General features: G+C 72.3%; 57 protein-coding genes (1 of these 57 only partly in view). 26 read left to right on the forward strand and 31 right to left on the reverse strand.

All coding sequences use genetic code 11. The features are described 5' to 3' along the window. From EV190_RS02070 to EV190_RS02080, 3 genes are all read left to right on the forward strand, one after another. Positions 1-2: a 2-nt sliver of a hypothetical protein gene (locus EV190_RS02070; RefSeq protein WP_243742276.1), read on the forward strand. Its footprint begins 1294 nt before the window's first position; just 2 of its 1296 coding nucleotides fall inside the window; its start codon lies beyond the left edge, outside the window; the stop codon is cut by the window's left edge — 2 of its three bases fall inside, at positions 1-2. A gap of 63 nt (positions 3-65) precedes the next feature. After that, positions 66-1796: an arginine--tRNA ligase gene (gene argS / locus EV190_RS02075; protein ID WP_133739672.1), complete on the forward strand. Its 1731-nt coding sequence runs from the start codon at positions 66-68 to the stop codon at positions 1794-1796. A 172-nt stretch (positions 1797-1968) separates the two neighbouring features. After that, positions 1969-2583, forward strand: coding sequence for a YceI family protein (locus tag EV190_RS02080; RefSeq protein WP_133739673.1), 615 nt, complete (start codon positions 1969-1971; stop codon positions 2581-2583). Positions 2584-2698: 115 nt separating this feature from the next. On the opposite strand, the gene EV190_RS02085 is transcribed toward EV190_RS02080, so the two are convergent. Genes EV190_RS02085 through EV190_RS02140 form a run of 12 tightly spaced genes read right to left on the reverse strand, consistent with a single transcriptional unit; the run spans position 2699 to position 13040 of the window. Beyond that, positions 2699-5632, reverse strand: a complete 2934-nt coding sequence (locus EV190_RS02085) for an OmpA family protein (RefSeq protein WP_133739674.1) — start codon at positions 5630-5632, stop codon at positions 2699-2701. A gap of 24 nt (positions 5633-5656) precedes the next feature. Continuing rightward, complete coding sequence (locus EV190_RS02090; RefSeq protein WP_243742277.1) at positions 5657-6079, reverse strand: pilus assembly protein TadG-related protein; 423 nt, start codon at positions 6077-6079, stop codon at positions 5657-5659. Then, positions 6076-6492, reverse strand: a complete 417-nt coding sequence (locus EV190_RS02095; protein ID WP_243742278.1) for a TadE family protein — start codon at positions 6490-6492, stop codon at positions 6076-6078. The genes EV190_RS02090 and EV190_RS02095 overlap by 4 nt, the downstream gene beginning before the upstream one ends. Then, complete coding sequence (locus EV190_RS02100; RefSeq protein WP_208112989.1) at positions 6489-6875, reverse strand: TadE/TadG family type IV pilus assembly protein; 387 nt, start codon at positions 6873-6875, stop codon at positions 6489-6491. The genes EV190_RS02095 and EV190_RS02100 overlap by 4 nt, the downstream gene beginning before the upstream one ends. A gap of 4 nt (positions 6876-6879) precedes the next feature. Then, on the reverse strand, positions 6880-7062 hold the full coding sequence (locus EV190_RS02105) for a hypothetical protein (RefSeq protein WP_133739675.1): 183 nt from the start codon (positions 7060-7062) through the stop codon (positions 6880-6882). A 24-nt stretch (positions 7063-7086) separates the two neighbouring features. After that, a complete protein-coding gene (locus tag EV190_RS02110; protein ID WP_243742279.1) occupies positions 7087-7986 on the reverse strand; it encodes a type II secretion system F family protein in 900 nt (299 codons plus the stop codon). After that, positions 7983-8846 carry a type II secretion system F family protein gene (locus EV190_RS02115; RefSeq protein ID WP_133740124.1) on the reverse strand — a complete coding sequence of 288 codons (864 nt, stop codon included), beginning with the start codon at positions 8844-8846 and terminating at the stop codon, positions 7983-7985. The genes EV190_RS02110 and EV190_RS02115 overlap by 4 nt, the downstream gene beginning before the upstream one ends. Beyond that, positions 8843-10207, reverse strand: a complete 1365-nt coding sequence (locus tag EV190_RS02120) for a CpaF family protein (RefSeq protein WP_133739676.1) — start codon at positions 10205-10207, stop codon at positions 8843-8845. Before EV190_RS02120 ends, EV190_RS02115 begins: the two co-directional genes overlap by 4 nt. Beyond that, positions 10204-10968 (reverse strand): hypothetical protein, encoded by a 765-nt coding sequence (locus EV190_RS02125; RefSeq protein WP_133739677.1) that lies wholly within the window; start codon positions 10966-10968, stop codon positions 10204-10206. Before EV190_RS02125 ends, EV190_RS02120 begins: the two co-directional genes overlap by 4 nt. Next, positions 10965-11678: an SAF domain-containing protein gene (locus tag EV190_RS02130; protein ID WP_243742280.1), complete on the reverse strand. Its 714-nt coding sequence runs from the start codon at positions 11676-11678 to the stop codon at positions 10965-10967. The genes EV190_RS02125 and EV190_RS02130 overlap by 4 nt, the downstream gene beginning before the upstream one ends. 13 nt (positions 11679-11691) lie before the next feature. Further along, positions 11692-12537, reverse strand: coding sequence for a hypothetical protein (locus EV190_RS02135; protein WP_133739678.1), 846 nt, complete (start codon positions 12535-12537; stop codon positions 11692-11694). Continuing rightward, the gene (locus EV190_RS02140) at positions 12531-13040 is read right to left on the reverse strand and encodes a hypothetical protein (RefSeq protein ID WP_133739679.1); all 510 of its coding nucleotides are present in this window, start codon (positions 13038-13040) and stop codon (positions 12531-12533) included. The genes EV190_RS02135 and EV190_RS02140 overlap by 7 nt, the downstream gene beginning before the upstream one ends. Positions 13041-14003: 963 nt before the next feature. Here EV190_RS02140 and EV190_RS02145 point away from each other — a divergent pair. Beyond that, on the forward strand, positions 14004-14621 hold the full coding sequence (locus EV190_RS02145; protein WP_243742281.1) for an AAA family ATPase: 618 nt from the start codon (positions 14004-14006) through the stop codon (positions 14619-14621). Positions 14622-14909: 288 nt separating this feature from the next. Beyond that, on the forward strand, positions 14910-16079 hold the full coding sequence (locus EV190_RS02150; protein WP_243742282.1) for a methyltransferase domain-containing protein: 1170 nt from the start codon (positions 14910-14912) through the stop codon (positions 16077-16079). Positions 16080-16398: 319 nt separating this feature from the next. On the opposite strand, the gene EV190_RS02155 is transcribed toward EV190_RS02150, so the two are convergent. Both EV190_RS02155 and EV190_RS02160 read right to left on the reverse strand, forming a co-directional pair. Beyond that, positions 16399-16596, reverse strand: coding sequence for a DUF397 domain-containing protein (locus tag EV190_RS02155; protein ID WP_133739680.1), 198 nt, complete (start codon positions 16594-16596; stop codon positions 16399-16401). Between the two features lie 10 nt (positions 16597-16606). Then, positions 16607-17437, reverse strand: coding sequence for a helix-turn-helix domain-containing protein (locus tag EV190_RS02160; RefSeq protein ID WP_133739681.1), 831 nt, complete (start codon positions 17435-17437; stop codon positions 16607-16609). Positions 17438-17634: 197 nt separating this feature from the next. Between EV190_RS02160 and EV190_RS02165 the strand changes: the two genes are divergently transcribed. Both EV190_RS02165 and EV190_RS02170 read left to right on the forward strand, forming a co-directional pair. Further along, positions 17635-17982: a hypothetical protein gene (locus tag EV190_RS02165; protein WP_133739682.1), complete on the forward strand. Its 348-nt coding sequence runs from the start codon at positions 17635-17637 to the stop codon at positions 17980-17982. Beyond that, positions 17979-18467, forward strand: coding sequence for an ATP-binding protein (locus EV190_RS02170; RefSeq protein WP_133739683.1), 489 nt, complete (start codon positions 17979-17981; stop codon positions 18465-18467). Before EV190_RS02165 ends, EV190_RS02170 begins: the two co-directional genes overlap by 4 nt. A gap of 75 nt (positions 18468-18542) precedes the next feature. Here the strand turns inward: EV190_RS02170 and rbsK are convergent, their stop codons facing one another. Together rbsK and EV190_RS02180 are read right to left on the reverse strand one after the other, a co-directional pair. Further along, the gene (rbsK, locus tag EV190_RS02175) at positions 18543-19442 is read right to left on the reverse strand and encodes a ribokinase (protein ID WP_133739684.1); all 900 of its coding nucleotides are present in this window, start codon (positions 19440-19442) and stop codon (positions 18543-18545) included. Positions 19443-19487: 45 nt separating this feature from the next. Next, positions 19488-20276: an exodeoxyribonuclease III gene (locus EV190_RS02180; RefSeq protein WP_133739685.1), complete on the reverse strand. Its 789-nt coding sequence runs from the start codon at positions 20274-20276 to the stop codon at positions 19488-19490. Positions 20277-20766: 490 nt separating this feature from the next. Here EV190_RS02180 and EV190_RS02185 point away from each other — a divergent pair, with 490 nt between their 5' ends. The 6 genes from EV190_RS02185 (at position 20767) to EV190_RS02205 (ending at position 25960) form a co-directional block, all read left to right on the forward strand. Then, positions 20767-21492, forward strand: coding sequence for a response regulator transcription factor (locus tag EV190_RS02185; protein ID WP_133739686.1), 726 nt, complete (start codon positions 20767-20769; stop codon positions 21490-21492). An 8-nt stretch (positions 21493-21500) separates the two neighbouring features. After that, positions 21501-22895, forward strand: coding sequence for a sensor histidine kinase (locus EV190_RS02190; RefSeq protein WP_133739687.1), 1395 nt, complete (start codon positions 21501-21503; stop codon positions 22893-22895). 56 nt (positions 22896-22951) lie between these two features. Beyond that, positions 22952-23119: a hypothetical protein gene (locus EV190_RS23225; RefSeq protein ID WP_166655352.1), complete on the forward strand. Its 168-nt coding sequence runs from the start codon at positions 22952-22954 to the stop codon at positions 23117-23119. 122 nt (positions 23120-23241) lie between these two features. Next, the gene (locus EV190_RS02195; RefSeq protein ID WP_133739688.1) at positions 23242-23784 is read left to right on the forward strand and encodes a hypothetical protein; all 543 of its coding nucleotides are present in this window, start codon (positions 23242-23244) and stop codon (positions 23782-23784) included. Between the two features lie 41 nt (positions 23785-23825). Continuing rightward, positions 23826-25037: a winged helix-turn-helix domain-containing protein gene (locus tag EV190_RS02200; protein WP_133739689.1), complete on the forward strand. Its 1212-nt coding sequence runs from the start codon at positions 23826-23828 to the stop codon at positions 25035-25037. A 443-nt stretch (positions 25038-25480) separates the two neighbouring features. After that, a complete protein-coding gene (locus EV190_RS02205) occupies positions 25481-25960 on the forward strand; it encodes a lamin tail domain-containing protein (RefSeq protein ID WP_133739690.1) in 480 nt (159 codons plus the stop codon). Between the two features lie 463 nt (positions 25961-26423). On the opposite strand, the gene EV190_RS02210 is transcribed toward EV190_RS02205, so the two are convergent. Then, complete coding sequence (locus EV190_RS02210; protein ID WP_133739691.1) at positions 26424-27566, reverse strand: acetyl-CoA C-acetyltransferase; 1143 nt, start codon at positions 27564-27566, stop codon at positions 26424-26426. Positions 27567-27711: 145 nt separating this feature from the next. Between EV190_RS02210 and EV190_RS02215 the strand changes: the two genes are divergently transcribed. From EV190_RS02215 to EV190_RS02230, 5 genes are all read left to right on the forward strand, one after another. After that, entirely contained in the window at positions 27712-28557 is an 846-nt protein-coding gene (locus EV190_RS02215) for an ATP-binding cassette domain-containing protein (protein WP_133739692.1), read from the forward strand. Beyond that, the gene (locus EV190_RS02220) at positions 28554-29216 is read left to right on the forward strand and encodes an ABC transporter (protein ID WP_133739693.1); all 663 of its coding nucleotides are present in this window, start codon (positions 28554-28556) and stop codon (positions 29214-29216) included. Before EV190_RS02215 ends, EV190_RS02220 begins: the two co-directional genes overlap by 4 nt. Before the next feature lie 105 nt (positions 29217-29321). Beyond that, a complete protein-coding gene (locus tag EV190_RS02225) occupies positions 29322-30464 on the forward strand; it encodes an acyl-CoA dehydrogenase family protein (RefSeq protein WP_133739694.1) in 1143 nt (380 codons plus the stop codon). Between the two features lie 42 nt (positions 30465-30506). Next, positions 30507-30677 carry a hypothetical protein gene (locus tag EV190_RS23230; RefSeq protein WP_166655353.1) on the forward strand — a complete coding sequence of 57 codons (171 nt, stop codon included), beginning with the start codon at positions 30507-30509 and terminating at the stop codon, positions 30675-30677. Positions 30678-30956: 279 nt separating this feature from the next. Next, positions 30957-31883, forward strand: coding sequence for a YihY/virulence factor BrkB family protein (locus EV190_RS02230; protein ID WP_243742331.1), 927 nt, complete (start codon positions 30957-30959; stop codon positions 31881-31883). 26 nt (positions 31884-31909) lie between these two features. Here EV190_RS02230 and EV190_RS02235 read toward each other — a convergent pair whose 3' ends face one another. The 4 genes from EV190_RS02235 to EV190_RS23845 form a co-directional block, all read right to left on the reverse strand. Next, complete coding sequence (locus EV190_RS02235; RefSeq protein WP_133739695.1) at positions 31910-34156, reverse strand: SpoIIE family protein phosphatase; 2247 nt, start codon at positions 34154-34156, stop codon at positions 31910-31912. Positions 34157-34348: 192 nt separating this feature from the next. Continuing rightward, a complete protein-coding gene (locus EV190_RS02240; protein WP_133739696.1) occupies positions 34349-35059 on the reverse strand; it encodes a metal-dependent transcriptional regulator in 711 nt (236 codons plus the stop codon). Between the two features lie 284 nt (positions 35060-35343). Further along, positions 35344-36009 carry a pyridoxamine 5'-phosphate oxidase gene (gene pdxH, locus EV190_RS02245; RefSeq protein WP_133739697.1) on the reverse strand — a complete coding sequence of 222 codons (666 nt, stop codon included), beginning with the start codon at positions 36007-36009 and terminating at the stop codon, positions 35344-35346. Between the two features lie 95 nt (positions 36010-36104). After that, positions 36105-36275 (reverse strand): hypothetical protein, encoded by a 171-nt coding sequence (locus EV190_RS23845; protein WP_243742349.1) that lies wholly within the window; start codon positions 36273-36275, stop codon positions 36105-36107. Here EV190_RS23845 and EV190_RS02250 point away from each other — a divergent pair. Then, the gene (locus EV190_RS02250) at positions 36204-37259 is read left to right on the forward strand and encodes a citrate synthase 2 (protein WP_243742333.1); all 1056 of its coding nucleotides are present in this window, start codon (positions 36204-36206) and stop codon (positions 37257-37259) included. The two genes, EV190_RS23845 and EV190_RS02250, sit on opposite strands and share 72 nt — an antisense overlap. Positions 37260-37350: 91 nt before the next feature. On the opposite strand, the gene EV190_RS02255 is transcribed toward EV190_RS02250, so the two are convergent. Continuing rightward, a complete protein-coding gene (locus tag EV190_RS02255) occupies positions 37351-40632 on the reverse strand; it encodes a hypothetical protein (protein ID WP_133739699.1) in 3282 nt (1093 codons plus the stop codon). Positions 40633-40820: 188 nt separating this feature from the next. Here EV190_RS02255 and serC point away from each other — a divergent pair, with 188 nt between their 5' ends. The 3 genes from serC to EV190_RS02270 all read left to right on the forward strand — a co-directional run bounded on the left by serC (position 40821) and on the right by EV190_RS02270 (position 43800). Next, the gene (gene serC / locus EV190_RS02260) at positions 40821-41942 is read left to right on the forward strand and encodes a phosphoserine transaminase (protein ID WP_133739700.1); all 1122 of its coding nucleotides are present in this window, start codon (positions 40821-40823) and stop codon (positions 41940-41942) included. Between the two features lie 87 nt (positions 41943-42029). Next, positions 42030-43025: a glycerophosphodiester phosphodiesterase family protein gene (locus EV190_RS02265; protein WP_133739701.1), complete on the forward strand. Its 996-nt coding sequence runs from the start codon at positions 42030-42032 to the stop codon at positions 43023-43025. Positions 43026-43203: 178 nt separating this feature from the next. Then, positions 43204-43800 (forward strand): Uma2 family endonuclease, encoded by a 597-nt coding sequence (locus tag EV190_RS02270; protein ID WP_243742284.1) that lies wholly within the window; start codon positions 43204-43206, stop codon positions 43798-43800. A gap of 3 nt (positions 43801-43803) precedes the next feature. Here EV190_RS02270 and EV190_RS23235 read toward each other — a convergent pair whose 3' ends face one another. After that, positions 43804-43977 carry a hypothetical protein gene (locus EV190_RS23235; RefSeq protein ID WP_166655340.1) on the reverse strand — a complete coding sequence of 58 codons (174 nt, stop codon included), beginning with the start codon at positions 43975-43977 and terminating at the stop codon, positions 43804-43806. Positions 43978-44210: 233 nt separating this feature from the next. Between EV190_RS23235 and EV190_RS02280 the strand changes: the two genes are divergently transcribed. After that, positions 44211-44804, forward strand: coding sequence for a Uma2 family endonuclease (locus EV190_RS02280; RefSeq protein ID WP_133740129.1), 594 nt, complete (start codon positions 44211-44213; stop codon positions 44802-44804). 3 nt (positions 44805-44807) lie between these two features. Here the strand turns inward: EV190_RS02280 and EV190_RS02285 are convergent, their stop codons facing one another. From EV190_RS02285 to EV190_RS02305, 5 genes are all read right to left on the reverse strand, one after another. Continuing rightward, positions 44808-45884, reverse strand: a complete 1077-nt coding sequence (locus EV190_RS02285) for a hypothetical protein (protein ID WP_394345480.1) — start codon at positions 45882-45884, stop codon at positions 44808-44810. A 213-nt stretch (positions 45885-46097) separates the two neighbouring features. Next, complete coding sequence (gene thpR, locus EV190_RS02290; RefSeq protein WP_133739704.1) at positions 46098-46646, reverse strand: RNA 2',3'-cyclic phosphodiesterase; 549 nt, start codon at positions 46644-46646, stop codon at positions 46098-46100. Between the two features lie 13 nt (positions 46647-46659). Then, positions 46660-47922, reverse strand: a complete 1263-nt coding sequence (locus EV190_RS02295) for an MFS transporter (protein ID WP_133739705.1) — start codon at positions 47920-47922, stop codon at positions 46660-46662. 119 nt (positions 47923-48041) lie between these two features. Next, positions 48042-48491 carry a MarR family transcriptional regulator gene (locus EV190_RS02300; RefSeq protein ID WP_166655355.1) on the reverse strand — a complete coding sequence of 150 codons (450 nt, stop codon included), beginning with the start codon at positions 48489-48491 and terminating at the stop codon, positions 48042-48044. A 147-nt stretch (positions 48492-48638) separates the two neighbouring features. Next, positions 48639-50150 (reverse strand): NCS2 family permease, encoded by a 1512-nt coding sequence (locus EV190_RS02305; RefSeq protein WP_133739706.1) that lies wholly within the window; start codon positions 50148-50150, stop codon positions 48639-48641. Between the two features lie 155 nt (positions 50151-50305). Here EV190_RS02305 and EV190_RS02310 point away from each other — a divergent pair, with 155 nt between their 5' ends. From EV190_RS02310 to EV190_RS02320, 3 genes are all read left to right on the forward strand, one after another. Further along, complete coding sequence (locus tag EV190_RS02310; RefSeq protein ID WP_133739707.1) at positions 50306-50557, forward strand: DUF2530 domain-containing protein; 252 nt, start codon at positions 50306-50308, stop codon at positions 50555-50557. Positions 50558-50633: 76 nt separating this feature from the next. Further along, positions 50634-52121: a DUF7059 domain-containing protein gene (locus EV190_RS02315; RefSeq protein ID WP_133739708.1), complete on the forward strand. Its 1488-nt coding sequence runs from the start codon at positions 50634-50636 to the stop codon at positions 52119-52121. A 191-nt stretch (positions 52122-52312) separates the two neighbouring features. Beyond that, positions 52313-55378 carry a sacsin N-terminal ATP-binding-like domain-containing protein gene (locus EV190_RS02320; RefSeq protein ID WP_133739709.1) on the forward strand — a complete coding sequence of 1022 codons (3066 nt, stop codon included), beginning with the start codon at positions 52313-52315 and terminating at the stop codon, positions 55376-55378. Positions 55379-55419: 41 nt separating this feature from the next. On the opposite strand, the gene EV190_RS02325 is transcribed toward EV190_RS02320, so the two are convergent. The 3 genes from EV190_RS02325 to EV190_RS02335 form a co-directional block, all read right to left on the reverse strand. Beyond that, on the reverse strand, positions 55420-56082 hold the full coding sequence (locus EV190_RS02325) for an AIM24 family protein (protein ID WP_133739710.1): 663 nt from the start codon (positions 56080-56082) through the stop codon (positions 55420-55422). A gap of 196 nt (positions 56083-56278) precedes the next feature. Then, entirely contained in the window at positions 56279-57106 is an 828-nt protein-coding gene (locus EV190_RS02330) for a DUF3027 domain-containing protein (protein WP_243742285.1), read from the reverse strand. A gap of 125 nt (positions 57107-57231) precedes the next feature. Then, entirely contained in the window at positions 57232-57615 is a 384-nt protein-coding gene (locus EV190_RS02335; RefSeq protein ID WP_133739712.1) for a cold-shock protein, read from the reverse strand. Positions 57616-57671 lie beyond the last annotated feature (56 nt).

The following is a 57671-nucleotide window of genomic DNA, read 5'->3' on the forward strand; positions in this document are numbered from 1 at the left end:
GAGCGTCCCCGGACGCCCCGCCCGACCAGCGATCCCGATCGGGCGGACTCACTAAGCTGGAGGGCATGGCCGACCCGCAAGAAGTTCTCACGCAACGGGTCCAGTCCGCGCTCGGCGCCGCCTTCGGCGCCGATTACGCCGAGACCGACCCTGTCATCCGCCCTTCACAGTTCGCCGACTACCAGGCCAACGCCGCGCTGGCGCTGGCCAAGAGGGTCGGGCGAAAGCCGCGCGACGTCGCCGCGGAGATCGTCGCGCACCTGGACGTCGCGGACGTCTGCCGAGAGGTGGAGATCAGCGGCCCCGGCTTCGTCAACCTGACGCTGCGCGAGGACTGGATCGCGGGCAGGGCGCAGGAGCTGCGCGCCGACGACCGGCTGGGCACGCCCCGGCAGGAGCCCCGGAACATCCCGATCGACTACTCCGCGCCGAACGTGGCCAAGGAGATGCACGTCGGGCACCTGCGCACCACCGTCGTGGGCGACGCGCTGGCCCGCACGCTGGAGTTCCTGGGCCACAACGTCATCCGGCAGAACCACATCGGCGACTGGGGCACCCCCTTCGGCATGCTCATCGAGCACCTGCTGGAGGTCGGCGAGGACTCCGCCGACGCCGCGCTGCTGAAGACCGACCCGAACGCCTTCTACCAGGCGGCCCGCGTCAAGTTCGACGGCGACGAGGAGTTCGCCGCGCGCTCGCGCGGGCGCGTCGTGGCGCTCCAGGGCGGCGACGCCGAGACGCTGCGGCTGTGGCGGGACCTGATCGAGCTGTCCAAGGCCTACTTCAACAGGATCTACGCCACACTCGACGTCACCCTCACCGACGCCGACCTCGCGGGCGAGAGCACGTACAACGACATGCTCGGCCCGATCTGCGACGAGCTCCAGGCCAAGGGCATCGCGGAGGTCAGCGAGGGCGCGCTCTGCGTCTTCCTCGACGGGTTCACCGGCCGCGAGGGCAAGCCGGTCCCGCTGATCGTCCGCAAGAGCGACGGCGGCTACGGCTACGGCAGCACCGACCTGGCCACCATCAAGTACCGGACGGAGGAGCTCAAGGCCGACCGGATCGTCTACGTCATCGGCGCCCCGCAGTCCCTGCACCTGCAGATGGTGTACGAGACCGCGCGCAAGGCCGACTGGCTCGGCGACACCGAACCGGTCCACGTGCAGATCGGCAACGTGCTCGGCACCGACGGCAAGATCCTGCGCACCCGCAGCGGCGCGCCCATCCGGCTGATGGCGCTGCTGGACGAGGCCGTCGAGCGCGCGGCCAAGGTGGTCGCCGAGACCCGCCCCGACCTGGACGACGCGGCCCGCGCCGCGATCGCCCGCGAGGTCGGGATCGGCGCGGTGAAGTACGCGGACCTGTCGATCTCGCACGACACCGAGTACATCTTCGACTTCGACCGCATGCTGGCCCTCAACGGCAACACCGGCCCGTACCTCCAGTACGCCACCGCGCGCATCCGCTCCATCTTCCGCAAGGGCGGACTGGACCCGGCCGAGGCCACCGGCCCGGTCGTGGTCACCGAGGCCGCCGAGCGCGCCCTCGCCCTGAGGCTGCTGGGCTTCGGCGCCGCCGTGGCCCAGGTCGGCGACACCCTGGAACCGCACCGGCTGTGCGCGTACCTGTTCGACCTGGCCCAGTCGTTCACCTCGTTCTACGAGTCCTGCCCGGTGCTCAAGGCCGAGGACCCGTCGGTGCGGGCCTCCCGCCTGGCGCTGACCGCCGTGACACTGGACACGCTGGTCAAGGGCCTCGGCCTGTTGGGCGTGACCGCGCCCGAGCGGATGTAGCGGCCCCGATCCCCGTGAGGGCCGCTCCCACGACCGTGGGAGCGGCCCTCAGGCGTTCCCCGGTGCGCCCTCTCGGCCTCCGCCCTCGGATTTGCGCTCGGCAGGCATACTCACAACGGGGCATTTGAAGTACTTATCATTACGAAAACGGTGAAAACCGGGGGAAACCACCATGAACCAACAGTCGGAGGGCCATAATCCCGTGGGACCGCGGCCCGGGACGTGGCACCTGGACCCGCTGCACTCCAGCCTGATCTTCGTCGCGCGCTACCTGCGCTTCGGCCGGGTCCAGGGCACCATCAACAAGGCCCGGGGATCGGTGCTGGTCGCCGAGGACCCGCGCGACTCCACGGTGGACGTCGCCATCGACGCCGCCAGCGTCAACACCGGCGTCCGGGCCCGCGACGACCACCTGCGCTCACCCGACTTCCTGGACGTCGAGCGGTACCCGGAACTGCGGTTCACCAGCACCGGGCTCCGGGAGCGCGGCCGGTCCCGCAACGCCTTCACCATGTCCGGCGACCTCGCCCTGCACGACACCACGCTGCCGATCACCCTGGACTGCCAGTGGGTCGGCGAGGCCCCGCACTACGGGGACCACGAGAACGGCTACGGCCACTTCTTCACCGGCGGCACCCGGATCCGGCTGTCCGACTTCGGCATCGGCGACGGCGGCGAGCTCCCGTGGGGCGGACGCCTCGTCGGCGACGAGGTGGACATCGTGCTGGAGGTCCGGGTCCAGAACCACGACCCGGAGCCCTTCCTCCACCAGATCGGGCACGTGTAAGAGGGCGGGAACACGGGTTCTCCCGGCGATCTTGACCTTTTCGGGGCCTCAACCGTGGTTGAGGCCCCGAAAAGGTCAAGATCGCCGAGGAAACCGGAGGCCCGGTCCCGGCGGATCAGCCGTTGGACGGGCGGGCGGCGGCCTCCGAGTGCTGGTCGCCGTCGCCCGGCCTGGGGCGACGCATCCGGGGCTTGCCCGCCTTGCGGGGGCGGTAGGTGAGCGGCTGCTGCGCCGGGGCCTGCCCGGCCTCGTCGGCGGCCCGCTCCGATGCCGCGTTCTGCGTCCGGGGCGCCTTCGCGACCGGCTTCCGCTCCCGCCTCGGGGCCGGGGCCGCAGGCCTGGCCGGGGCCGGAGCCGCGTCCTGCGCCGGGGCAGGAGCCGGGGCCGCCTCCTCGACGGAGTGCGGGGTCGGCGCCCGGAACCGCTTGGGGGTCGGCTTCCGCCGGACCGGGGGCGGCGCGCTCGGCTGGTTGAGGCTGGAGAAGGCCGAGGCCAGGCCATCGGACGGCTCTTCGGCCGGGGGTTCGGCCTTCGCGACCGGGGAGGGCTCCCGCTCCTCGGCCTCGCCCACGGGCTCCTCCGCGACCGGCTCGAAGACCCGCTCGACGGCTACCGGCTCCTCGACGACGGGCTCGGCCACCGCCTCCTCCGCGACCTGCTCGACGGCCACCGGTTCCGCGACGGCCACGGGCTCCGGCTCGAAGACCTCCGCCTCCCAGACCTGCTCGACAGGCGCGGCGGGCTCGGGCTCCTCGACCACGGGCTCGGCCACCGCCTCCTCCGCGACCGGCTCCGGCGCGGCGCGGCGCCGCTTCCACGGCGAGGGCCCGCGCGGCGCGGCGATGGCCCGGAGCGCGCGCTCCCGGTCCGCCTCGCGGGCTTCCTCCTCCTCGAACGCGCTGGTGAACGCGTCCCACGCCGCCGACGCCCCGATCGTCCCGGTCGTGCGCTCCGCCCTGCGGCGCGCCGCACCCGTCTCCGGGGACTCCTCCTCGGCCGCTTCCCAGACCTCCTCGCGGGCCGCTTCCCGGACCGGCTCCTCGTCCCGGCCCCAGAAGCCCGCGTCCTCCAAGCCCGAGGAACCGAAGGCCGAGGAGTCGAAGGCCGAGGAATCGAAGGCCGCGGAGTCGAAGGCCGCGTCCTCGACGCCCGCCTCCCGGACGGAGGCGTCCGCGCGCGGCGACTCGTCGACGACCGGCAGGATGATGGCGGTCGGGTCGTCGTCCCCCATCTCCTCGGCCTCCTCCGCCGCGCTGTAGCCGCGGATCAGCTCGTTGACCCGGGTGGCGTCGCACCCCGGCCACCAGGCGTGGAAGATCCCGGTCAGAGGCGGACTGGTCTCGGTGATGAGGCCGTCCGCCTCGATCACGCAGCTGCCGCCGAGCGGCCAGCGGCCCAGCAGGACCGCGCTGATACCGCGCTCCTGGCCGTGCAGCAGCAGGCCGGAGAGCGCGACCTCGTGCTCGGGGGTCGGCGTGGCGATCAGCACCAGCGGCGCGCGGTCGTCCACGGCGATGGGCTGGTCCGCGTTGTCGTGCAGTTCCCGCTGAAGGATCGTCAGCGCGTCGTGCATCGTCTCCACGACCCGCACCCCGGCGAACCGGTCGGAGGCCAGCAGGGCCTGCCCTTCGGATCCGAGCAGGATCAGCACGTCGGGCTTGGTGATGAGGACGCGCGCGGACCGCTCGTCCTCGGTGGACAGCGCGTTGGCGATGAGCCGCCGGGCCGCGGCGCGCGCGCCCGGTCCGGTGATCCCGATCCCCGGGATGTGGCTGATCTCGATGATGACGCGCCCGTCGACGTCGTCGCCGGGCAGCGGGCGCGGCGACGCGTCGATGGACCGGCGCTCCGGCTTCTTCGGCGTGCCCGCCGTCAGGGCCCGGGTGCCGCGCGGCAGGGCCAGCGCGACCTTGCGGACGCCGCCGCGCCGGCCCGCGACGAACCCGCCGACGACCCCCGCGAACGCCGCTCCCATGAGCGCGCCCGCGGCCGGGACCTCCAGGACCACGACCTTGCTCGTCGCGCCGGAGACGGCGGCCTGCTGGGGCTCGTCGCCGATGTCGCTGGTGTTCGCGACCGGCACGATCGGCACCACCGGAGCCGTCTCCTGCTCCCGGTCCGGCTCCGCCGCGCCCTTCGCGACGACGGCCGTCCCGGCGGCCTGCTCCGTTCCGGCCTCGGAGGCGGTCTCGGAGGCGGGCTCGGAGGCGGGCTCGGGCTGCGGGGCCGGAGGCGCGGGCCTGACCGCGTAGGTCACCTCGACCCTGCGCTGCGCCTCCACGTCGGCGTCGTCCAGCAGCTGCTCCGAACCCACGCCCTCGACCTCGATCTCGGGGGCCTCCTCGCCGAGTTCGGCGGCGAGGTGGTCGGCGACGCTCTGGGCGCGCCGCTCGGAGAGCTCCAGGTTGACCGCGTCGCTCCCCGACCGGTCGGTGTGCCCGGTCACCAGGACCGGGACCTCCGGGTCGCCGTGCTCGCGGATCAGGTCGACGACCGGTTCCAGGTCCTCGCGCATCCCGTCGGTGAGCGAGGCCGAGTTGATGGTGAACCCCGAGAGGGTCCGGACGCGCTCGGTGCTCGCCGTCCCGCCGTCAGCCTCCCCGGTGGACGGCGGGGCCGTCCGGTCCTGCTCCTGCGCCTCGTCGCCGCCGGTGTCCGGCGTCTCCACGCCCTGCACCCCGACCACGTCCTCGACGACGACGGTGTCGGCGAACGCCTGGGTCGGCGCGGCCAGGGAGCCGCCGATGGCGGTGGCCGCGATGATCTGGAGCGGCCCCAGGGGGCGGAACCGCCGCGCCCGGCCGCGCCCGCGCGCGGCGAACTCGACGGCCAGGCTGACCGCGTAGAGCCCCCACAGCGCCCACAGCGTGACGACCAGGAACGCGGTCGCCAGGCCGGGCGGCAGGCTGAGGCTGCTCAGGTGGACGACCAGGCTGTTCCAGGTCAGGTCCGAATCGGGCCACGGCAGGTGCCACAGCAGCACGTAGGGAAGTCCGAGCAGCAGGACCAGGGTGAAGAGCAGTGCGCCCAGTCTCCGGATCACTCGCATCGCCGCCTCCACAGGACGCTAGGGCTAGGTGGTCGGTTCAGTGTAGGGACGGGCACTGGCGGTGCCGTCGACCGTGTTGCCCATCGGCAGCATGGCGGAGTCGTAGGAGAGCGACGCGGTGACCGTGACCGTGTCGCCGTTCACGGTGACCGTTCCGGTGGCCCCGGAGGTCGAGAGGAAGCCCTGCGCCGCCTGGCTGGCGGCTGCGGCGTCGATCTGAACGGTACCGGACCGGTAGGCGGCCCAGTCGAGCTGCTGGGCCCCGACCCGCGCGGCCTCCTGCGCGATGGTCATGGCGTTGTTCTTGGCCCGCAGCGCGCCGCCGCCTTCGATGACCAGGGCCAGGCACAGGATGAACGCCGACGCCATGACGACGACGAAGGCGGTGACCTGGCCGCTGTCCTCCCCGCGCCTGCGGTTCCGCGCGCGGATGCGGTCGCGTCTCACGGCGTCCCCCGGTAGGTGTCGACGACGACGGTGGACTCGCCCTGCACCGTGCGGGTGCCGGGCACGTTCAGCCCCGACAGGTCGCCGAGGTCGATGTGGCAGCTGAGCACGGCGGTGACCGCGCCGCCGGGCTGCAGCCCGCCGTGGTTCAGGGCCAGGGTGTAGTCCGCGCAGACCAGCCCGTGGCTGCTCAGCGCCTCGCCCGCGACCTGGTCGGCGGCGGCCTGGGCCTGCGGCGCGGTCCGCTCCATGGAGGCCGCGCGCGCGGCGGCGTGCGCGATCTCGTCGGCGGTGCTCTGCGCGCCGACGACCCGCCCGGCCAGCACCATCAGCAGCGCGAACGCGATGAGCAGCGGCGCGACCAGGGTCAGCTCCACGGAGGCGGACCCGCGCTCGGTCCGGCCCCGGGTCACGGCTGGGCTCCGACCGGGGTCGGCGGGACGAAGCGCTCCACCGGGGCGGACAGCTCGTGCCGGACCGGCCAGGTGAAGCCGGGGAGGATGCTGGGCACCTCTGCCTCCACGACGACGTTGACGGTGGTCGCGCCGGTGCTCACCGTGACGCTGCGGTTGGCGAGGATGGAACCGCCGAGCTCGTCGGCGATTCCCCCCTCACCGGTGGCCTCCACCGTCCGCGCCGCGTCGATCGTCTGCTGCGCGATGGCGGAGGCCACGTTGTTGCCGTGCATCCACATCGCGACCTGCACCACGAGCAGCACCAGGAACATCATCAGCGGGGTCGCGATGACCAGCTCGGTGGTGCTGCCTCGGTCGTCGCGCGGGATGTCGGGTCGCATCGGGCTATTCGCCGCCGACACTGAAGGAGATGGCGCTGGCCGCCGCCTCCACGTTGCCGGCAATGATCCCCACCACGCCAATGGCCATACCGACCAGCGCCGCGATGACGACGACCGTCTCGGTGGAGTAGCCGCCGTCGTGCCCGTTGGGGCGGCGGGAGCGGAGGAAGGCGCGGATTCTGTTCACTGGTTTTCTCCTTAGGTTGGGGGTCTAGAGACCGGTCATGACGAGGGAGAGGGCCGGGTAGCCCAGCATGACGAGGAAGCCCGCGAAGAGCAGCACCACGGGCAGGCTCATCTTCTCGGTGGCGGACTGGGCCTCGGCGTCCATCTCGGCCAGGTGCTGCGTGCGCAGCGTCCTGGCCTTGGCCGCGAGGGAGCCGCGCACCCGCGCGCCGTCGGACCCGGCCAGCTGCAGGCTGGCCGAGAGCTCGGCGAACTCGGGCACGTCGTAGCGGTCGCCGAGCTCGCGCAGCGCCGCCCACGGCGGCCTACGGTCCAGCGCGGCGCCGCGCAGGGCGGTCCTGATGCGAGTCATCGCCCAGCTGGTGCTGGTGGCGGTGGCGTCGGTGAGCGCGCCGTTCACGCCCGCGCCGCCCGCCAGGGCGACCACCACCAGGTCCGAGAACCCGGCGAGGGCGTGCCGCATCAACTTGCGGCGCTTGTTCGCCTCGTCCCGCAGCGACGAGTCGGGCGCGAACCACAGGACCAGCGCGAACAGGACCCACCCGCCCAGCGCCACCAGGGGGGGCAGATTGACCCCGGCGAGCGCCATCAGCGTGCCGATGAACGGAGGCGCCACAATGCCCAGCAGCAGGACGGTGAACTTCTCCGCCAGGTAGCGCTCGGCGTCGCGCTCGCACACCGCCAGGTCGCGCAGGACCTTGGGGCCGGGCAGCCCCAGCGTGGACAGCACCGGGACGCCGAGGGTGCCCAGGCGCGCCGTGAACCCCTCGTCCGGGGTCGCGACGCGCGCCGCGCGCGGCGGGGGCGGGTCGGACAGCCGCTCGGCGAGGCTCGGGCGGGCGAACCGCACCGCCAGGACCAGCCAGGCCCCGATGCCGACGGCGACGCCACCGAGGGCCACGAACAGCAGGTCGCTCTGGGTCACGCGGCCCCGCCTTCCGGTACGGGCCCGGGCGCGAGCACGCGCGGGCCGAGCTTGGGACGCGACATCCGGGTCAGCCAGACCAGGGCCAGCGCCCACAGGCCGCCGATCACGGCCAGCACCAGCTGGCCGACGAAGCCGTCGAAGGGCGCCATGTAGTCGGGGCTGAACATCAGCAGGAACACCGCCATCCCGAGGGTGACCGCGATGATGATGCGGGTGGAGGTGCGCATGCGCGCCCGGCTGGCCGCCAGCCGGACCAGCATGCTCGCCTGGTCGCGCGCGGCCTCGGCCAGGGTGCCGAGCAGGGTGCCGAGGTCGGCCGCGTGCCGGTTGGCCGCGCTGCTCAGCGCGGCGGCGACCAGGTCGGCGGTGGGGTTGTCGACGTCGTCGGCGAACGCCTCCAGCGCCGCGTGGGGGGAGCCGCCCGAGCGCATCCGCTCGGCGAGCCGGGCCACGTCGGCGCTGATCGGCTCGGGCGCGATGGGCAGCGTCGCGGTGATGGCCTGGTGCAGGCCCGAGGAGCCCGCCATCAGGTCGCGCAGCATCTCCGTCCACGCCGCGACGGCCTCGATCTTGTCGACCTGCTTCTGGTGGTGGCGATCGGGCCCGAGCAGGACGGGCAGCCACCAGCCGCCCACCCCGGCGAGGATCCCCGCGACCGGCCACCCGGTGACCAGCCAGACCAGGATCCCGCCCGCGACCGCGAGCACGAGCCGGAGGGGGCGCCCCCGCTCGAACGGGGCGGAGCGCAGCCTGCGCACCCTCTTCCCCGCCTGGGGGTCGGCGAGGACGGCCAGCACGAGCCAGATCCCCGCCCCGACGGCGACCCCGCCCGCGGCGGTGACGATCAGCGGAATCACGCCGACCACCCGCCCACGCCGGCGCCGCCGCGCAGCAGCGCGATGTCGAAGCCCGCCTCGGCGAGCGCGTCGATGGTGTCGGGGCTGGGCGGCGCCGACGGCAGCACCTCGCCGTTGGGGCGGCGCCGGTAGACCTCGTTGGAGACCACGCGCTGGTCCTCCGCTCCGACGACCTCGCGCACGCTCGTCACCATGCGGTTGCCGTTGGGGGTGGCCGAGACGTGCACCACGAGGTGCACCGCCGAGGCCACCAGCGCGGCGGTGGCCTCCAGCGGCAGCCGCTCGGCGGACTGCGCGGCGTAGGCGCCGAACTTGGTGAAGGCGCCGGACGAGTCGCTGGCGTGCAGGGTGGTGAGGCTGCCGTCGTTGCCCTGGCTCATCGCGTTGAGCAGCGGGACCGTCTCGTGGCCGCGCGTCTCGCCGACGATGACGCGGTCGGGCGACATGCGCAGCGCGGTGCGGACGAGGTCGGCGATGGTGATCTGGCCGGTCCCCTCGATGTTGGCGGGGCGCGCCTGGAGCGCGACGCAGTCGGGGTGCGCGTCGCCCTTGTCCAGGCCGAGCTCGAAGACGTCCTCGATGGTGACCAGGCGCTCGTGCGGGGGGATCTCCGACGCGATCGCGCGCAGCAGAGTCGTCTTGCCCGCGCCGGTGCCGCCGGTGATGACCATGTTGCGCCGCGAGCGCACCGCCGCGCGCAGCAGCGCGACCAGGACGGTGTCGAGCGTGCCCAGGTCCTGGAGCTGCTCCAGGCTGGTGGTGCTGTAGCGGTGGCGGCGGATGGAGACGGACGGCTCGCGCGCGACCTCCATGACGGCGTTCAGCCGCTCCCCGCCGGGCAGCTGCATGTCCAGGATGGGCGCGCCGGGGTCGAAGCGCCGCTCGCCCGTCGTGGACTCGGCGGCGACCCGTCGGACCAGGGCGATCAGCTCGGCCGGGTCGTTGAACACGTCGGTGCGCTGCTCGCGCCTGCCGTCGGCGTAGCGGACCCAGACGCGGGTCCCGTTGCAGTTGATGTTCTCGATGTCGGGGTCGTCCAGCAGGGGTTGCAGCGGGCCGAGCCCGCTCACCTGGGCCAGAACGCGCCGGGAGATGGCGGCCTCGGTGGCCGAGTCCAGCACCGGGCGCCCCGAGGCCAGGGCGTCGCTGGCCGCCTCGTCCAGGATCCGGGCGATGGTCCGCTCGGCGCGCCTGCGGTACTCCTGGCTGGAGTCGTCGGTCCCGTCGCGCATCGCCTCGCTCAGGCGGCGGGTGGTCTCGGCGGCCACCCACTCGGTCCACTCGCCGACCACCCTCAGGTGGCCGGGGTCGACGACGCGGCCCGGGTCCTCGTAGAAGGAGGAGGGGTCGGACTCGGTCATGACTGGACCCCCACCGGTCGGGTGTCCGGTGCCGGGATCGGTGCGGTCTCCTCGGCGAGCCGCCGCGCCAGCACGGCCGCGGTCTTGAACAGCGGGCGCTTGTGCGGGCGCCGGTCGTTGCGCTCACCCCGGAGGAAGGCCGCGGCCTTGTCGTCGCGGCCGATCCGCTCCGCGACGGGCAGGCCGGTGGCCTCGGCGATCTCCGACGTGGAGTCCGCGCCGGTCCTGACGACGACCCGGAGGTCCCGGAACGCCTCGCGGAACGCGGCGGCCGAGTCCTTGACCCTGCGCAGCTGCGCGAGGTCGTCCTGGACCACGAGGACCACGACGTCGGCGGCCATGGCCAGGCGGGCCGCCGGGGAGCGGGGCGCGAGCCGGCCCAGGTCGACGACGACCGCCGGGGCCTGGTCGGCCCCGAGGATCCCGGGGTTCTGGGCGAGCAGCTCCACCGCCCCGTTGGCCCGGTCGGCCGTGGTGGGCGCGGCGCAGACCGGGAGCCCGCCGGGCAGCGCCTGGGAGTGCGCGAGCGGTCCGCCGGTGGCGCCGCCGTTCTCGGCCGGGCCGCGGCGCGCGGCCGCGGCGAGGTCGATGAGCGCCGGTGACGCGTGCAGACGGTACCTGGTGGCGATGTCGCCACCGGAGGCGTCGGCCTCGACCAGCACGGCGCCCGCCTCGCCGGGCCACACCGACGCCAGGGCCATGGACAGCGTCGTCACACCGGGGGCGCCGCCCAGGGAGAAGAGCGCTACCGTCCGCGTCACTGGCCACCGTCCTGCGGGGAGACCTGGACCACGGTGATGTTCTCGGAGGCCGCCGCGGAGGCGACCTGGGCCGCGTCCGCGGCGCTGACCACGAGCTCCACGACCGCGGGGCCGTCGGCGGTCCCGGGCTCGAAGGACTGGAGGTGGGCCGCGTACGCCTGGACGCCCGGGGTCGTGGCCCCTCCTCCGGCCCCGCCCGCGTTGCCGCCGGCGTTGCCGCCCGCGTTCTGCGATCCGAGGACCACGACCGAGACCCTCGCCCCCGGCTCCAGGGAGGTCGGGAAGCGGCCCGGCGCCAGCGAGGCGCCCACGACCGCCTGCCCGGTCACCGGGTACGCCGAGTCCGTGCCCAGCGCGGTCTCGGGCAGCACGCTGCCTTCTGCCACCGGGAGGGTGAGCGTCTGGCCGATGACCTCCTCCAGCCGGTCGTCGAAGACGACCGACAGGCCCTGCGTCCCGGCGAGTTCGGTGACCTGGAGGTCGCCCGCCGTCACCACGTGCCCGGCGGGCAGGTCGCCACCGGCGACCAGCACCCCCTGGCGGTCGTCGAGCTGGTCGGCGGCGGTGGCCGCGATGAGCCCGCCCGCCGCCATCAGTGCCACGCCGAATCCGAGCCAGCGCCATCGCCGCGGGCCGTTCCCCAGCAGCCGGACCGGTGGCGTGCCGCCCTTGGCGGTCCGGTTCGCTCCGGTCGTCGCTGTCTCAACCACGGTCTCTTCCGTCCTATCCCTGACCCACGCCGGTCACCAGGCTCTGGGCCTCCTTGACCGTAAGTTCGACCTCCGACGCCACGACGACGGGACCCAGCGTCCCGTTCTGGCCGTCGGAGAAGTTCCAGCCGATGTCCCAGGTGACCTCGGCCTTGACCGGGAAAGCGCCGCCGGGCTCGGCGTCCGAGGAGCGGGTGTAGACGTGCCCGCAGTCGGGGGACTCCGAGGCCGGGTCGTGCGCCGCCGGGTCGTAGGGGGTGCCCGGACCCTCGCAGACGATCTCGGTGCCGTCGCCCAGCGTCCACTTCGTCCGCACGGGGGCCGCGGTGACCTCGGCGGAGAAGCCCTCGTCCGCCGCGACCGCGCTCTCGGCCTCCCAGCCGTCCGGTTCGAGCCACAGCCACACGGGCGTGTGCACGAGGATCTGGGAGTCGACGCCCGGCGAGGTGGCGATGTCCGGGGCCGGGATGTTCAGGGAGGCCATGGCCTCCCCGGCCAGGGTCTCGGGGTCGACCTCGTCCTCGCCGTCGGTCCCGTCGTAGTCGATGGACTCCCAGTCGATGGCGTCCCAGTCGACCGATTCCCAGTCCACGGCGTCCCAGTCGACGGCGTCCCAGTCGACCGAGTCCCACTCGCTGCCGCCCGAGGGCGCGTCGGTCCCGCCGCTTCCGGACCCGCCGGTCCCGCCGCCGCCGTTGTTCTTCAGCCACCACTCGATCATGACCGCGCAGCCGCCACCGCCGGAGCTCCCGCACTCGACGCTGCCGAGGAAGGAGGGGGGCTCGGCGTGGGCGGGAGGCGCCACGCCCAGCGCGATCGCGGCGACCACCAGCGTGGTCGCGCCTGTTCGTCTCAACACGTTCCTGGCTCCCAGATTCGCAACTCGGAGACGCGCCACACGAGCCCGTCATGGCTGACGCCCGCCTCGACGAGGCGACCCGCCCCGCCCTGGCCGGCGGTTCCCGCCGCGCTCCAACCGGAGTCGTCGACGCAGTCGGTGATCCGCGCGACCCCCTGCTCCACCTCGGTGACCACGGGGTCCAGCACCGGTTCGCCGCTCATCTGCCCGCCCTCGGCGCCCACCCCCGCGAGGGCCTGGTGCATCAGCTCCAGGGCTCCCCCGGTGGCGTAGCGTTCGAGGTCGGGCGGGGCGGTGTCGCCGGCGTGCGAGGCGTCGACGACCGTCGCCCACATGTCGTTGTAGGCCGCGAGCACCGCGTCCTCGGCCGCCGTGGCCGTCTCCGTCGCGGAGGTCTCCGGCACTGCGACCGCTTGGGGTCCGGAGTCGTCCGCGCAGCCGGCGAGCAGTACGAGTACCGTCCCGCAGCCGACCAACGCCCCCAGGGCTCTGGCCGTCCTCATCTCACCACCCCGATCACACCCGGGCAGGTATCGCACTGCGGACAGAGAAAGGCGCGGAGTCCCGCGCCGGGCGGCACCGGGTGCCGCCTTTCGTTTCGGACCGGGCTGGGGCATCCCAACCCCGGCACCGTAATAGTAAGGGCACCAAAGCCACTTGACAACCATTCAGAAAAGGCCTGGCCGGAGCATTCACCCTTGTACACCGGGGCCCGGCAACAGAAAGCGAGGCAACCGTGAACGTGACATGAACAACCCTCGGAACACCTGAAGCCAAAGGCGTTTCAGCTGATCAGAGCATATATTTGACCGTCATCCCGCTTATTTTCGCACCTCATTCCACCCCCATCCCGGAGGGCGGGCGGGGAGGCGCAGCGGCCAGCGTATCCGAATAACGCACACAACCCGGCAGCCGAACGCCGCGCCATTCGGAGGAATAAAGCCGAACCGACTCGAATTCGACCCCGTTTCTTTACCGAAGCACCCTGTATTCGGCCACCGGAGCCGCACGGGGGAGCGGCAGCCGGGCACTCCGACCGCCGGCCCGCGGCCCCCTCGCCCGGCGAGAGTCCGCCGATCCGGCCGGCGTGTGTGATCGCTTGCAGTTTGCCTTGGTTTTAAGTGAGTTTATGGACCTGACGCGTGGTGCACAAGATCGGTGCCCGGCCTTTCGCCCCGAGCTTCCCGACGAAGCACGTATCCGCACGTCATCGGTCGTGCATCACCGGAAAACAGAACCTCCGCTCACCCTCCGGAAGCCCTCGGGGCCCCGCCGCCACCCTCGCGACGGGGATACGGACGGGGTTTCGGTCCGAGTCTAGGGAGGTTCGGACACCGGGACAATCCAGCGGCCCGCCCTGGCCCGCCCCCGTCGATGATCTTGGCGTTGCTGCCCTGAAACCGTGGTCCCAGGGCAGCAACGTCAAGACCACCACGGTCCTGGCCTCCACGCTCTATACGGATCCGGTGGAGCCCGACACGCTCCCCGTGGCGGGGATCTTCGGTCCGAACGCCTCCGGCAAGAGCAACGTTCTGGACGCCCTTTCGTTCATGCAGCGCATGGTGCGCTCGTCGATGGCCGACCACGAACCGGACGCCGGAATCGAGCGGCACCGTCCGACCGAGGGTGAGATCGCCGAGGTCGAGGAGCGGTACGCCGATGCCCCGGAATCCCTCCGCCGCAACCGGATCCGCAGCCTCGACCGGGTGGAGCTCCTCTTCCACCACCGCTCCGCCGACGACGACGTCCGGCCGCTCGGTGTCAGACAGCAGTCCCAGGGCACCATCGCCCTGCTGAACCTGGGGCACAACGTCGTCGCCGCGTTGCGGACGAGGGGTTCGGCTCCGCCACCCGGGTCTACAGCGAGGACGACGACCTTGGCTGACGTGGACAGGCCTCGCAGACGGACATCACTCGACCGACGCGAGGGTGCCCGTAATCCCAGGAAGAAGGTCCTCGTGGTTCGACCTAGTCGGACCTGGTTCGGCGTAGTGGTGTCTGGCCTGGTTGCCGGGGGTTTTCGGAGGCGCCCGGCTTCAGTCGGGTGCGGAATGTTCCGAAGTCGCATGTTGACACCCGGTTGACACGTTGCCCCGGTGGCGCGGGGCGGGGATTGCCGGCTGCTCCCGTGTTCGTCGGACGCCGGATCTTCCCTGCGTGAGCGGCCGGTATCTGCCGATTCCGCTGACAGCCTGCGGCTTCCTGGTTACCGTTTTTACGGTGAGTGTCCTGTAGCAGACAGGAGTCAAGAGCGTGGGAAAGCACGAGAACCAGGACAAACCCGCTGACGCGGGCAACGACCCGAAGCCGACGCAGGATTCCGACAGTCCCAGCCCGCATGGCGGCGGTGGCGAGAAGACTGGAAAATAGCGGTGACGGAATCCTTCCCGGACCACACGTCCGGGCTTGAGTCACTGGTGGGTGAACTGGCGGGGCGGGGCGCTCTGGCGGACGCGGCGTGGAAAGACGCCTTCACCCGGGTGCCTCGTCACCTGTTCATCCCCTCTCTGGTGTGGGACAACGACGATGACGGGTGGCTGTCTCCGGTCACACGGGACGATCCCCGCTGGTGGCGCTGGATCTATGAGGATCGCCACATCGTCACACAGGTTGACGACGGGGCACCGTCGGGGGCGGACGGGCGCGGGCAGACGGCCACGAGTTCAGCGAGCCTGCCTCGCCTGGTCGCGCGCATGTTGGAAGAACTCTCGGTCGGTGACAACATGCGGGTGTTGGAGATCGGCACGGCCACGGGCTATAACACGGCGCTGTTGTCGGCGCGGCTGGGCTCGCGGAATGTGATCACGGTTGAGATCGATCCGGTCTTGGCCGAGCAGGGACGTGCGAATTTGGAACGCGCGGGCTGGTCGCCGACCGTGGTTGTGGGCGACGGTGTTGAGGGCGTGCCCGACTACGCGCCCTATGACCGGGTGTTGGCGACCGTGGCGGCCAAGAACGTGCCTTATGCGTGGGTGGAGCAGACTCGGCCCGGCGGGGTGATCGTGACCCCGTGGGGCAATGACTATCTCGGTCACCGATTGCTGCGTCTGGAGGTCGGGACCGATGGCACCGCGTCAGGGCGTGTGGTGGGTCTGGCGGCGTTCATGTGGCTTCGTGATCAGCGGGCGCGGGTGGGGCCGTGGCGAGACTTCGTGGTCGCCGATGAGGCGATGACCCGAACCCGGATGACTTTGGACCCCAACGCGGTGCTCGTCGAGGAGGACAGCGGCGCGCGGTTCGTGATCGGGGTGAACGTCCCGGATCTGTACTATGCCCTGTTTCGCGCACAAGACGACTCGGGAGAGTTCACGCTTTACCTGTATGACCGGCACGGCTCCTCGGCGTTGGCCGAATACGAACCGGGTGCGGCTGATTACGAGATGCGTCACCACGGGCCGCGCAACCTGTGGGCAGAGGTCGAACACGCTTACCGGGCCTGGGAAGAGGCTGGATGTCCCGATCGTGACCGGCTCGGCGTCACCGTATCCCCTGCCGGTCAAACGGTCTGGCTCGATGTCCCGGGTAACCCGGTCGGAGCTTGAGCCCGACCGTTCGGAGATGTTGCGAGAGGCCTTCGCGCGGGTGAGCCTGCTCGCCTGGTGGTGTGGGGCCGGGTGGTCGGGAGCGTCGGGGAAGCCGTGAGCACGTCCCGGCTTCCGCTCGGTCGATACGTCAACCGGTTCCATGTCCTTGTCCTGGGCGATGGCCGCGACGAGGTCCACGGACTCCGACAGGCTCAACGCGACTCTCTCAGCGTTCACGCGGGTCCCGTCGATGATCTGGCGTCAGCGTTCTAAAAACCTGGTTCTTGGAACGCTGACGCCAGATCATCGACGGGGGTGGGCCGAAGGCCCTCCGTGGCTAGAGCCCGGCGCGCTTGACCGCGAGCAGGAACGCCGCCCACTCGGGAGCCGCGAACACCAGATGCCCGCCCCCCGGGTCCTTGGAGTCCCGCACCACGAAGGAAGAAGAAAGAGGGGCGCACTCGACGCAGTTGGCGTGCGGTCCGCTGTAGGAGCTCTTGCGCCACCTGCCGTGGTCACTCGCCGGCGCGTTCATCTTCGCTCTCTCATTCCTGGCCGAGATCCTTGGCGATGGCGGCGATGAAGTCCACCGACTCCTCAGGACCCAAAGCGATCTCCCTCAGCCTAGCCATCTCTGTTTGGTAGAACGCGACCTGGTACCCCTCCTCCAGGAAGAAGCCCGAGATTCCATGATCCAGATAGACGATCGGGCTGTTCCTGGCGAAGGTGAGGATCTCCAGTGAACCGTCCAACCCGTTGTGTCCGCCGAGGGAGAAGGGCAGGACGCGGACGGTGACGTTGCCTCGTTCGGCCGTCTCGCAGATCTGCCGGAGTTGTCGGCTCATGAGCCGCGAGGAGACGATCGGACGCCGCAACGCCCCCTCGTCGATCGCGAACTCGACTTCTGGCGCGTTCTCTTTTCCGAGGACTGTTTGGCGCCCCATGCGAGCTACCACCCGGACTTCGATGTCACCTTCGGGGACATGGCACGCCTTCATCACGGCTCGGGTGTAGTCCGCCGTCTGGAGCAGACCCGGAAGCCACAGAGGTTCGAGGTTGAAGATCCGATCGGCTTCCGCTTCGAGTTCTATGAGGGTGTGCGACTCGCGGGAGAGGCCGCCGCGAACCTCTAACAGGCTGAGATCCTCTGTTTTCTCCACCCTCGCCAACAGGCGTTCGCGCTCGTGGCCGGTTACTCCGTAGACGGCGAGCAGGGACGCCGCATCCGTCGGGCTGATGCCTTGCTGTCCGTTCTCGATGCGGGAGATCTTCGACGACTGCCAGCCGAGCTTGTCCGCAGCGTTGCGCATGCTGAGTTTCTTCTCCATGCGCAGCGCACGAAGCTCACGTCCCAGCCCTCGACTCGCAACACCCATCAAGTCCTCCCTTGTTTCAAGAACGCCACGCAGAGCCTAGCGATGCGGAACTCCCGACTCCCTTGCCTTCCGCCAGAGCAGCGTTGCCAGGAAAATTTATTGCCCAGAGATCTAGCAGCAACATCGCAGCGCTGCTTTACTTGAAGCAACGAAATCAGCACTCTTCGTCTCCTGGGAGGACTGTGATGTCTTCAACCATGCCCTCAGCCGCTCTGCGGCCACAGCCGGGCGAAGCCCGGCGGTTGTTGCTCGCCCGGCTTCAGGCCGAGATCCACGCGCTGGGCGGGACCGCGCTGGTCGCGCTCGGCGGGTCCGACAACCCCGTGCTCTACACCGTCCGCGACGGCCGCCGGGTGGCGGTGGTCGCGGTCCGGGTCGGCGACGCCTGGTGGTTCATCTGGGGCAGGCGCGACCAGGCGGCGGCCGAGCACCCCGACGCCGCCGCGCGCCGCCTCACCGGTCCCCGGCCCCACGCGCCCGCCGGTCTCCTCGCCCGCCGCCCCCAGCCGCGCGGCGCCCGCCGCTCCCTGAAGGCGGTGGCGTGAGCGTGGACCCCGCCCCCGTCTCCCTGCTCAGCGACGGCCGGTCCTTCCCCGGCGCGGCCCCCCAGTGCCGCGAGGCCCGCTGGTGGACGCGGGCACTGCTCCGGCCCTTCCCCGACATCGCCGACGCGGTGGAACTGGTGGCCGGCGAGTTCTTCGCCAACGCCGTCACGCACACCCGGTCCGGCCGCCCCGGCGGCCTGGTCTTCGTGAGCCTGGTGGCCCTGGTCGGCGGCGTCGTCCACCTGGAGGTCGTCGACCAGGGGCAGGCCCGCACCGAGGCCCGGGTCAAGCCCCCCGACCCCGACCGCCCCGGCGGCCGCGGCCTCTTCATCGCCGACGCGCTCTCCCACGCCTGGGGCCGCGTCCCCGCCGAGGGCGACCCCCTCCACGGCGTCTTCGCCGCCGTCCCCGACGGCTACGACGGCCCCATGGTCACCTGGGCCGACTTCCGCACCAGGAGCGGCCCCGGACCGAACCCCCGCTGATCCCGAGCCCGAGCACCCCGCGCGGCGGCTGTCCCTTCCGCTTCGAGCGTCGCACCACAGCCGCCCCTCACCCGCTCAGAAGGCGTCGATCTCCGCCCGGGACGGCATCGAGGTGCTCGCGCCGTGGCGCTGGACGGACAGGGCCGCCGCCTTCACCGCGAAGCGCAGGGCCGCCTCGGGGTCGCCGCCCTCGGCGCGGGCCACCGCGAACGCGCCGCAGAAGGTGTCCCCGGCCGCGGTGGTGTCCACCACCGCGACCCGCACGGCCGGGACCCGGATCGGGTCCCCGCCCCGGCGGCCGTACAGCACGCCGTCCCCGCCGAGCGTGACGACCGCCTCGGGCACCAGCTCCAGCAGCGCGGCCAGGGCGCGGTCGGGGTCCCGGTGGCCGGTGACCGCCGCCGCCTCGTGCTGGTTCGGCACGACCAGGTCCACGTTCTCCAGCAGCTCCGGCGGGAGCGGCCGGGCGGGCGCCGGGGTCAGCACCGTGGGCACGCCCGCCGCGCGCCCCGCGCGGGCCGCGGCGACGACGCCCTCCATCGGCAGCTCCAACTGGAGCAGCAGCGCGTCGCTGCCCTCGATCAGCGCGGCGTCCCCGTCCCGCAGGCCGGTGACGGCGTCGTTGGCGCCGGGGACGATGATGATGGAGTTGGCTCCGGCGCCGTCCACGACGATGTGCGCCACCCCCGAGGCCCCGGGCTCCATGCGCACGCCCGACACCTCGATGCCGTGGTCGACGAGGTTGGTGCGCAGCTGGGTGCCGAACGCGTCGTCGCCGACCGCGCCGAGGAAGGCGACGTCGGCGCCCGCCCTGGCCGCCGCGACCGCCTGGTTGGCGCCCTTGCCCCCGGGCACCTGCCGGAACTCCCGGCCCAGGACGGTCTCGCCGCTGGCGGGCGCGGTGTCCGCGTAGGCCACGAGGTCCATGTTGACACTGCCGAATACCGCGATCCGCGGCGCTGCTGCTCGGTTCATCCCAGGTACGTTACCCAGGTTCCCGGTCCCGCGCGCGGAGTGGTCTCAGCCGAGTTCCACGATGACGGGGGCGTGGTCCGACGCGCCCTTGCCCTTGCGCTCCTCGCGGTCGACCATCGCGCCGGTGACGCGTTCGGACAGCTTCGGGGAGGCCATGACGAAGTCGATGCGCATGCCCTTGCGCTTGGGGAAGGACAGCGCCTTGTAGTCCCAGAAGGTGTACACGCCGGGGCCGGGGGTGTACGGGCGCGCGACGTCGGTGAAGCCGGCGTCGACCACCGCCTGGAAGGCGTCGCGCTCCGGTTTCGTGACGTGCGTGCTGCCCTCGAACGCGGCCATGTCCCACACGTCGTCGTCCTGGGGGGCGACGTTCCAGTCGCCGCACAGCGCGATCCGCGCCTCGGGGTCCTCCTTGAGCCAGCCCTCCCCCGCCGCGCGGAGCCGGTCCAGCCACTGGAGCTTGTACGCGTAGTGCGGGTCCTGGACGTCGCGGCCGTTGGGGACGTACAGGCTCCACACCCGGACCCCGCCGCAGACCGCCCCGATCGCGCGGGCCTCGGCCGCCGCGGGGTCCCCCCAGCCGGGCTGCCCGGGGAAGCCGACCCGGACGTCGTCGAGCCCGACCCGCGAGGCGATCGCGACCCCGTTCCACTGGGACAGCCCGTGGTGGGCGACCTCGTAGCCGAGGTCGGTGAAGACCGCCTCGGGGAACTGCTCGGCCTTGCACTTCGTCTCCTGGATCGCGACGACGTCCACGTCGCTGCGCTCCAGCCAGGCGGCGACGCGCTCGCCGCGGGCCCGGACGCTGTTCACATTCCAAGTCGCCAATCGCACACCGCAAGGCTAACGCCCCGGTGCGACGGCCCGACGCCGCGCCGTGCGCGGTTCCCGGGCACCGAGGCGGCCCTTGGCGCGGCCGTCCTCCGCACCAAGGGCCGTGCACGACTCCCGGCACACGGTGGAGCTCGTAGTCGCTGTTGAGTTAGATGACCACACCCGGTCCACGGTTCACACGATTTTCCCGAAATTCACTGCGTCACAAACAGGCAACGCAGGGCAAGGGATCCTTCCCCGACCGCCTTCCGGCGGCGGAGTCCAGGGTTCTCCCAGCCTCTGCCCGGCGGAATCACAGGATCTGTCCGTTATATGGGGAGTCCGCCCCCGCCTCTCCCTTCGGCCGGTCCCCGGCCGCGCGGACGCGGGTCCGGCGGAGCACCCCGCGTCGGGCGGCGGCCGCGGCGCGGCCCCGGACGAGGCGCCGTCCCCCGTACCGGTGCGAACTACCATGGGCAGATGCCCCGACGCCTTCCCGCTAGGTGAACCGATGACGGACGCAGAGACCACGCCGAGACCGCACGTGCTCGTGATCGACGACGAGCCCAACATCCGGGATCTGGTCCAGGCCGCGCTGCGCTTCCACGGGTTCGACGTGAGCACCGCCGGGACCGGCGGTGAGGGGCTCTCCCTCGCCCGGGCCCGGCGGCCGGACCTGATCCTGCTGGACGTGCTGCTGCCCGACATCAGCGGCTTCGACGTCTGCCGCCGGCTCCGCGAGGAGGACGACGACGTCCCCGTCATCTACCTCACCGCCCGGGACACCCCCTCCGACACCGTCACCGGCCTCTCCCTCGGCGGCGACGACTACGTCACCAAGCCCTTCTCGGTCGAGGCCCTGATCGCCCGGGTGCGCGCCCTGCTGCGCCGCGCCAAGCGCGAGCCCGGCTCCGCCGCGCCCACGGCGGACGGGGTGCTCCGGGTCGCCGACCTGGAGCTGGACGAGCGGACCTGGACGGTGCGCCGCAGCGGCGTTCCCGTCGAGCTGTCCCCCACCGAGTTCCGGCTGCTCGCCTATCTGATGGGCAACGCCGGGCGGGTCCTGACCCGGGCCCAGCTCCTGGAGAACGTCTGGGGCTGGGACTACGCGGGACAGTCCCAGATCGTGGAGACCTACGTCAGCTACCTGCGGCGCAAGCTGGACCCGTTCGGCCCCAACCTGATCCACACCCAGCGCGGGGTGGGCTACGCGCTGCGCGCCAAGGACGAGAAGTAGGGCCGCCGGTGCCCCCGGGAACGCTCCGCTCACGCCTGCTGGTCGGCCTGCTCATCGTGACGGGGGTCGGCCTGCTGGTGAGCTCGCTGGTCAGCGTCCTCACCCTGCGCGCCTTCATCAACGAGCGGCTCGAGGCCCAGCTGCTGCTCACCACCGAGCGGGCCATGGTCCGGCTGGACAACGGGACGCCGCCGGTGGGCGTCGACGCGCCCAGTCCGTCGCCGTACTTCGTGATCCTGCTCAACCCCGAGACGGGCGAGGTCAACCAGATCTACGGCGACACCTTCCGCGAGGACGTGGTGCTGAACCGCATCGCCCGGCTCTCGCTGGAGGAGCTGCGCTCCCACGCCTCCTCCCAGGAGATCTTCGAGGTGGACGTCCCCAACGGCACGGTGCCCCCGCACATGGTCACCGTCCGGGCCCGCCACGACGCGATCATGGTCAGCGGGGTGCCCACCGAGGAGCGCCAGGACTACCCGCGCCAGCTGATGACGGTGCAGATGATCACCGCGGTCCTGCTCCTGGGCGCGCTGATCCTGGCCGGGGGAAGGCTGATCGTGCGGGCGCTCGCCCCGCTGAACCGGATGGCGACCACCGCCGGGCGGATCAGCACCGGCTCGGACCTGGCCGACCGGATGCCCGACGCCGACCCCTACAGCGAGGTCGGACGGCTCGGGATGGCGATCAACACGATGCTGGGGCGGCTGGAGAACGCCTTCAGGGCCAAGGCCGAGTCCGAGCGCCGGGTCCGCGACTTCGCCGCCGACGCCTCCCACGAGCTGCGGACCCCGCTCACCACGATCCGCGGCTACACCGAGCTGTACCGGCAGGGCGCGATCCCGCCGGAGGACCTGCCCGAGGCCATGGGCCGGGTGGAGGGCGAGGCCACCCGGATGTCCCAGCTGGTCGCGGAGCTGCTGGAGCTGGCCCGGCTGGACCGCACCGGGTCGCTCGAACTGGCCACCTGCGACCTGGCGACGCTGGCCCGGGACATGGCCGGGGACGCCGCCGCGCTGGAACCGGACCGGAGCGTCACGCTGGACGTGCCCGACCGGCTCTTCTGGGAGGTCGACGAGACGCGGTTCCGCCAGATCCTCGCGAACCTGCTGGCCAACGTCCGCGAGCACACCCCCGCGGACACACCGGTGACGATCCGGCTGCGCGCGCACGCCGACGAGGAGGCCGTCCTGGAGGTGATCGACGCGGGTCCGGGGATGCCCCCCGACGACGCGGCCCGCGCCTTCGACCGCTTCTACCGGGGCACCCGCTCCCCGGGCGCGGGCAGCGGCCTCGGGCTGTCCATCGTGCAGGCCATCGCCGCCGCCCACGGCGGCGCGGTCGCCATCGACTCCCGGCCCGGCGAGGGCGCCACCGTCACCGTGCGCTTCCCGGCCCGGCACTGACCCGGGCGGGTCCGGCCTGCCCGGGAGCGGAGGGACGGGGCGGATAGATTGGGGGCATGGACATCGCGATCGTCTGCCAGGACTGCCACGGCAGCGGCTACCGGGTCCGGGTCTACGGGTACGTGTCCGCCGACGACGACCACGCCGAGATGCTGGTCCCCCGTGACTGCGAACCCTGCAACGGCTCCGGGCGGATCCTGACCTCCGGCTGGTCGGCGGGCTGATCCCGTCCGGCTTCCGGGCCCCGGACTTGTCCAACCGGCGGAAGACTCAATAGCCTTCGACGGGAACCCCCCTTCGCCGGCATCCCGGCACTCCCAGCCGTCCCTTGAGGAGGCGTCCCCCCATGAGCCTGGAGCCCGATGCTCCCGTTTCCCCGGACTCCGGCCCCCGCCACCGGTTGCGGCAGAAAGCGTCCCCCTCGCGCGCGCCGGACCTGGTCCGGTGGTCGCTGACGGTCGCGTCCGCACTCGCCGTCGGCTGCGCCGTGGCCCTCGCCCTCCTCGTCCAGCCGGTGGAAGGGCACGACCCGCAGGAGGCGGCGTCCCTCGTGCCGCCCGCCGTCCCCTCGGCCTCCCCCTCCCCGGTCGAGGCCACCCCGTCCTCGACGCCCTCACCGCCGTCCCCGCCGCCCTCCGCCGAGGCCGCCGCCTCGGGCGCCGCGGAGGTCACGACCGAGGAGGTCCGGGAGACCGAGGCCCCTCGGCCTCGGCCCGAGGCCGAGAGCCCCGCCCCGGCGCCCTCCCCCGAGGACTCCTCGTCCCCGGCGCCCTCCCCCGAGAGGGGCGAGGACGGGAACGGCAGCGGAGGCGAGGAAGAGGAGGACGACCAGCAGGAGGACGACGACTCCCCCGAATGGTGGGAGTGGCCCTGGGGCCACCGGCACTGACCACTTGGCGCCCGCCTCCGCACGCCGTTACGTTAGTACTCGTGTACGAATCAACACCGCTGCCCCACCCCCGGCGCGACGCCGTCCTCTCCCGCCCGCAGGCCCGCCGGGTGGCACTGGGAGCCCAGGGGTTCACCGACCGGCGGCCCTCCGCCCCGGCGACCATGCGGCACCTGCGGCGGGTGGTCGACCGGGTCGGCGTCATCCAGATCGACAGCGTGAACGTGCTCTCGCGCAGCCAGTACCTGCCGGTGTACTCGCGGCTGGGCCCCTACGACCGGACGCTCCTGGACCGCGCGGGCACCGCGCGCAGCCGCCACCTCGTGGAGTACTGGGCGCACGAGGCGAGTCTCGTCCCTCCCGGGACGCACCGGCTGCTGCGCTGGCGGATGGCGCGCGCCCGCGACGAGGCGTGGGGCGGCATGCGGCGGATCGCCGCCGAACACCCGGACCTGGTGAAGGCGGTGCTCGCCGAGGTGGACCGGATCGGCCCGGCCACCGCGCGCCGGGTCGAGGCCGCGCTCGAACACGACGCGCCCCGGACCAAGGACCAGTGGGGCTGGAACTGGTCGCTGGTGAAGTCCGCGCTGGAGTACCTGTTCTGGTGCGGCGAGGTCACCACCGACGGACGCACCCAGCAGTTCGAGCGCCGCTACGACCTGCCCTCCCGGGTGCTCCCGGCGGCCGTGCACGAGGCCCCCGACCCCGACCCCGCCGACGCCCGCCGGGAACTGGTGGCCATCGCGGCCCGCGCGCACGGCGTGGCCACCCAGAAGTGCCTGCGCGACTACTTCCGCCTCGACGCGGGCCAGGCCCGCGCGGCGATCGCCGACCTGGTGGACTCCGGCGAGCTGGTACCGGTGCGCGTCGAGGGCTGGAACCAGCCCGCGTTCCTGCACCGCGACGCCCGGTTCCCCCGCGCGGTGGCCGCCCGCGCCCTGCTCAGCCCGTTCGACTCGCTGGTCTGGGAGCGCACCCGCACCGAGGAGCTGTTCGGCTTCCGCTACCGCCTGGAGATCTACGTCCCCGCGCCCAAGCGCGTCCACGGCTACTACGTGCTGCCGTTCCTGCTGGGCGACCGCCTGGTGGCCCGGGTCGACCTGAAGGCCGACCGCGCGGCGGGCGTGCTGCTGGTCCGACGCACCACGGTCGAACCGGACGCGCCGCCCGAGACCGCGCCGGAACTGGCCGCGGAACTCGCCCTGATGGCGGAGTGGCTCGGCCTGGAACACGGCGTGCGGATCCCGGAGTAGGGAACCTCCGGCGCGGGGGTGAATTCGGGCACCGGTGGTTTTGTTGACGGTCGTGGGCTTTCTGCCCGTTTCGGGGCCGGGAAGGGCAGAAAGCCCAAGACCGTCAACGAAACCCTCACGCAACGGACATCACGGGCGCGGCCCCGACCCGCACCCGCCGTCGCCGCCCGTTGTGACCCCGCGATCCGCGTGGCGTGAGGCCGAAAGACCCCCGAAGCACCGGTGCCCGAATCACCCCCGCGCCGGAACCCCCATAGTCCCGGGTTCCTCGGAGGCACACCGGCCGCCACGGCGCATCCCCTCGCCTGGGGATCGCCGAGGCCGCTTGAGGCCACCCGTTCCCCGCTCCGAACAGGCGTTCCGGCCCTGCCCGGAGGACCCGGGCCCCTAGGATCCGGTTGAGGGGCCGGTTCCACGGCCCCCTGACAGAAAGTCCCCCGAAGATGCGTGCACGCACCCTGGCCGCCGCCCTCGTGGCGGCCCTCACCGCCGCGCTCTGCCTTGCGGCCCCCGCCGAGGCCGCCCCGGCGCTCCAGTTCACCTACGCCCGCTACGACAGCCCGGGCACCGACACCGGATCCAACAAGTCGGTCAACGGCGAGTACGTGACCATCCGGAACACCACCAACAGGACCGTCAACCTCAGGGGCTACGTCCTGCACGACGCGCCCTCGGCCGCGAACCGGTCCAAGGGCCGCAAGTGGAACTACGCCTACACCTTCGGCAGCTACTCGCTCGCCGCGGGGAAGTCGGTGACGGTGTACACCGGGACGGGGTCGGCGGGCTCCACGAGCCGGTACTGGGGGTACAAGCGGTACGTCTGGAACAACGACGGGGACACCGCGACCCTGCGCAGCCCCGGCGGCTCCGTGGTCGACAGCTGCGTCTGGCGCTCGAAGGGGTCCGGCTCCACCAGGTGCTGACGCCTGCCCCTTCCCTCCCGGTGACCGTGACGTCTCCGGGGTCTCAACCGCTTCCGAGACCCCGGAGACGTCACGGTCACCGGGAGAGGGAGGGCGCGGGACACCAGGGGGTCTCCGGTGCGGGGGTGATTCGCGTGCCGGTGTTTCGGGTGGGTCTTTCGACCTCACGCCGTGCGGATCGCGGGGTGACGGCGGGTGCGGGGCCGGAGGCCCGCGCGTCCCCACCGGATGTCCGTGACGCGGCGGTCCGAAGGCCGGCCCCGCCCCCACCCGGAATGATCACGGGCTTTCCGCCCTTCCAGGCCCCGAAACGGGCAGAAAGCCCAAGACCGTCAACAAAATCCCCACACACCGGACATGATGGACGCGACCTCGATCCGCACCCGCCATCACTGCCCGCTGTAACCAGGCCCCGAGCGGACCTCGACCCGACAGGGCCCGAACCCCCCGCGCCGAAGCCTCCCTAGACCCGCTCGATGACGGTGACGTTGGCCTGGCCGCCGCCCTCGCACATGGTCTGCAGGCCGTAGCGGCCTCCCGTGCGGTGCAGTTCGTGGACCAGCTTGGTCATCAGGACGGCACCGGTGGCGCCCAGCGGGTGGCCCAGGGCGATGGCGCCGCCGTTGGGGTTGACCCTGGCCGGGTCCGCCCCGGTCTCCTCGATCCAGGCCAGCGGGACGGGGGCGAACGCCTCGTTGATCTCGGTGACGTCGATGTCGTCGATGCCGAGCCCGGACTTCTCCAGCGCGATCCGGGTGGCCGGGATCGGCGCGGTGAGCATGTACACCGGGTCGTCCCCGACCAGGGAGAGCTGCACGATCCGGGCCAGCGGGGTGAGGCCGTGCCCGGCGACGGCCCGCTCGGAGGCGATCAGGAGCGCGCTCGCGCCGACCGAGATCTGGCTGGCCACGGCCGCGGTGATCGCCCACCCCTCGCGCAGGGGCCTGAGTCCGGCCATCTTCTCCAGGCTGGTGTCGGGACGCACGCCCTCGTCCCGGGCGACCCCGGCCAGCGGCGCGATCTCCTTGTCGAAGCGCCCCCCGTCACGCGCCTCGGCCGCCCGGCGGTGGCTCTCCAGCGCGTACTCCTCCAGGTCGGCGCGCTTGTACCCCCACTTCTCGCACATCAGCTGCGCGCCGCGGAACTGCGAGATCTCCTGCGCGCCGTACCGCTCGGTCCAGCCCTCGCCGTAGACCGGGATGTCGTTGTCGACGGCGAACCGGGCGTTGGCGCCCATCGGCACCATGCCCATGTTCTCCACACCGGCGGCCACCACGAGGTCCTGAGTCCCGGACATGACGCCCTGCGCGGCGAAGTGCACGGCCTGTTGGGAGGAGCCGCACTGGCGGTCGATGGTGACGCCCGCCGTGGTCTCGGGCAGCCCCGCCGACAGCCACGCGGTGCGGGCCAGGTCCAGCGCCTGCGGTCCGACCTGGCTGACGCAGCCCATGATCACGTCCTCGACCGCGGCCGCGTCCACCCCGGTGCGCCGGACGAGCTCCTTGAGGACGTGCGCCCCCAGGTCGGCCGGGTGCACCGCGGCGAGCGCGCCCTTCCTGGTCCCGACCGGTGTGCGGACGGCCCCGACGATGTATGCCTCAGCCACGGTTCCTCCTGGAGGACGTCGTTCCCGACGGTTCGGACTATCCAACCGAACGATATTCGGTTCTGTTGGAATGGCAAGAGCCGGGCCCGCCCGCGCGCCTCCCCGCTTACCGGCACTTCACCTCCCGCCCGGGGATAATTCCGCCATGCTGCTAGAACGGGTCGGCAAGCGGTACCACCCGCGCGCGCCGTGGGTTCTCCGCGACATCGACCTCCACCTCCCCGAGTCCTCGCTGGTCCGGATCTCGGGCGGGAACGGCGGAGGCAAGTCCACCCTGCTGCGCCTGCTCGCGGGGGTCAGCGCGCCCACCGCCGGGAGTGTCCGGAACCGGCCGCGCACCGCGTACGTGCCCGAGCGGTTCCCGCCCGCGCTGCCCTTCGACGCCGCCCGCTACCTGCGGCACCTGGGACGGGTGCACGGCCTCGGCGCCGCCGAGGCGGCACGCCGGGCCGACCACTGGACCGAGCGGCTCGGGCTCGGCGACCACGCGCGCTCCCCGCTGCGGCAGCTGTCCAAGGGCACCTCGCAGAAGGTCGCGGTCGCCCAGGCCCTGATGGCCGAACCGGGTCTGCTGGTGCTGGACGAGGCGTGGACCGGGCTGGACGCGGGGTCCCGGGCCGTGCTGGACGCGGCGGTGCTGGACAGGGTCGCGGCGGGCGGACGGGCGGTCTTCGTGGACCACGACCCGCGGCGGCTCGCCGGCCGCGTCGACGCCGCCTACGCCGTCACCGGGACGGGGCTGCGGCCCGTCGGGACCGCCCCCGCGCCCCCTCCCGGCGCGCGCGTGCTCATCGAGGTCGACGGGCTCGGCCCGGAACCGCTCCCCGCCCTGCCCGGCTCCCCCGAGGTGACGCCCGCCACCTCCGGCCGCACCCGGTTGACCGTCTCCGAACACCACTCCGACGCGCTGCTGCGCGCCCTCCTCGACCTGCCCTCCGCCCCGCACGTGCGCGCCGTGCGCGGCGCCACCGACCCCGGGGAGTCCGCGTGACCGCCCTCATCGGCTACCGCCTCGACCTGGTCCTGCGCTCCTACCGGTGGGTGCCCCCGCTCCTGCTGTGGGCGGTCGTCGTGGCGATCGGCAGCATGCCGGGACAGCCGCTGACCGAGGCCCTCGCCTACAACTCCGCCGCGCTGCTCCCCGCCGCCGCGTGGCTGGCCCGCGTCTGCCTGCTCGCCGAACCCGACGCGGCGCGGGCCTGCGCGGCCGCCGCGCGCGGCCCGGTCCGGACGCACCTGTCGGGGGTGGCGGCGGCGCTGCTGGCCGGTGCCGCGCCGGCCCTGCTGGGCATCGGGGTCGCCGCCGCGTTCACCGGAAGGACCGATCCCGCTCTGCGCGGCGCCGCGGACTGGGCGGGGGCGCTGGCGGTGGGCTGCGCGACCGGGGCGGCGTGCGTCCTGGTCGGGGTGGCGGTCGGGGCGCTGTGCACGACCCTGCTGGAGCGCCGCCCGGCCTACGCGGTTCCCGCCACCGGACTGCTGACGGTGACGGCCCTGCTGGTCGCGGGCTCGCCCGCCAACGCGGCGATCACCTCGGTGACCGGCGGCCCCGAGGCGACGCCCGTCCAGGCGGCGGCGCTGGCCGGGGCCCTCGCCCTGGCCGCCGCAACCGCCTGGGGCACCGCGCTCGTCGCGCGCCGCCGGTATTGACACCAGCGCCCTCTGCAAAACCGAACTCAATTCGGTTACTGTGATCCACAGCACACGGCTCCGTTCCGGAGACCGCCCGCACCGCGACGCCGAGGGGTCAGTCCTATGCAGAGGGAGCTGTTCGAGGCCGAGCACGACCTGTTCCGCGACTCGGTGGCGGAGTTCCTCGAGCGCGAGGTGACGCCGTTCCACGGCCAGTGGGAGAAGGACGGGATCGTCCCCCGCGACGTGTGGCTCAGGGCCGGGGAGGTCGGCGTCCTGGGACTCGGGGTGCCCGAGGAGTTCGGCGGCTCCGGGGTCGCCGACTACCGCTTCAACGCCGTCGTCGGCGAGGAGATCTGCGCCGCCGCCGCGTCGGGGCTCGGCTTCACCCTCCAGAACGACGTCGTCGCCCCCTACCTCGTCGGGCTGACCGACGACGAGCAGAAGCGCCGCTGGCTCCCCGGCTTCTCCCGGGGCGAGCTGATCGGCGCCATCGCCATGACCGAACCGGGCGCGGGCAGCGACCTCCAGGGCATCCGGGCCACGGCCGTCCGCGACGGCGGTGACTACGTCCTCAACGGGCAGAAGACGTTCGTCACCAACGGTGTCAACGCCGACCTGGTGATCGTGGTGGCCCGCACCGACCCCGACGCGGGGGCGCACGGGATCTCGCTGCTGGTGGCCGAACGCGGCATGCCCGGCTTCGAGCGCGGCCGCAACCTCGACAAGGCCGGCCTCAAGGCGCAGGACACCGCGGAGCTGTCCTTCACCGACGTCCGGGTCCCCGCGGCCAACCTGATCGGCCGGGAGGGCGGGGGCTTCCTCCACCTGATGCGCAACCTGCCCCAGGAGCGGCTGGCCATCGCGGTGTCGGCCACCGCCTCCGCCGAGCGCACCCTCGCCCAGACCATCGCGTACTGCAAGGAGCGGACGGCTTTCGGACGCCCCATCGGCGCGTTCCAGAACACCCGTTTCGTGCTCGCCGAACTCGCCACCGAGGTCGAACTGGCCCGCGTCTACGTGGACCGCGCCATCACCCTGCACAATCGCGGCGGGCTCGACGCCGCGGACGCCGCCAAGGCGAAGTGGTGGACGAGTGAGCTCTGCAACAAGGTGATGGACCGTTGCCTCCAGCTCCACGGCGGGTATGGGTACATGATGGAGTACCCCGTGGCGAAGGCCTGGCAGGACGCCCGCATCCAGTCGATCTTCGGTGGCACCACCGAGATCATGAAGGAGATCGTGGGCCGTTCGCTGGGCCTGTGAAGCGCCACACCCCCTACGGGCCCCGGCGAAAGGCACAACACCATGAGCGGCGCGTTCGACGGCGCGATCGTACTCGGACTGCTGGTCCTCTTCGTGATCCTCGGAATCCGCTGGCTTCGCAAGCGCGTGCAGATCCCGTGGACCACCAGCGGACTCGTCCTGTTCTTCGTCGTCCTGGTCCTGCTGCTGTGGGCGTACCAGACCACTACCTGACCTCCTGACCTGGAACTCCCCCCTCGATCCACGGTTCGTCCGCTCCTCCCGGGGCAGGTGCGGGCTCTAGAGGCGAGGAGAAGGGGGAGTTCCGTGAGCACATCCGAACACGGTCGGCGATCCGGGCGGGCGACCGTCGGCGACGACCGCTCCATCGACCTCCCACCGCAGAGGGGGAGGCACTCCGAGGACCTGCCTTCGGGAGGGCCCCCCCGAGGCGCCGACCGCGCCTCCGACTCGGGGGACCACCCCGGCGGCGGCTACGCCGAGCCCGACTCCCTGAGCGAGCTCCCGGCGACGTCGTGGTGGGCGTCGCTCAAGCGGACCGTCGTGGAGTTCAAGGAGGACAACCTGACCGACCTGGCCGCCGGGTTGACCTACTACTCCGTGCTGTCCCTCTTCCCCGCCCTGCTGGTGCTCGTCTCACTGCTGGGCCTGGCCGGGCAGTCGGCCACCGACGCCATCGTCGGCGAGCTGAGCGCCGTCGCCCCCGCCGAGACCACGACCATCGTGAACACCGCCCTGCAGACCCTGCAGCAGAACCAGGCCGCTGCCGGGCTGTTCGGTCTGCTCAGCCTCGCCGTCGCGCTGTGGTCGGCGTCCGCCTACATCGCCGGCTTCATGCGGGCCTCCAACGTGGTCTACGACGTCCGCGAGGGGCGCCCGTTCTGGAAGACGCTGCCCATCCGGGTCGGCGTCACCCTGCTCATGCTCGTGCTGCTGACCATCAGCGCGCTGATCGTGGTCTTCTCGGGCGGGCTGGCCGAACGCGCCGGAGAACTGCTGGGCCTGGGCCCGGTGGCGGTCACCGTGTGGCGCGTCGCCAAGTGGCCGGTGCTGCTGGTCCTGGTGAGCTTCATCATCTCGCTGCTGTACTGGGCCGCCCCCAACGCCAGACGCCCCTTCCGCTGGGTGAGCCCGGGCAGCCTGCTGGCCGTCCTCATCTGGGTGGCGGCGTCCGCGGCGTTCGCCTTCTACGTCGCGAACTTCGGCTCGTACAGCAGGACCTACGGAAGCCTGGCGACCGTCGTCATCTTCCTGGTGTGGCTGTGGATCTCCAACATCGCGATCCTCCTGGGCGCCGAGTACAACGCGGAGATCGAGCGGAGCCGCGCCATGGCCGGGGGGCAGCCGATCTCGGAGGAGCCCTACGTCGAGGTGCGCGACGAGCCCGGCCCCAGGCCGTTCACCGAGGGGAGCCCGTAGGACCGCGGCGGTCCGGCGGAAGCGCCCTACTCCTCCGGCCGCATGGAGATCTCGAACCACACCGCCTTGCCCTCGGGGGTCGGGCGCGACCCCCAGCGGGAGGCCAGCTGGTCGACGAGGTAGAGGCCGCGGCCCCCCTCGTCGTCGGCGCCCGCGGTGCGGATGCGGGGCAGGCGCAGGTCGTTGTCGAAGACCTCGACCCAGACGGAGGAGGCCCCGCGGCGCAGCCGGAGCAGGAACTCCCGGCTGCTGACGGCCTCCGGCTCGCCCTCGGCAGCCTCCTCCAGCAGGTCCGACCAGTCCTCGTCGAACTCGTCGAAGCCCTCCAGGGCGGGCTGGACGTCGGAGTCCTTCACGCCCTCCTCGGTGAACTCGCGGCTCACCGGGTGCGGGGTGGCGTGGATGACGACGTTGGTGACGATCTCCGAGACCAGCAGGCAGGCCAGCTCCGCCTGGTCGCGGTCCATGCCCCAGTCCTTGAAGGTGTCGGCCGCCAGATGCCGCGCCTCGCCCACGGTGGGGGCCTCGGCGGGGAACCAGCTCTGCTCCAGCCCCAGCTCATCGGGGTGCGACCGGACGACCAGCAGGGCCGTGTCGTCCTCCATCTCGCCCGGGACCGCGTTCTGCGCGACCATCGCGATCTGGTCGACGTCCTTGTCCGCGACCTCGCGGACCCGCTTGTGCAGCAGCCTCAGGGCGCCGTCCACGTCGATCGAACCGCCGAGCGGCCGGCGCGCGACCAGGCCGTCGGTGTACAGCAGCAGGGTGGCGCCCGGCGGGAGCGTGAGCGTGGACTGCCGGTAGACCGAGTCCCCCGGCACGCCCTTGGGCTTGACGCCCAGCAGCTTGTCCCGGAACTCCAGCTCCAGGTCCGTGACCTCCCCGCCGCAGATCAGCAGCGGGGGCTGGTGCCCCGCGTTGGCGTAGGTCAGCTCCCGGGACCAGGCGTCGTAGGCCATGTAGAGGCAGCTCACACTGGGTACCCAGGTCCCGCCCTCGCCGTCGGGCTGGCCGAGTCTGCGCACCCACTCGTCGAGTTCGCGCAGGATCTCGTCGGGCTCGCGGTCGGCCTGGGCGAAGGCCCGCAGGGCCGCGCGGAGCTGGCTCATGACGGCGGCCGCGTGCGGCCCGCGTCCCTCGACGTCGCCGATGACGATCCCGACCCGTCCGGCGGACAGCGGGATCACGTCGTAGAAGTCTCCGCCGACCTGGGTCTGGACGCCGTGGCCGTGCGCCTCCAGCGGCTTGGCGGGAGCGTAGTCGTGCGCGATCGACAACCCGTCGAACTCCGGGAAGTCCCGGGGCAGCAGGCTGTTCTGGAACGCCAGCGCGGTGTCCCGCTCCTCCTCGAACAGCCGGGCGTTGTCGATGGACAGCGCGACCCGGGAGGCGATGGCGCCGATGAGGTCGCGGTCGAAGCTGTCGTAGTCGGTCTTGTTCCGGGCCGAGAGGCTGGAGAGGGCGAGCGTGAGCACGCCCAGGACCTCGCCGCGGGCGCGCAGCGGCGCCGCGATGACCGACGTCACCCCCACCTGCTCGGACACCTTCGCCGAACGCCCGTTCGGCGCGACCTTGTTGAGGTGCGAGTAGTCGCCCGCGATCACCGTCTCCATGCGCCGGATGGCCTTGTGGACGAAGTGCTGCTCGGAGTAGCGGACCTCCTCGCCGACCTCCGTCCAGCTGCCCGGCGGGGGGCTCCAGCCCTCGGCGTGCACCGAGACGCGGCGCACCAGGTGGTCGTGGTCGTAGAGGTCGATGAAGCAGTGGTCGGCGAACTGGGGGACCAGGGTCTCGGCGACGGCCTTCATCGTGGTCCCGAACTCCAGCGAACTGGCGAGGCGGCGGCCGATCCGGTCCAGGAGGCCGTACTGCTCCTCGACCCGGCCGCTGCGCAGCGCCTCGTTGGCGAAGACCGCCACGCCGTCCACGGCGTCCGGGGACCGCTTCGTCGGGACCGCGCTGACGCGCACGTGCACCCAGGTGGAGTCGCCGCGCAGGACCGCGAAGGTGCCCTCCCAGGTGTCGCCCCGGAGCACCCGGCGGATGAGTTGGGCGACGTGCTCGTGGTCGGACTCGTGGATGCCGATGTCCACCAGGGGGACGCCGAGGTAGTCGCGCCCTCCGACGAAACCGAAGAGCTCACCGGCGTGGGCGTTCCAGTACCGCAGGTTGCCGAAGCGGTCCGTCACCAACACGGCGACCTGCGCCTGCTCCAGGACCTCCGCCCCGGCCAACGCGTTGTCGTCGTAGAAGGCTTCCCCCCACCGCTTCATTACGCAGCCACCTCGCCGTCACGGACCGTACTCATGATGACCGACGCGACCCGCTCCGTCCTCCGCCAGACGAGCGTACGCGCTTTCATGTCTACCGGCCCACGCCATGTGGCGAGAGTAGCAACAGCCCCGATGTATCCGCAGAGCAACGTGACATCTCGCGGACCGTCCGCACGGCCCGGAAGACACGCGCTAGGGCCTGGCGACGAAAATGTGAGTGGCGATCTGCCGCGGTAGTTCGGTCGGCTCGCCATCCTCGCGGGTACCACCAATCACTCGCACACCCTCGTCGCTCGCGACGAGCGTCACTTCCTCTTCGGGCTGCACCCCGGCGCGCTTGAGGGCGAGCATGACCTCGGTGTCGCTCTGCACCTGCTCGCTGATGCGGCGGACCGTCACCACGACCGGGCTGCCGGACGCCACCTCGATCATCGGGACGATGGAGCCGTCGGCGAACGGCTCCGGCGAATAGTCCACCAGGCCCAGCTCGTCCAGGCCGGGGACCGGGTTGCCGTGCGGACAGGTCCACGGCGCCTTGAGCAGTCCGACCAGGCGCTCCTCGACGGCCTCGGAGATCACGTGCTCCCAGCGGCACGCCTCGACGTGGACGTCCTCCCAGGGCAGCCCGATGATGTCGACCAGTAGCCGCTCGGCCAGCCGGTGCTTGCGCATGACGTGCGTGGCCAGGCGGCGGCCCTCGGCCGTCATGACCAGGTGCCGGTCGTTCTCCACGCGGAGCAGGCCGTCGCGCTCCATGCGCGCCACGGTCTGGCTGACGGTGGGCCCGCTCTGCTGGAGGCGTTCGGCGATGCGGGCCCGAAGCGGCACGATGCCCTCTTCTTCGAGCTCGAAGATCGTACGGAGGTACATCTCCGTGGTGTCGATGAGTCCGTGTGCGGTCAAAGCTCCCTCTCCCGTCTTGGGCCCGTTGAGAGCGGATAACGGTGTTCGTCTCAACACGGGCCGGCGCGCGGGTGTTCCGGTGACCGCGCTCTCGGGCGGTCCGGAGTGGGGTCAGCCCGCCGATCCGATCTGAAAGCGCGTTCCCGGCCGCGGAAACGGCCACCGTTCGGGGTCAATCATAGCCTGACGGAACACCTCCCATTTCGGGGAAATGTGATTCACGACACTCTTTGGAGCGGCCTCCGATTCCCGCCGTTCCGCACCCCTCGTCCGAGGGGAGCGCCTCACGGGGAGAGCCGGTCGATCACCCAATCGCCGTCGGAGGCCGCCCCGGCGGCCAGCAGGTACCGGAAGCGGTCGTGCATCCGGTCGCTCCGCCCCTGCCAGAACTCCACCTCCCGCGGCACGAGACGGAACCCGCCCCAGTAGGCGGGCCGGGGGATCTCGACGCCGGGCGGCCACACCTCCGCGAACCGCGCGTACAGGCCGTCGAGCCCGGCGCGGTCCGCGACCGGGGCGGACTGGCGCTCGCTCGCCCACGCGCCGAGCTGCGAACCGCGGGGGCGCCGTGCGAAATACTCGTCGTTCTCCCGGTCCGTGAGACGTTCGACACTTCCGGAAATCATGACTTGACGCCGGATCGCGTGCCACGGAAACACCACGCAGGCGCGCGGGTCATCTTCGAGCGAGCGTCCCTTGCGCGACCGGTAGTTGGTGAAGAATCGCAGGCCAGCGTGGTCGTACCCCTTCATGAGGACCGTCCTGGCGCGCGGCGCCCCGGTGGGGTCGATCGTCGACAGCACCATCGCGTTGGGCTCCGCCAGCCCCGATGTGTGGGCTTGTGTGAACCAGGTGTGAAACTGCTCCATAGGGTGCGAGGACAGCTCAGAACGGCACAACGGCGTACCGTCGTACGGTTCACGCAGCTCAGCAGGGTCACAATGGTTCACAGTGGTGCATCCTCACATGACCTGTGGGGTAGGCGCCACCTGGCGGCAGGACCATTAGCGACACCTCGCGTGTCATTGGAAAATCCCCAAACGGTTCAATGGATCCATCCCTTCCTAGGACCGAGGAGACGGAGGAAGCCGGTATGTCGGACTTCAAACCCGGGCTCGAAGGAGTCGTGGCGTTCGAGACCGAGATCGCCGAACCGGACAAGGAGGGCGGTGCCCTTCGGTATCGGGGCGTCGACATCGAGAATCTCGTCGGTCATGTCACCTTCGGGCGTGTTTGGGGGCTGTTGGTCGACAACAGCTTCAACCCCGGACTTCCCTTCGCGGACCCGATCACCCTGCCGGTCTCGACCGGTGACGTCCGTGTCGACGTGCAGAGCGCGCTGGCGACCCTCGCACCGCTGTGGGGCTTCAAGCCGCTGCTCGACATCGACGACGCGGAGGCGCGCGACAACGTCGCCCGCGCCACCGCCGCAGCGCTCTCGGTGATCGCCCAGTCCGCCCGAGGCGACCGGCCGAAGGTCGCGCAGAGCCGTGTCGAAGAGGGCACGACCATCGTCGAGCGGTTCATGATCCAGCTCCGCGACGAGCCGGATCCCCGCCACGTCAAGGCCGTGGACGCCTACTGGACGTCCGCCGCCGAGCACGGCATGAACGCCTCGACGTTCACCGCCCGCGTCATCGCGTCGACCGGCGCCGACGTGGCCGCCGCGCTCTCGGGCGCGGTCGGCGCCATGTCGGGTCCGCTGCACGGCGGCGCCCCGGCCCGCGTACTGCACATGCTGGACGAGACCGAGCGCATCGGCGACGCGCGCAAGTACGTCACCCAGGCCCTCGACAAGGGCGAGCGGCTCATGGGCTTCGGCCACCGCGTCTACCGCGCGGAGGACCCCCGGGCCCGCGTCCTGCGCCGTACCGCCAAGGAGCTGAACGCCCCCCGGTACGAGGTCGCCGCCTCCCTGGAGAAGGCGGCCCTGGACGAGCTGCACGCCCGCAAGCCCGACCGCGTGCTCGCCACCAACGTGGAGTACTGGGCCGCCGTCGTGCTGGACTTCGCCGAGATCCCGTCGTCGCTGTTCACCTCGATGTTCACCAGCGCCCGCACCGCGGGCTGGTCGGCGCACATCCTGGAGCAGAAGCGCACCGGCCGCCTGGTGCGCCCCAGCGCCGACTACACCGGTCCCGCCGAGCGCGCGCTCTCCTCGGTCGAGGGCGCGGACGAGGCCGTGGCCCAGGGCGTCTGACGGCCTGGCCCGACCCCCGCGAGGCCCCCGCGACCTGACGACAGGCCGCGGGGGCCTCTCCCGTGGGCGGGTCCTCGGGCCGCCCGGGGTCTCAGGGCAGGCAGTTGGGACCCGGGGCCCACCGTTCGAAGGTGATCCGGCCGCACGCCGCCAGCACGTGCTGGGTGTCCTGGGGGCCCGCCTGGACCAGTTGCACGAGCTTGTCGTCGAACCAGTACCCGTCGCCCGGCCGGTCGAAGGCCAGCGTCCCGCTGACCCCGACCAGGTCCCTGGTCCGCTGGATCGCGGAGAGCAGGTCCGACGGCGGTTCATCGGAGCGCTCCGGGCCGAACTGGGACCGCTGGGCGCGGTCGACGGAGTCCGAGACCACGGTCAGGGTGTCGTAGGCCATCGCGGCGTGCGCGACGGAGGGGCCCCGGACCCGGTCCTGGTGCTCTGTCACGTCGATCTCCGAGGGAAGGTCGAGTTCCTCGCTGAGGCGGGCCAGGTTGGCGTAGAACGGCCGCTCCCCGTTCCCCCCGGTGAGCCCCCAGGTGCCCGTGGCCGCCAGCGGTGTGTAGTAGACGGGGGTCTGGCCGCTGACGTCCCCCAGGTGCGTCAGGTTGTCGGTGGCGTACTGGGCGATGTCGTCCGACCCCATGACCCGCACTCCGCCGGGGCACCGCCCCGTCTGCTGGAGGGCGTTGAGGAAGCCGCCGAAGTCGGCCGACCGGCCCGCGTAGTAGAACAGTTCGGGCGGGTCCGCGCAGACCTCCCGGACCACGTCCTGCAGGCTCGGCTGCCCTTCGCCGCCGTAGGGGACGACCCCCGGCGGGAAGCCCTCCGCCGCCTCCGCCCCGGCCTCCCCGCCCAGGGCGGTGAACCGGGCCATGAAGCTGCCCGCCAGGTCCACCCCGTAGCTCTCCGTGCTGGAGTCGTCGGCGACGGCGACCGCCGACCTGGACGGCTCCAGACTCCCGTCGGCGCTCTCCGCGCCCGACCAGCCCCACTGGGCGGCCTGCCGGGCGAGGCGGGTGTTGGACGGCGCGATGGGGAAGAAGAAGTCGGTGCGCTCCTCACCGATCCGGGCGATGTCGTCGTAGGTCGCGGTGCTGGAGACCATGGGCAGCCCGAACTTGGAGAGCGCCCCGATGGTGGCCGTCGTCGTGGTCAGGCTCTGCCCGAAGCCGACGGCCGCCATGATGCTGTCGTCCTTCCTCATCTCCTCGCCGATCCGCTCGGCCACCGTCTCCCCGTGCGCCCATCCGGGACCGGTGTTGGCCAGCAGCAGCCGGATGAGCGGGACGCCCTGGTTCACGGCGTCGTCGTTGTGCATCTCCTGGCGCAGCGCCAGTCCCGCGAGCTCGCCCTGGACCCCGGCGAGCCTGCTGTTGTCCGCGTCGGGGTCGCGGACCGACATCTGCCCGAAGTAGACCACCGTCACATAGGGGTCCTTCTTCGTGTCGATCGCGTCGTTCTGCTCCCTGATCCGGTCCTGGACCGACTCCAGCCTCGGGTCGAAGGGGAACGAGCCGTCGGTGAAGCCGACGCAGTCCCTGGCGCCGCTCCCCGTCGTGGCCCCCCACACCCCCTGGTGCCGGACCATCGGGCGCCAGCACTCGCCGTTGAAGTGGTCCACCGCCCAGCCGGCCCCGAGCAGCGGCGCCAGCACGGCCAGGCTGACGACGGCCCGGCGCAGGGCCTCCTGCCGTCTCCTCCTCCTGCTGGGGACCCTGGCCTCGCGTCCCCTGAGGCCGTCGGGGATCCTGCCGCCCAGCGCCGCCCGCGCCCCGGCCGTGGGACCGAGGTCCCAGGAGAGCACCCGGCTCGGGCCCAGGTGCGCGCCGCGGTGGCGCCGGAGCGCCCAGTCGGTGATCTCCTGGACGAGCGTCCTCTCGCCGTTCCGGTCCTCGGGCGCGTCCGGCGGCCGGTCCGCTCCCACCGGGCCGGGGACGACCGTGACGACGACCAGGGGGTCCGGCGCGTACTCGGTGGTGCGGACCTCCTCGATCGCCTCGACGAGGTCGATGCGCCGGGCCGGGGACTCCGAGACGCCGTCCCAGCGGGTCGCGGTCCGGTCCGCGATCAGGACGGGGCGGTCGAACGCCGTCCGGTAGCGGCGCTTGGGGTAGGCCTCCTCCAGGTCCGCCAGGACCGCGTTGACCAGGAGCAGCCGCAGCCGGTGCGCCTTCTCTCCGAGCTCGGCGCGCCGCCTCTTGCCGAGGCCGGGACCCGAAGGCCCGTACACCACCGCCTGGTAGGCCCGACCCACCTCCTGGGCGACGATCCGGTGGTCCGGGAACAGGGACTGCTCGGTCTCCGGCTGCAGGGAGAACTGCCCGGTCAGCCACCGGTAGGGCCGCCACGGCTGGCTCCAGCACAGGTAGACCAGTCCGCGCAGGAGCGCGATGAAGGAGAAGACCAGGACCGCGATGACCTGCTCGAGGGTCTCCAGGTCGGGCACGTTCTGCACGCCCAGCAGGAGGAACAGGCCGAGCAGGAGGTTGACGACGAAGCCCAGCGGCGTCATGACCTTCTGGTCGAACCAGTCGAACGCCGGGACGTTCCCGTCCTTGCCGTCGTTCCCCCGGATCCTGTCGACCACGGTGTACAGGCCCGCGTAGAGGACCTGGTAGACCAGCCTGCCGACGCCGTCGAGGACCCCCTGTCCGGCGCGGACGGCCCACACCCGGGCCGACCGCGCCGTCCGCAGCCGGCCGTCGTCCCCCGCGCCGCGCCGGGCCGCGGAGCGCTCCTCCGCGGCCCTGGACCGCAGTGCCTCGGCGATCTCGGGGGAGCTCCTGACCCCGCTGTCCGCCTCCCGGGGTTCGAGCCAGCCCCCCGACGGCCGCCCCGAGCTCTCGGCCTGCGTCCCGAAGACCTGGAACAGCGCCAGCAGGGACTCGGTCCTGGGGAACTCCAGCGGATCGGGCGACCTCCAGTCGGGGTCGGCAACCTCTGTCCGCCGCTTCGCGAACTCCTCGACCAGCCCTCTGACGTCGGCCTCGGTGCGCAGCAGGTCCTCCGCGGCGCCGCCCTCTCCGTTCGGGGCCTTCTCGGGGTCGGTCCTCTCGGCCTCCGCCAGCACCGCGACGGGCTGGTTGGCGCTGCGGGCCAGCAGCAACCCGGTGATGATCCCGGCGTCGGCGCCGGGAGGCTCCTCCCCCGCCCGGAGCTCCAGCACGGGGAGCGGCCGCTGTTCCACGGCCTCGTCTCCGCGGCTGAGAAAACGCCAGGGGCGGCGGCGCCGGATCCGCCGCTCGGCCTTGCGGCGGCCGGCGACCAGTTCTCTTCCGAGGGGCCGGCGCGCCTTGTCGTAGGCGTCGAGGAACTCCGGCACGTAGGCGGGGCTTCCGTCGGGGGGCGCGGAGCCCTGTCGCTGATCCTCTGTCACGAAACAGGATGCCTTTCTGGGGGGCACGCCGCGGGAGAACGGCGGCGTCCTTTCTTTCTTCCCTGAACCCGGGTTTGGTGCCACCTGATTCACCGAATCGCGGCCGTCCGGTTCCGGCCCCGCCGAAACGGCCGCTGTTTCCTCCCCCTCACCTGCGGCACAGCGCGTCGTCCGAGTAGGCTGACGGCGTGACCGAGATCCACATTCCCGAGACCCTCCTGCCCGGCGACGGCCGGTTCGGCTGCGGGCCGTCCAAGGTCCGTCCCGAGCAGTTGAGCGCCCTGGCCTCCTCCGGTACCGCCTACCTCGGTACCTCCCATCGCCAGAAGCCGGTGAAATCGCTCGTCGGCCGGGTGCGGTCCGGCCTCGCCGACCTCTTCTCCCTCCCCGAGGGCTACGAGGTCGTCCTCGGCAACGGCGGCACCACCGCGTTCTGGGACATCGCCGCGCACGGCCTGGTGCGGGGCAAGTCCCAGCACCTGTCGTTCGGTGAGTTCTCCTCGAAGTTCGCCAAGGTCACCAAGGGCGCGCCGTGGCTGGCCGAGCCCACCGTCGTCTCCTCCGAGCCGGGCACGCACGGCGCCGCGCGGGCCGAGGCCGGTGTGGACGTCTACGCGCTCACCCACAACGAGACCTCCACCGGTGTGGCCGCCCCGATCAGCCGGGTGGCGGGCGCCGACGAGGACGCGCTGGTGCTGGTGGACGCCACCAGCGGCGCCGGCGGCCTGCCCGTTGACATCAGCGAGACCGACGTCTACTACTTCGCCCCGCAGAAGTGCTTCGCGGCCGAGGGCGGGCTGTGGATCGCGGTCATGTCGCCCCGGGCGCTGGAGCGGGTGGCCGAGATCGCCGCGACCGACCGGTACGTCCCGGAGTTCTTCTCGCTGCCCACCGCGGTGGACAACTCCCGCAAGGACCAGACCTACAACACCCCGTCGGTCTCCACCCTGCTGCTGCTCGCCGAGCAGATCGAGTGGATCAACGGGCGGGGCGGACTGGACTGGGCGGTGCGCCGCACCGCCGAGTCCTCGGGCATCCTCTACGCCTGGGCCGAGAAGTCCGCCTTCGCCTCCCCGTTCGTGGCCGACCCCGCGCAGCGGTCGCAGGTCGTGGGCACGATCGACTTCAGCGACGAGGTGGACGCCGCCGCCGTGGCCGCGGTGCTGCGCGCCAACGGCGTCGTGGACACCGAGCCCTACCGCAAGCTCGGCCGCAACCAGCTGCGGGTCGGCATGTTCCCGGCGATCGAGCCGGCCGACGTGCAGGCCCTGACCGAGTGCGTCGACCACGTGGTGGGCCGGTTGGCCTGACCGCCGACCTCGGTATAGACATAGGGGCTGGTCCCGGATTCACCGGGGCCGGCCCTTTCGCTTCGCCCCACACGGACGGACCCGGCCTTGCGCAGGAACAAGCAGCTGCCCCACATCAAGATCATCTCGCACCGCGGCGCGTCGGGCCACCGGCCCGAGCACACCCTCTCCTCCTACACGCTGGGGGCCCGCTACGGCGGCGACTTCATCGAGGTCGACCTGGTCTCCACCAAGGACGGGCACCTGATCGCCCGGCACGAGCCGGAGATCGGTCACACCACCGACGTGGCGTCGCGCCCGGAGTTCGCCGACCGCCGCGGCACCCGGACCATCGACGGGGTCGAGGTCACCGGTTTCTTCGCCGAGGACTTCACGCTGGAGGAGATCCGGACGCTGCGCGCGGTGGAGCGGCTGCCCTCGGTGCGCCCGGACAACGCCGCGCACGACGGCGACTACCCGGTCCCCACCCTGGTGGAAATCATCGAGCTGGCCAAGGCGCTCACCAGGGAGTTGGGGCGTCCCATCGGGGTCTACCCCGAGACCAAGCACCCCGCCCACCACGCCTCGGCCGGCCTCGGCCTGGAGCCGCCGCTGATCCGGACCCTGCGCGAGCACGGCCTGGCCGGGCCGGAGCCCGAGGTACCGGTGTTCCTGCAGTCCTTCGAGCCCGAGAGCCTGAAGAAGCTGGGCGAACTCCGGCTGCCGCGGGTCCTCCTGATCGGCGCCGAGGAGCGGTGGGCGCCCTTCACCACCCGCGAGGGGCTGGCCGGGGTGGCGGCCTTCGCCGACGCGATCGGACCCGACAAGTCACTGGTCGTCGCCGTCACCGAGGACGGCGAGCTGGGCGAGCCGACCTCCCTGGTCGCCGACGCGCACGACGCGGGCCTGCTCGTGCACCCGTACACCTTCCGCAGCGAGAACCACTTCCTGCCCGAGTCGCTGCGGTCGGGCGGCGGCCCGACCGCCTACGGGGCCTTCGCCGCCGAGTACGAGGCGTTCTTCGCCGCGGGCGTGGACGGCGTCTTCACCGACCACTCCCGTCACGCCTTCCTCGCCCGCGAGATCTTCCTCGACGAGGGCTGATCCGGGAGAGCGGCGCGGTCGGGGCCGCGCCGCGACCGGGAGAACGGCCTCCCCGCCTCTGCGGACCGTGTGAAACGGCCGGTGCTTCTTTATCCTGTGGACGACGACGGGCAGGCCGGAAGCGATGCGGTTACACTTCCGGCCCAGGAGGTGACGTAGCGAAATGAGTCTCGCTGTGATGGAAACCGTTTCCGGTGGCGACACGCCTGATTCCAACCCCTTGCTGCGCGCCTGGCAGGAGCTGGACGTGCCCGAAGGCTGGCGGGCCGAGATCATCGATGGAGAAATCAGGCTGATGACGCCGCCTTCGAGACCGCACAACTTCATCGCGGCGAAAGTGTCCCGGGCGCTGCTGCGCTCCATTCCCGAGACATGGGACGTCTACCAGACACTGGGGCTGCGTATCGACTCACTGGGAGACCTCTACGTACCGGATCTCGTCGTCATCCCCGACAGCGCCATGCTGGATGACGGCGCGGACCTCCCGTGCTCCGCCGAGGACGCGCTCCTGGTGGTCGAGATCGTTTCCAAGAGCAACGGCGACCGTGATCGCAGGACGAAGCTGCGGGGATACGCGCACGGCTTGGTCCCGCTGTACCTCCTGGTCGACCGGTGGGCCGAGGAAGGGCCTTCGGTGACCCTGTACGAGGATCCGGAGAACGGGCGGTACCGCAGGCACACCACCGTGCCCTTCGGCGCCAAGGCCAGCCTTCCCTCTCCGTTCGGACTGGAACTCGACACCTCGGACTTCCCCGACGCGAAGCAGTGGAAGTAGTCCTCAGCCGCTGCGGGCCAGCCAGGTGATGGCGAGGACGACCACCAGCGCGACGCCGACGCCGCCGAGGATGAGGAGGCCCGCTCCGCCGTCCTCGCGGGGTCCGGACGCCTCTCCCCCGCCGGAAGGCCGCGACTCCTCCTCGCTCGGAGCCGCGGGCGTGGACGGTGTCTTCACCGACCACTCCCGCCACGCCTTCCTCGCCCGCGAGGTCTTCCTCGACGAGGGCTGACCCGGGAGAGCGGCGCGGTCGGGGCCGCGCCGCGACCGGGAGAACGGCCTCCCCGCCTCTGCGGACCGTGTGAAACGGCCGGTGCTTCTTTATCCTGTGGACGACGACGGGCAGGCCGGAAGCGATGCGGTTACACTTCCGGCCCAGGAGGTGACGTAGCGAAATGAGTCTCGCTGTGATGGAAACCGGTCCCCATTCCATGGAACCCGATCCCGAGGACGTGCTGCGCGCCTGGCAGGAGCTGGACGTGCCCGACGGATGGCGGGCCGAGATCATCGATCCTGGAAAGATCAGCCTGATGTCGCCCCCCTCGAACCCGCACAACTTCATCGCCGAACTGGTTCAGGACGCTTTCCACCCGGCCAAGCCAGACAAGACCGGTCTCTATCAGACCGTAGGGCTGTGGATCGCCGTCACCGGTCGGCTCTTCATCCCTGACCTCGCTGTGATCCCCCGGTCCATCGTGCGGGAGTCCAAGGCACCGCTGGCGGCACACGAGGCCCTCATCGTCGTGGAGATCACTTCCAGGGACAACGCCACCGACGACCGCGTCAAGAAACTCGCCGGATACGCGCACGGCATGGTTCCGCTCTACCTGCTGGTCGACGCCTGGGACCCGACAGGCCCGTCGGTGACCCTGTACGAGCAGCCCCACAACGGCCGGTACGACGTGCACCACACGGTTTCGTTCGGCAGGGCCATCACTGTTCCGGCACCGTTCGACATCGAACTGGACACCTCGGAGTTCCCCCCCGGTTCGGAGTGGAAGTAGCCCTCAGCCGCTGCGGGCCAGCCAGGTGATGGCGAGGACGACCACCAGCGCGACGCCGACGCCGCCGAGGATGAGGAGGCCCGCTCCGCCGTCCTCGCGGGGTCCGGACGCCTCTCCCCCGCCGGAAGGCCGCGACTCCTCCTCGCTCGGGGCGGCCGGGGCGGGCTCCGTCTCCGGGAGCGGAACGCGCCACACCGGGCTCCCCACCCCCTCGGTCCCCGCCAGCAGCGCGGTCCCGTCCCGGGTGTAGGCCAGCGACTCGCCCTGGTCGCTCTCCGGGAGCCCCAGACGGGCCGTGCTCCGCCCGGGGACCCCCTCGGAGGCGTCGTAGACCGCCACGCTCCAGTAGGTCCGGATCGCGTAGTACCCGCCGTCCGGCGAGAACGACGCGTCAGTGGCGAACAGCGGGGCCGGGCCGACTCTGGTGAGGGTGTTCACGGCCTCGGGGTCGAGCCGCTCGGGCGCGGCGTAGAGCCCGCCCGCGAGCTCCTTGCTGACGACGTAGAGCCGGTTGTCGCGCGGGTCCACGAGGATGCCCTCGGCGTCGCGGCCTCCGTCGGCGTAGGCGAGGGTGAACGCGGTCGCCGTGACCGTCTGGTCGACGAGGTCGCGGGGCTCCGGCAGGCGGTACACGCGCACGTCCGGCCAGCCGCCCTGGTAGTTGTCGCCGATGTCCGCGACGTAGACCGCCGGCTCGCCCGCGTCGTCGGCCCCGACCGCGACGGCCTCCCAGTCCCGGGCCTCCACCCCGTCCCCGGCCAGCCGGACCGTGGCCACCGTCTCGCCCCGCTCGTCGACGGCGTAGACGTCCGGGCCGTACTGCGGGCCGCTGTCGTTGTGCGTCCAGTACACGCCCTCGTGCCGTACCGAGGCCGCCATCCCGCTGGACTCGGCGATCCGCGGGTCGGTGAGGGCGAAGGCGGTCTCGGTGCCCTCGGGGACCCGCTCGCCCGCCGACGCCCCGGGGGACTCCGCCGGTTCCCGGTCCTGCGCGGGGAGTGCCCCGGCGCCCAGCAGCACGGGAAGGATCATGGCCGCAACCGTCAACCGCACGCGGACGCCTGGTGTCATGGTCCACATCCTCGCATCCGGTTCCGCGGGGCTCCGGCGCCAGGACCGTCGGGGGCCGGGCCTACTGGAGCAGGGCGCCCACGACGACGACGAGCATGATCGCCGCGAGCACCGCGGGAAGCAGCCAGCGCTGCTTCCGGTTGTTGGTGAGCATGCTCATGGGACGTCCCGGCTTCCTCGCGGTCTTTCCAGTGTTCCGGCCTTCGGTTCTGCTCCGCGTGCTCAGGTTAGTGCCCAGGTGTCGACGGTCCGGTACCGGGGAGCGCCCCCGCGACGGCTGTGCACGAGCCGCACCTCGGCGGCCCGCCAGCGCTCGGTGTCCAGGGCGTCCAGTTCCGCGCGCTGGGCCGACAGGTCTGCCGCCCGGCGGGAGCGGGCCAGGGTGAGGTGCGGCGTGTAGGCGCGGTCCTCCACCCCGACGCCGGCGGCGACGGCGGCCCCGCGCAGCTCCGCGGCCAGCGCGGTCAGCTCCGGGACGTCCCCGGTGAGGCTCGCCCACAGCACGTGGGCGCGTGCGGGGTCCGCCGGGAAGGTCCCGGCCCCGCCCAGTCCCAGCGTCATCGCCCGGTGCCGCGCGGCCGCGCGGGCCAGACCCGCGCGCACCGCGTCCACGCCCTCGTCCGGCACCTCTCCCAGGAACAGCAGCGTCACGTGCCAGTCCTCCCGCGACGTCCAGCGCAGGCCGTCGCGGCGGCCGCGCGCGGCGGCCGCCGCCGCGGCCAGTTCGTCGAGCGCGGCAGCGGGCGGGACGAGCGCGGCGAACAGGCGCATCGGACCTCCGGGGTCAGGCGGCCGGCTCCCTGAGGGGGCGCCGGGTCAGTTCGACGTAGGGGCGTCGCGGAGTGATCCGCACGCCGACCCCGAGCCTACGCCCGAGCGCGACGGCGACCAGGGAGGTGACCAGCACGCTCACCACGCCGCCGACCGCCAGGCTCACCGGGGGACCGAAGACGTCCGCGAGCACGCCCACGACGGGCGCGCCGATGGGCGCGACCCCGAGGAAGACCAGCATGTACATGGCCATGACGCGGCCGCGCATACTCGCCTCCACGCTGAGCTGGAAGAACGCGTTCATCGTGGTGGTGAACGTCATGAACACGACCCCCATGGGCACCAGGACCAGGGCGAAGGCCCAGTAGGCCGGCATGAATCCCGCGACGACCTGGAGGACTCCGAACATGAACGCCCCGAACAGCAGCGTCCGCAGCCGGGGCTCCTCCCGCCGGGCCGCGAGCAGCGCCCCGGCGAGCGCGCCGACCGCGAAGCAGGCGGCGGCCAGGCCGTACGCCTGGGCTCCCGCCCGGAAGACGTTGTTGACCATGAGCGCGAACTGGTTCTGTCCGTTGGAGCCGAACAGCTGCACGAAGCCGACCATGACGAGCAGCAGGACCAGGTCGCGGCGGCCCGCGACGTAGCGCAGCCCCTCGCGGATCTGGCCCTTCGCGCGCCGGGCGGGCTCGCTCACGTGCAGTTCGCCCGGCCGCATCATGGCCAGGCCCGCGAGCACGCCGGTGAAGGACAGCGCGTTGACCAGGAAGACCGGCCCCGTGCCGGCGGCGGCGATGAGCAGGCCCGCCACAGCGGGACCCACGACCCGGCCGAGCTGGAAGCTGGCGCTGTTCAGGGCGACCGCGTTGGGAAGGTCCCGCCGTCCGACCATTTCGATCACGAAGGTCTGGCGGGCCGGGTTGTCCACGACGGTGACCAGGCCGAGCCCGAGGGCGAAGAGGTAGACGTGCCAGACCTGCGCGGTGCCGAGCGTGGCGAGCACGCCGAGGCCGAGGGCCAGGACTCCCATCAGGGCCTGGGTGGCGATGAGGATGCGGCGCTTGGAGAGGCGGTCCACGAGCGCGCCGCCCCACAGGCCGAGGAACAGCATGGGAAGGAACTGCAGGGCGGTCGTGACGCCGAGCGCCACGCCGCTGCCTCCGCTGAGCTGCAGGACCAGCCAGTCCTGGGCGACGCGCTGCATCCATGTGCCGCTGTTGGAGACGGCCTGGCCGAGGGCGAAGAGGCGGTAGTTGCGGACGCGCAGCGAGCGGAACATGCCCGGCCTGCGGCCGGGGTCGTCCGCTGCGGCGTCCTGGTCGGGGCGGGGCTCGTCCGGGGCGGGGTGCGTGGCGTGCTCCTCGGTGTCGTCGGATACCCCGCCGCTTCCCCCGTTGGCTAGGACCGGCTCAGCCGGTTCAGGATCTCCGCCGCCGTGCGCAGCGTCGCCTTCTCCTCCCTCGTCAGCTCCGCGAGCCGCTGGGTCAGCCACGCCTCGCGGCGCTGCTGGTCGGACTGCACCAGCAGGGCGCCCTCGTCGGTGAGTTCCACGAGCTGCTGGCGCCGGTCGTCCGGGTGCTTCATCCTGCGCACCAGCCCGCGCTCCTCCAGGGCCGAGACGATCCTGGTCATCGACGGGGGCTGCACCTTCTCGTACTCCGCGAGCGCGCCGGGTGTCATCGTGCCGTGCCGGGCCAGGGCGAACAGCACCGCGCCCTGCCCCAAGGAGAGGGAGGAGTCGGGCCGCTGCGCGCGAAGCCGCCTGGCCAGCCGTCCCACGGCCATGCGAAGCACCGCGGCCAGACCGGCGTCCGTGCCGGTCTGCTGGGAAACGTCGGGATACTTCATTAGCATGACTCATTACTCTTGCTAACGATATCTCGCGCCGGGGGATTCCGACAGAGAACAAGCGTTGAACCATGATCCCAGTCGTGCGCGCGCCCCGCCCACCGGAAGGCGGACGGGGCGCGAGGAGCGAGACGCGAAGCGCGGGGGTCAGGCCAGAGCCGCCTGGATCGGCTCCAGGCAGAAGTAGACGAGGAAGGCCGCGGCGACGACCCACATCAACGGGTGCACGTCCCTGGGCCTGCCCTGGGCCAGCTTGATCACCACGTAGCTGACGAAGCCCGCCCCGATGCCGTCGGCGATCGAGTAGGCGAACGGCATCACCACGATCGTCAGGAAGGCCGGGATCGCGACGCCGAGATCGGTGAAGTCGATCTTGGTCACCTGGGTCATCATCAGGAAGCCGACGACGATGAGCACCGGGGTGGCCGCCTCGAACGGGACGAGGTTGACCAGTGGCGAGAACAGCGTCGCCACCAGGAAGAGCACGCCCGTGACGACCGAGGCGAGTCCGGTGCGGGCCCCCTCCCCGGCCGCGGCGGCCGACTCCGCGTAGACGGTGGCCGAGGAGGACGAGGTCGCGCCGCCCGCGACGGCCGCGAGGGAGTCCACCACCAGGACGTTGCGCGCGCCCGGGAGGTCGCCGTCCTCCTCCAGGAGGCCCGCCTGACCGGCCACCCCGACCATGGTGCCCATGGTGTCGAAGAAGTCGGCCAGGATCAGCGTGAAGACCAGCAGGATCACGGCGACGACGCCGATGTGCTCGAAGCCGCCGAGCAGGTTGAACCGGCCGATCAGGCCGAAGTCGGGGAGGGCCAGCACCGGCCCCGACAGCTCGGGCACGTTCAGCGACCAGCCGGTCGGGTTGACGTTCCCCTGCCCGTCGCTCATCGGGCCGACCTCGGCGACGGCCTCCACGACCAGCGCGACCACCGTGGCAGTGATGATGCCGATCAGCATCGCGCCCTTGACCCCCCGGACCATCAGGACGACGGTCAGCGCCAGGCCGATCACGAAGACCAGGATCGGCCAGCCGTTCAGGCCGTTGTCTCCCAGCTGCACCGGCACGGTGGTGTTGGCGATGTCGGGGACGCGGCGCACGAAGCCCGCGTTGACGAAGCCCACCAGGGTCAGGAACAGGCCCAGGCCCACCGCGATCGCGGTCTTGAGCCCGGCCGGGATCGCGCGGAAGACGGCGACGCGGAACCCGGTGAACACCAGGACCAACAGGATCAGCCCCTCGATGACCACCAGGCCCATCGCGTCCGCCCAGGTCATCTGGGGCGCGATGGTGACGGCGACGATCACGTTGAGGCCCATTCCGGCCGCCAGGCCGAACGGGTAGCGGCCGATCACACCCATCAGGATGCTCAGCACGCCCGCCACCAGGGCGGTGGCGGCGGCCACCATGGGAATCGCCACGCCGGGGTCCGACGCGCCGCCGACCAGGTCGCCGTTCATGTCGACCGCGGTGCCGATGATCAAGGGGTTGAGGACGATGATGTAGGCCATGGCGAAGAACATCGCCAGGCCGCCCCGGAACTCGCGCGCGAAGTCGGACCGGCGCGCCGAGACCTGGAAGTAGCGGTCGACGGCGGCTTTGAATCCGGTCGGCGCGGGGGTCCCCGCGCCCGGGGCAGTGGGATTGGACGGTTCGTTCACTTGCTCAAGCCTGACAGACGATGGTCACGTTGCCACGTCAGGGCAGTTTCAGATTCCTACTGGTTTTTACTGTTCTGGGCGTTTTCCTCCGGGGGGACATCCGGCCGCCGCCACTCCTCGCCGGGCGGCTCCGGGCGATCGTCTAGCCTTGGAGCGTGCGCAGACCCCGCCGACCGGACCCCGAGGTCCACGAGACCGACTACCGCGTGCCCACGGCGGTGGGCTCCGTGGCGTGGGCTGTCGCCCTGGTCGTGCTGCTCGCCCGGGGTGACGACCTCGCCGCCGCGGAGCGCTGGTGGATCTGGGTCTGCGTGACCGGGATCGGACTGGGCGTGTTCGCGTTCTTCTACATCCCCTGGCTGCTGCGCAGGCGCAGCGAGGCCGACGGGCGGAACCGGTCCGCCTGACCCCGGGCGCCCGCCCCGGCCGCCGGCCTTCCCCCACCGGTCCCGACATTCGGCGCACGTCCTTGATAATGAGTGCGTGTCCGAATCGCTCCGCCCCCTCTCCCGCCACCTCGCCGACCGCTTGCGCGGCATCCTGCTCGACGCCGACTACACCGTGTCCGGTGTGCGCGACCGGCTCGGCGACACCGCGGCGCGCGCGCTCGCCCGCGAGCAGCTGGTCCCCGCCCTGCGCGCCACCGGCGGCGACGAGCGCCTCGGCCTGCTGCTGCGCCTCTGGTGGCTCCAGGAGGCCGCCCCCGAGGCCGCGGCGCGCGCGATCCTGCCGGTCACCGAACTCGCCGAGGCCGGGCTGCTGTCGGTGCGCGACGGCCGGGTGCGCGCGCTGGTGCACCTGGGCCCGTGGGAGCTGGGCGGGGGCCGCCCCGGCTACGTCGTCTCCGACCCCACGGTGCGCCCCGGGCGCGGCCATCCCCGACCGGACCACGTGGTGGGCGCGGGCGGCGCGTCGGCCACCCTGTCCAGGCTCATCGTGGACGGCCCGGTGGAGAACGCGCTCGACCTGGGCACCGGCTGCGGGGTGCAGTCGCTGCACCTGGCCGAACGGTCGGGCCGGGTGTGCGCCACCGACCTGAACCCGCGCGCCCTGTGGATGACGCGGCTCAGCTGCGCGCTGTCCGGGCTGGACAACGTCGAGGTGCGCGAGGGGTCGCTGTACGAGCCGGTCGGTGGGCGGCGCTTCGACCTGATCGTCTCCAACCCGCCGTTCGTGGTCACCCCCGGCTCGGCCCGCTACACCTACCGCGAGTCGGACCTCCCCGGCGACTCGGTGTGCGCCGAGATCATCCGCGGCGCCCCCGCGCACCTGACCGAGGGCGGCTGGTGCCAACTGCTCGCCAACTGGCTGCACGTGGACGGGGAGGACTGGCGCGACCGCGTCGGCGGGTGGGTCGAGGGCACGGGCTGCTCGGGCTGGGTGGTCCAGCGCGACGTGCAGGACCCGGCCGAGTACGTGGAGCTGTGGCTGCGCGACTCGTGCGAGCAGGGCTCCCCCGAGTACGCCCTGCGCTACGACGCCTGGCTCGACTACTTCGACCGCGAGGGCGTCAAGGGGATCGGCTTCGGCTGGATCTGCCTGCGCAACGACGCCGCCCAGGACGCCACCGTCCGGGTGGAGGAACTGCGCCACGAGATCGCCCAGCCGGTGGGCCCCTACCTGCCCGAAGTGGTGAACGGCACGATGACCGCGCACCGCCTCACCGACGCGGCCCTGCTGTCCGCGCACGTGGCCCTGGCTCCGGGGATCGAGGAGGAGCGCGTCGGCGCGCCGGGCGCGCCGGACCCCGAGCGGATCCTGCTGCGCCAGACCGAGGGCCTGCGCCGCGTGGCCCAGGTGGGAACGGTCGAGGCGGCCCTGGCGAGCGTGTGCGACGGCACGATGCCGGCCGGTCCTCTGCTGGACGCCATCGCCGAGCTGACCGGCCAGGACCCGGCGACGCTGCGGGAGCGCACCCCCGCCGTCCTGCGCGGCCTGATCGCGGAGGGCTTCTTCCGGGTGGCGCGCTAACCCCTCGACGGTTTCCTCGGTGATCGTGACCTTTCCGGGGTCTCAGCGGCGATTGAGACCCCGGAAAGGTCACGATCACCGAGGAGACCACAGGTTTTCCGGAGATTTCATCCGGGCGTGGGGGCGGACCGGCCCGGAGGCGACCGGGTGGTCGCGTACCGTAGTGCAGCACCGGCTCTGGAGAGGTCCCCATGACGCAGACGAAGGCCGACCCGTTCGGCGTGGGCGAGCTTCGCAGGAGGGTTCTCGACGGGTGGGCGGACTCGCCCGCGCGCTTCAGGGAGGACGCCAACGCCGAGGAGGACTACGCGCTCGGCGGCTACCGGGACCGGGTCGTCGTGGAGCTGGCGCAGAACGCCGCCGACGCCGCCCACCGGGCCGGGGAGCGGGGACGGCTGCGCCTGGCCCTGCGCGGACGGGAGTTCACCGCCGCCAACACCGGCGCTCCGCTGACCCCCGAAGGGGTGGAGTCGCTGGCCACGCTGCGGGCCTCGGCCAAGCGGGACGCCGCGCACGGCGCGGTGGGCCGCTTCGGGGTGGGGTTCACCGCCGTGGTCTCGGTCTGCGACGACGTGCTGGTCGCCTCGCGGGACGGCGCGGTCCGGTGGAGCAGGGAGCGCGCCGAGGCGCTGGTGCGGTCCGAACTCGTGGACGGCGGCCGGGCGCGACCCGAACTCGCCGACGAGCTGCGGCGGCGCGGCGGCCGGGTGCCGCTGCTGCGGCTGCCCTTCGAGGAGGACGCCCGCGCCCCCGAGGGCTACGACAGCGCCGTCACCCTCGTCCTGCGCGACGCCGACGCCGGGGCCCGGCTGGCGACCCAGCTCGCCGAGACCGGGCAGGCGCTGCTCCTGGCCCTGCCGTGGCTGGCCGAGGTCGAGATCGACGTGGACGGCCAGGTCCGCACGCTCGGCTCCGAGCCGGGCCCCGAGGGCCGCGTCACCACCCGCGTCGTGGACGCGTCCGGTGAGCGCGCCATCCACTGGCGCACCCTCACCCGCTCGGGCCGGTTCGCCCCCGACGCGCTGGCCGACCGCCCCACCGAGGAGCGCGACCAGCTCGACTGGACCCTGACCTGGGCGGTCGCGGTGGACCCGGCCGGGACCGTGGCGGGGCTGCCCGCGGACGTGCCGCGCGTGGTGCACGCGCCCACCCCCAGCGACGAGGAGCTGCACGTCCCCGCGCTGCTGGTCGGCACCTTCCCCCTGGCCCCGGACCGCCGCCGGATCGCGCCCGGACCCGCCTCGGAGGCTCTCGCCACCGCCGCCGCCACCGCCTACGCGGACCTGCTGTGCCTGCTGGACGCCCGGGCCACCTGGGACCTGGTTCCACTGGACCTGATGCGCGGCGCCGAGTTCGACGCCCGCTTCCGGGCCCGGGCCGCCGAAGCCCTCCAGGACGCGCCCTTCCTGGAGACCGCGTCCGGGGCCCCCGTACGTCCCCGCGACGCCGTCGTCGTGGAGGGCGGCGCGGACCTGGTCGAGGTCCTGGCCGACCTGCTGCCCAACGCCCTGCCGGGCGACTGGAACCTTCGGCACCCGGGACTGCGCGCGCTGCGGCTGCGCCGGATCGGACTCGCCGACCTCGCGGACCTGCTCGGCGACCTGGACCGGCCGCCGAGGTGGTGGGCCCGCCTGTACGCCGCGCTGCGCGCCGCCGGGCAGCACGGCGCGGACCTGGGCGAACTGGGCGCGCTGCCGGTCCCCCTCCTGGACGGGCGGCTGGTGCGGGGCCCGCGCGGGCTGCTGCTTCCCGTCGGCTCGTCCTTCGCGAGCGGCACACTGGACGTCGGGGCGCTGACCCCGCTGGGGCTCCGGATCGTCCACCCCGAGGCGGTGGACCCGCTGCTGACCAGGCTCGGCGCGATCGAGGCGAACGAGCGGGCCGTTCTGACCGACCCGCTGACCAGGGCCGCGGTGGAGAACTCGCTGGACGCCGACGACCCCGACGAGATCGCCCAGGCCGTGCTGGAGCTGGTCGCGGCCTCGGCCACCACGCTGGAGGAGGCGCCGTGGCTGGCCGATCTGGCGCTGCGCGACGACGAGGGCGGCTACTCCCCCGCCGCCGAACTGCTGCTCCCCGACAGCCCGCTGCTGGAGATCCTCACCGACGACGCCCCCTTCGGCGTGCTCGCCGAGGACCTGGCCGAGGCCTACGACTCCGAGACCCTGGAGGCGGTGGGCGTGCTGCGGCTGTTCGCCGTGTGCAGGGGGCACGACGTGACGCTGGGCGAGGCGCTGGAGGAGAGCCTCGACGACCTTCCGCTGGACGGCCTGGAGGAGTGGGCCTCCGAGGTCACCGCGCTGCTGGGCGACCTCTCGCTGCCTCCGGTGGTGCCGGAGCTGATGGGGGTGCGGGACCTGGAGTTCGTGCGCGAGGACCGCTGGCCGCAGGCGCTGGCGCTGCTCGCCGTGCCCGGGCCGCGCGGCGCCGTGGTGGAGCCGACCCGGGTGCTGACGGGCGACGGCCGCTCGGTGGACGTGCCCTCGTACACCGCGTGGTGGCTGCGCACCGGCGCGCTGCTGGACGGCAGCCCCCCGGTGGAGCTGCGCGCCGCCGACGCCGACCCCGCGCTGACCGGCCTGTACGACGAGATCCCGGCGCACCTGGACCCCGAACTGGCCCGCGCCCTGGGGGTGCGCACGAGCCTCGACGACCTCCTCGCCGACCCGGACGGCCCGGACGACCTGCTGGAGCGCCTGGGCGACCCGAAGCGCCAGGTGTCCCGGGAGTCGCTGCGCCGGATCTGGACCGCGCTGGCCGGGGTCCCGGACGACCACGTGTCCCCGCCCGCGGCCGTGCGCGCCGTGCGCGGCGGCGCGGTCGTCGTGGTGGACGCCGAGGACGCGGTGGTCCTGGACTCGCCCGACCTGCTGCCGCTGCTGGCCGACCGCCCGGCGGTGCTGCTGCCGGCCGACCGCGCCGCGGCCCTGGCCGACGTCCTCGACCTGGACCTGGCCTCCGAGGTGGTCGACGGCCGGGTGACCTCCTCGGGCGACGTCCGCCCGGTCCCCGACGAGGTGCGGGTCCTCCTCGGCCCGAGCCCGCTGACCTATCTGCACCACGACGAGCTGCGGGTGGACGGCGTCCCGGTCGAGTGGCGCTGCGCGGGAGGCCACCTGCACACCGCGACGACCGACGGCCTGGCCCGCGCCCTGTGCTGGTCCACCGGCCAGTGGTCGCGCCGCCACCTCGTCGCGGCCCTGCTGCGCGACCCGCAGACCCTGTCGGTCCTGCTGGCAGAGGCCGACCTGGACTGATCCCCGCTTCCCGCCGCGGAGGCCGCGGGAAGCGGTCCGGGTCAGCCGCCCTGGGCCACCACCTGCGGGCCTTCGGACGCCTGGACCAGGACGAACCCCTGGCCCTGGAAGGCGAGCTGGAACGCCTCACCGCTGCCGCGGCCGATCAGCGCGCCCATCTTGGCCGTCCTGCGCACGCTGGTCTGCAACGAGGTGGCCCAGGCGACCGCCGAGTCGGTGTCGACGTAGGTGGGCTGGTCCACGTCGAGCATGACCGGGGTGCCGTGGCAGGCGATGGCGACCCGCCCCCTGCCGGTGAAGACGGTGTTGAACAGGCCCCCGGCGGCCATGCCGACGCCCTCGACCCGGCGGATGTCCCACTCCAGTCCCGGTTCGAAGGCGAGCACGTTCTCGCCGTTCACGGTGACGGAGTCGTCTTCGAGGTCGATGACGTGGATCTCCCAGGCGTCCCGGGCGAGGAAGACGTCGCCCCGCCCCGAGACCTTCATGAGCGGCAGGCCCTCGCCGGTGAACGCCTTCTTGAAGAACCGGCCGACACCGCCCGCGCCCTGGTAGGCGAAGTCGACGTCGCCCTGGTAGGCCACCATCGCCCCCTGCCGGGCGAAGAACTCCCCGTCGAAGGAGACCCTCAGCATCCTGGCGTTCTGCAGGGTCATCCCCTGCTGTCCGGACTCCTGTGCCTGCTGGAACAGCTCACTGCGCACGTGCTCACTCCTCGCGAGATCGATGGTCTCCAACTCAGACGCCCCCGACCGGAACCGGTTCCCGAACGGAGGCGTCGTCTTCGGCCGCCCCGCGCCGGGGCGGGCGTCCCGCTGGGAGGCACTCCGGCCGCCGGAGCGGGCCCACCGCGATCGGACGAGGAAGGCCGGGCCCGGCGCGGGGCGGGTCCGGCCTTGGTCAGGGCTGCTTCGACTCCGCCGGGGTGCCCGAGGCGACGAGTTCGAGCTCGGTGGTGTCGTCGAAGACGATGTTGTCGTAGCCCATCTCGTCGACCACCGGGGTGAGCGGCTCGGGCCCGCCGGCGGGCAGCTCGGCCTCGGAGTGGGCGCCGCAGCCGTGGTCCAGGGAGACCACCCGACCGTCGTCGGGGGCGTACTCGTTGGCGCAGACACCGAACATCTGACGGAACTCGCCCGCCAGCGGGGTCATGAAACCACAGGTCGCGCATTTGGCGGGGGCGGCGTTGGCGATCGGGCTGTCGGGGCCGGAGGTGCCGGTGTACCAGCGCTCGGCGGCGGCCTCACGGCCCGTCTCCGAGAGGACCCGGGCCCGGCCCAGGCCCAGCTCCCAGACCATCTGCTTGTCGTAGCCGTCTTCGGCCGTCTCGTCCTCGGCGGCCTGGGAGTAGCCCGGCATCAACCGCTCGTCGTCCGCGGAGCTCGGCAGCAGGTCGCCGACGCCGAGGTCGCCCGGGCGCAGGCGCTCCTTCCAGGGCAGCCATTCGGGGGCGAGCAGCGCTTCCGCCCCGGGCAGCAGCACCGACTCGTTGACAGTGACGTACTTGGCGCGGGCGGCGCGCACGACCGTGACGGCGTAGTGCCAACCGGGATAGGCGGGATCGAGGCACGCGAAGAGGTGGGTGACGACGCGGTCACCCTCCACTTGGGCGCCGATGTGTTCGCCCACCCACTCAGGACGCCCGATCTCGGCTGCCGCCGCGCGGGCCTGGCCCTGGGCCTCGATACATGCCTGGTCTGGTACGGGAGAACGACGGGTACGGCTCACCTCTCCATTTTCGCTGATTACCGGCACCAACTTGACCATGACAGCGATCGATAGACGACCGTTACCCGCATCACCCCCGAAAAGGACACGTCCCGTCACGCGAAGGCGACAGGACGCGTCGGGGGTCAGGCCTCCAGATCGTCCGCGACGATGCGCAGGACCTGGGCGATCTTGGCCGCCTCGCGGCGGTCGGGGTGCTTGTTCCTGCGGTAGGAGTTGGAGACCCCGTCGAGCAGCTTGATCAGGTCCTCGATGATGGGGACCATCTCGTCGGGCTTCTTGCGCAGGGCCTTGGCCACCGACCGGGGCGCTTCGAGCAACCTGACCTGGAGCGCCTGGGCGCCCTTGCGGCCCTCCGCGACCCCGAACTCGACCCGCTGCCCGGGACGGAGCGCGGCCGTGTCGGGCGGAAGCGCCGAGGAGTGCAGGAAGACCTCGCCGCCGTCGTCGTTGGTGAGGAAGCCGAACCCCTTGTCCGCGTCGTACCACTTGACCTTGCCAGTGGGCACGTGTGACCTCTTCGCTGTCGCCGTGGAGACAACGAGGACGACCACGCGTGCCCTCC

Source organism: Actinorugispora endophytica (assembly GCF_004363075.1).
GTDB classification, from domain to species: Bacteria; Actinomycetota; Actinomycetes; order Streptosporangiales; family Streptosporangiaceae; genus Actinorugispora; species Actinorugispora endophytica.

Bases quoted from the DNA above. Each gene is read 5' to 3' on its own strand.
- argS (WP_133739672.1), top strand. From the start codon at position 66: ATGGCCGACCCGCAAGAAGTTCTCACGCAACGGGTCCAGTCCGCGCTC.
- EV190_RS02080 (WP_133739673.1), top strand. From the start codon at position 1,969: ATGAACCAACAGTCGGAGGGCCATAATCCCGTGGGACCGCGGCCCGGG.
- EV190_RS02085 (WP_133739674.1), bottom strand. From the start codon at position 5,632: ATGCGAGTGATCCGGAGACTGGGCGCACTGCTCTTCACCCTGGTCCTG.
- EV190_RS02100 (WP_208112989.1), bottom strand. From the start codon at position 6,875: ATGCGACCCGACATCCCGCGCGACGACCGAGGCAGCACCACCGAGCTG.
- EV190_RS02120 (WP_133739676.1), bottom strand. From the start codon at position 10,207: ATGACCGAGTCCGACCCCTCCTCCTTCTACGAGGACCCGGGCCGCGTC.
- EV190_RS02140 (WP_133739679.1), bottom strand. From the start codon at position 13,040: ATGAGGACGGCCAGAGCCCTGGGGGCGTTGGTCGGCTGCGGGACGGTA.
- EV190_RS02155 (WP_133739680.1), bottom strand. From the start codon at position 16,596: ATGAACGCGCCGGCGAGTGACCACGGCAGGTGGCGCAAGAGCTCCTAC.
- EV190_RS02160 (WP_133739681.1), bottom strand. From the start codon at position 17,437: ATGGGTGTTGCGAGTCGAGGGCTGGGACGTGAGCTTCGTGCGCTGCGC.
- EV190_RS02165 (WP_133739682.1), top strand. From the start codon at position 17,635: ATGCCCTCAGCCGCTCTGCGGCCACAGCCGGGCGAAGCCCGGCGGTTG.
- rbsK (WP_133739684.1), bottom strand. From the start codon at position 19,442: ATGAACCGAGCAGCAGCGCCGCGGATCGCGGTATTCGGCAGTGTCAAC.
- EV190_RS02185 (WP_133739686.1), top strand. From the start codon at position 20,767: ATGACGGACGCAGAGACCACGCCGAGACCGCACGTGCTCGTGATCGAC.
- EV190_RS23225 (WP_166655352.1), top strand. From the start codon at position 22,952: ATGGACATCGCGATCGTCTGCCAGGACTGCCACGGCAGCGGCTACCGG.
- EV190_RS02195 (WP_133739688.1), top strand. From the start codon at position 23,242: ATGAGCCTGGAGCCCGATGCTCCCGTTTCCCCGGACTCCGGCCCCCGC.
- EV190_RS02205 (WP_133739690.1), top strand. From the start codon at position 25,481: ATGCGTGCACGCACCCTGGCCGCCGCCCTCGTGGCGGCCCTCACCGCC.
- EV190_RS02215 (WP_133739692.1), top strand. From the start codon at position 27,712: ATGCTGCTAGAACGGGTCGGCAAGCGGTACCACCCGCGCGCGCCGTGG.
- EV190_RS02225 (WP_133739694.1), top strand. From the start codon at position 29,322: ATGCAGAGGGAGCTGTTCGAGGCCGAGCACGACCTGTTCCGCGACTCG.
- EV190_RS23230 (WP_166655353.1), top strand. From the start codon at position 30,507: ATGAGCGGCGCGTTCGACGGCGCGATCGTACTCGGACTGCTGGTCCTC.
- EV190_RS02235 (WP_133739695.1), bottom strand. From the start codon at position 34,156: ATGAAGCGGTGGGGGGAAGCCTTCTACGACGACAACGCGTTGGCCGGG.
- EV190_RS23845 (WP_243742349.1), bottom strand. From the start codon at position 36,275: ATGACCGACGAGATTCTCGATGTCGACGCCCCGATACCGAAGGGCACC.
- EV190_RS02270 (WP_243742284.1), top strand. From the start codon at position 43,204: ATGGAAACCGTTTCCGGTGGCGACACGCCTGATTCCAACCCCTTGCTG.
- EV190_RS02280 (WP_133740129.1), top strand. From the start codon at position 44,211: ATGGAAACCGGTCCCCATTCCATGGAACCCGATCCCGAGGACGTGCTG.
- EV190_RS02285 (WP_394345480.1), bottom strand. From the start codon at position 45,884: ATGTGGACCATGACACCAGGCGTCCGCGTGCGGTTGACGGTTGCGGCC.
- thpR (WP_133739704.1), bottom strand. From the start codon at position 46,646: ATGCGCCTGTTCGCCGCGCTCGTCCCGCCCGCTGCCGCGCTCGACGAA.
- EV190_RS02295 (WP_133739705.1), bottom strand. From the start codon at position 47,922: ATGTTCCGCTCGCTGCGCGTCCGCAACTACCGCCTCTTCGCCCTCGGC.
- EV190_RS02300 (WP_166655355.1), bottom strand. From the start codon at position 48,491: ATGAAGTATCCCGACGTTTCCCAGCAGACCGGCACGGACGCCGGTCTG.
- EV190_RS02320 (WP_133739709.1), top strand. From the start codon at position 52,313: ATGACGCAGACGAAGGCCGACCCGTTCGGCGTGGGCGAGCTTCGCAGG.